The organism is Streptomyces sp. ADI95-17 (assembly GCF_003846175.1).
In the GTDB taxonomy this organism is placed as follows: Bacteria; Actinomycetota; Actinomycetes; order Streptomycetales; family Streptomycetaceae; genus Streptomyces; species Streptomyces sanglieri.
The window spans coordinates 29,797-87,467 of record NZ_ML123054.1 but is presented as its reverse complement, the minus strand read 5'-3'; the positions used below and the strand labels follow the sequence as shown (position 1 = coordinate 87,467).

Sequence of the window (57,671 nt, the reverse complement as noted above, 5' to 3'; positions counted from 1 at the left end):
GGCCGTCGGGTCGGTGCCCGTCTGGGTGGTGATCCGTGTGCTGGTCGCGTTGGCAGCGGTGGCTGCGTCGTTGCTCACGCCATGCCTCCGTCCTGCGGGTGCGGCTGGACTCCACCGGCGCCGGGGGCCGCCTGGTGCGGGATGCGGGCCTCGTCGGACTCCGGGGACGGGGAGTCCGACGAGGCGAGGTCGGTGGCGGCCTCGCGGCCCGCGATGACCTCGTTGACGGCGTCCAGGACACCGCGGTAGCCGGAGCATCGGCAGAGGTTCCCGCAGAGCGCCTGGCGCGTCTCCAGTTCGCTGGGGGCGTGGTTGCCCTCCAACAGGTCGTGGACGGTCATGGCCATGCCGGGGATGCAGAAACCGCACTGGACGGCACCGCACTTGGCCAGGGCGCGCTGGACGTCGGAAGGCTCGCCGTCCACCGCGAGACCCTCGACCGTACGGACCTCGCTGCCGGCCGCGGTGGCCGCGGGGACCAGGCAGGAGGCGACCAGCCTGCCGTCCACCTGGACGTTGCACGCTCCGCACTCGCCCTGCGAGCAGCCGTCCTTGGCGCCTGCGAGGCCGAGGCGCTCGCGGAGCACGTAGAGGAGCGACTCGCCGATCCAGGCGTCGGTGACGGGGCGGTCGGCGCCGTTCACATGCAGGACGTAGGACGCGGCGGGGTGGTCGTCGGGAACGCCGAGCGGGCCGGATTCCTCCGGCTGGGGATCAGACAGTTGGGGATCAGACGCCTGAGGATCAGACGCCTGGGGATCAGACGCCTGGGGATCTGACATCTGAGGATCTGCCGACTGGAGATCGGCCGGCTGGAGATCGGCCGGCTGGGAATCCTCGGGGGCCGCGTCGGGGTCGGTCACCGGCGCCGGGGGCGCTGCGGCTTCGGCGTCCGCCGCCGGCTGCGCGGCCTCGGACTCGGACACCGGCTCGGGCTTCGGCTCCGGGTCCCGCTCGTCCTCCGCCGGGTGCTCGGAGGCGGCGTCGACCGCGTCGGCAACGGCTTCGGAAGGCGCTTCCGGGATGTGCGGGGCGGCGGCACCATCCGGTACTGGGGTGGCCTCCGCAGCCACGGCCGGTTCCGGGGCCGGTACTGCCTCGGGGGCGTGCGGGGTGTCCGCGTACGTCACGGACGACGCGTCGGCCTGTGCCTGCTCGAACTCGGCCCCCGGCGTGTGCTCCGGCTCCCCGTCCGTCAGGAGCGCGGGATCGACCGCGAGGTCCGCCCCGGCCTCGGCCTCGGGCTCGATCGCGGGCTCCGCGACGGGCTCCGGGGCCGGCTCCCGGACCGGCTCCTGCGTCGCCCACGGTGCGGGCGCGCCGCCCGGCAGCGTGGCCGGCGGGGTCCGGTCCCCGTACCACTGGGCGGCCAGGGCCGAGGCTGCGAACTCGCCCGACTCCTCCGGGAGATCACCGTCGGCGACCGGGATCGTCCACTGACCGGTGTGGCCCGTGTGGTCGGAATGACCCGTGTGGTCGGAGTGGCCACCGTGCTGCCCGGTGTGGTCGACGGGGGCCGTGTGGTCGACGGGAGCGGTGTGGTCGGCGGGAGCGGTGTGGTCGGCGAGACCCTGCTGCCCCGCCTGACCCGTGTGGATGCCGTACTCCGTGGACTCGGTGAAGTTCCACTGGCCCGTGGCCGCCGGGTTCTCCCGGTACTGCTCCTGCGCGTACGGATCGTGCGGGGTCTGCGGGACGTGCGGGGCTTGGGGGGCCTGGGGGGCCTGGAGGGCCTGCTGCGGGTACTCGTACTCGTAGTCGTACGGGCCCTGCTGATGGTTCGGGGCCTGCTGCTGGTTCGGGTCCGGCCAGTGCACCGCCCCGGGGGCCTGCTGCTCCGCCCCCGTACCGCGCTCCTGCTGGCTCTGCGTCTGCACGATCCAGCTGCCCGTGGCCGACGGGTCGAGCCCGGCCGCCGGGGTCAGCGGCACGATCATCGGCGGTACGTAGCCGTGGCCGGGCGCGGCCAGCGGGATGTTCGCCAGGTCCTCCGGCGGCAGGTGGACGAAGGCGGTCGCCTCCGCGTCGTACTCGCCGCCCTGCGGCGTCGGCTGCCAGCCCCCGTGCCGCAGGTGCTCCTGCTGCCCGTGCTGATCGTTGTGGTCCTCGTTGCTCACGACAGTGCCCTCCCCAGCGCTCGTCGGGCCAGCGCGGCGACGGTCCGCCGCAGGTGCAGTACGGCGGGGGGCAGCGGTACCGCCTCGCCCCCGTCGGACGGTGGCTGGTCCGGGATGCAGGCCGCGGCGACGTACTCGCCGAAGGCGGCCAGCGCGTCGGGGGCCAGGCCCCGTTCGCCGTCCCAGTCGATCAGTGAGGCGATCCAGCGTTCGGCCTCCAGCGGCCGCAGCGGCATCGGCGCGATGGCGCCGACCGCGCAGCGCACCCCGCGCCGGGCAGGGTCGAGGACGATCGCGACGGACGCGGTGGCGCGTCCGGGGCCGGTGCGGCCGGTGGCCTTCAGGAAGACCTGGGGGGCGTGCAGCAGAGGGACCCGGACGAAGCCGATGAGTTCGGCGGGTTCGAGCATGTCGCGGCCGGCCAGCAGATGCGAGACCGGGATCTCGCGCCGGGCGCCGCCCGGCCCCGCGATGACCAGCTCGGCCTCCAGCGCGGCGAGCACCGGCAGGGCGTCGCCGGTCGGGGCCGCGGTGGCGATGTTGCCGCCGAGCGTTCCGGCGTTACGGATCTGGGGCGGGCCGGCGGCGCGTGCCGACGCGGCCAGTGCGGGGATCAGGGCCGCGAAGTCGGGCCGTCCCATGCGTGCGTGGGTGAGGCCGGCGCCGAGCAGGGCGTGGCCGTCCTGGTAGTGCCAGCCGCGCAACTCGCTGATCCGGCCGAGGCCGACCAGGCCCGAGGGGCGCAGCAGCCCCTTGTTGACGGCCGACATCAGGTCTGTGCCGCCCGCCACGGGAACGGCGGCAGGCATGGCTCCGAGCGCCGCCACGGCCTCGTCGAGCGAGGCCGGCAGCGTCACGGACTGCGTCGCCTGCGGTGCGTGCGTGGTCAACCCAGCTGCCCCTTCCCGGTGTCCCGGCTGTCCGGCTGTTTCGCCGTACGGTACGTGCTCAAAGCCTGGACGTGGCAACTCTGGCACATCTTCGGATCGGACCGACGCGAGGGTCCGCGAAGGGCGTATCCATCCCTGATCAGGGGAATGTTCCCGTTTCACCCCGCTTCGGCGCAGAGTGTGAATTGCAGTTCTTCGGCATGGCTCGTGGGTGATTGTTCTGTTCTGGCGCCCGAGTGCCGCGTTCCGTTCCGGCAGGGCGAGTTCTGGACAAAAAAACCGTCGGCCGGCCCGCTCCTCAGGAGTGGGCCGGCCGGCGGCCGGGTGCGGTCGGGATCACACGTTCGGGGGCACCCCGTCGATGGGTCGTCCCAGCACTCCGGGCCGCTGCTGACGGGGCAGCGGGCCGGCCGGCGGCCGGTAGTCGACGCCGAGGGCGTCGAGCCGGGCGTAGTGCGTGGTCATCCGGCGCTCGAAGGCGGCGAAGTCCCGCTCGGCGGAGGCGGGCAGCGGCGACCAGGCGACCTCCGCGAACGCCGCGAGGCGCGGGAAGACCTGGTAGTCGACGCGGGCCCGGTTCTGCATCACCTCGGTCCAGACATTGGCCTGGGTGCCCAGGATGTGACGGGCCGCCTCCTCGGAGAGGCCCGCCGGTACGGGCTCGAAGCGGTAGACGTCCTCCAGGGTGCGGACGAAGCCGATGGGCATCGGCTCGTCGGGGCCGCCGTCCTGACGGTGGTCCAGGTACACGTGCTGCTCCGGGCACATGACGACGTCGTGGCCGGCCTCGGCGGCGGCGATGCCTCCGCCGTAGCCCCGCCAGGACGACACGGCGGCGCCCGCCGGGAGGCCGCCCTCCAGGATCTCGTCCCAGCCGATCAGCCGGCGGCCGCGCGCGGTGAGCCAGGTGTCGAAGTGCCGGATGATCCAGGACTGCAGCTCGTCCTCGTTGGCCAGGCCGAATTCGTCGATCCGGGCCTGGGCGACCGGCGACTCCTTCCACTGGTCCTTGCGGCACTCGTCGCCGCCGATGTGGATGAACGGCGAGGTGGCGGCGGGGAAGAGGTCCAGCACCTCTTCGAGGACGCCCTCGAAGAAGCGCAGGGTGTTGTCGGTGGGGGCGAGTACGTTCGCGTTGATGCCCCAGGTGTCCCAGACGGAGAGGGCGGTGGTGTCGACGACGTCCGCGTTGCCCAGTTCGGGGTACGCGGCGATGGCGGCCTGCGAGTGGCCGGGGATGTCGATCTCGGGGACGACCCGGATGTGCCGCTCGGCGGCGTACGCGACGATCTCGCGGATGTCGTCCTGCGTGTAGTACCCGCCGTGCGGGGTCTCGTCCCACAGTTCGGAGGCCCGGTGGCCGTGCTTGGTGCGCGAGCGCCAGGAGCCGACCTCGGTGAGCCGGGGGAAGCGCTCGATCTCGATGCGCCAGCCCTGGTCGTCGGTGAGGTGGAAGTGGAAGACGTTCAGCTTGTGCGCGGCGAGGAGGTCGAGATAGCGCAGCACGTCGTCCTTGGGCAGGAAGTGCCGTGCCACGTCGAGCATCATGCCGCGCCAGGGGAAGCGGGGGGCGTCCTCGATGTCCGCGAAGGGGATCGCGCGCTGTGTGCCGGGGCTGACGGGTGCGCGGCGGAAGGCCTCGGGGCCCAGGAGCTGACGCAGGGTCTGCGCGCCCCAGAAGACCCCGGCGGGGCTGCCTCCGGTGATCTCGACGCTCCCGCCGGTCCCGGTGCTCAGCCGGTAGCCCTCCGGTTCCAGCGCCGGGTCGATGTCCAGCCGGACGGTGTCGGTGGCGTGTTCGCCGCCCGGGGCGAGCGGCAGTCCGAAGGCGGCGCCGAGCGTGGTGCGCAGCCAGCGTTCGGTGTTCTCCGTGCCGGGGGCCGCCGTGATGGTGGTGGACGGGCCGAACAGGAAGCCGCAGCGCCCTTCACCGCCGGCGCGCACGGGCGCCGGGATCAGGTCGGGTGCCGGGATCGCGTCGGCGGTCGGGCCGGAGGTCGGGGCCGTGTCCATGTCCATGGCGTCAGTCCTTTACCGCTCCGCCGAGTCCCGAGACCAGGCGGCGCTGTACGAGTACGAAGAAGACCAGAACGGGAATGGTCATCACCGTCGAGGCTGCCATGATCCCTCCCCAGTCGTTCTCATCGGGTTTGAAGAAGACCAGCAGCGCCATGGGGAGCGTCGACTGGGAGGTGTCGCTGATGATGAACGACTTCGCGAAAAGGAAGTCGTTCCAGGTGGAGATGAACGAGAAGACGCTGGTCGCCACCAGGCCGGGGAAGACCAGCGGGAAGAGGATCTGCCACAGGAAGCGGGTGCGGCTCGCGCCGTCGATGTACGCGGCCTCCTCCAGTGCCTCCGGGACGGCCTTGACGAAGCCGCGCAGCATCCAGATCGCGAACGGCAGCGAGAAGGCCAGGTGCGGCAGGATCAGCGAGCCGAGCGTGTTCAGCTGGCCGAAGTCCCGCATCAGGAAGAACAGCGGGATGGTCAGCGCCTCGACCGGCACCATCTGCGCGACCAGGAACATGATCAGCAGCGTGGTCCGGAAGCGGAACCTGAACCGGGTCACGGCCGTCGCCGCCAGGAAGGCGATCAGCGCGGAGACGATGACGACCGTGCCGGCGACGAGCAGGCTGTTGAGGAAGTACCGCCCGAAGTCGTTCTGTTCGAAGACCCGGCGGAACGAGTCCAGGGACGGCGACAGCGTCCACGGCCGGGGGTCGGTGGACTGGATCTCGCCTGCCGGTTTGAGTGCGGAAAGCACCATCCAGTAGAGCGGGAAGGCGACCGCGGCGGCGATCAGCAGGGCCGCGGCCTCGGCGGCCAGCCGGCCGGGCCGGCGGACGCGCAGCATGGTCCGTGCGCTCACAGTCCCTCCCCCTGACGCCGCACCAGCCGCAGATAGACGAGCGTGACGGCCAGCAGGATCACCAGCATCACGACGCCGATCGCCGAGCCGAGGCTGTACTGCGAGGACGCGAACGCCTTCTGGTACGCGTACACGTTGAGCACCAGGTTCTGGCCGGCGATGCCGCCGCCGCCCGTCATGACGTAGATCTGGGTGAAGACCTTGAAGTCCCAGATGATCGACTGGATGGTGACGACGACGAGGATCGGCCGCAGCATCGGGGCCATGACCGACCGCCAGATCCGCCACTGCGAGGCGCCGTCCAGCGCGGCCGCCTCCAGCACCTCGGCGGGGATCGCCCGGATGCCCGCGTACACGGTCACCATCACGAACGGGAACGAGCACCACAGGACTTCCAGCAGCACCAGCGCGAAGGCGCTGTAGCGCCCGTACGTCCAGGAGAAGTCGCCGAGCCCCAGCACCCGGTTGACCGGTCCGAAGTCGGGGTCGAAGAGGAACATCCAGACCGTGGACCCGGTGATCGCCGGCGTCGCCCAGGCACCGAGCGCGGCCATCATCAGGACGAGCCGCGGCAGGGCCCTGATCCGGGTCAGCAGGACGGCCAGTGCGCACCCGACGAGCAGGGTGGCCAGTACGCAGGCGGCGGCGAAGACCACGGTCGCCAGCAGTACCTGCCAGAACTGGCCGTCGCCGAAGAGCGTCGCGTAGTTCCCGAAGCCCTGGAAGGTGGCCGGTTCACCGCCGCTGACCTGGGCCTGGGTGTACTCCAGGAAGGAGATCAGGCCGAGTTGGTAGATCGGGTAGACGAGCAGCCCGCCGAGCAGGACGAGTGCGGGCAGGAGGTAGAGCCAGGGGGTCCAGCCGGAGCGGCGCGCGGACGGGGCCGGGCGGCGCCGCCGGAGCGGGCGCGGGGCCGTGCCGCCCGCACCGGGCGCGCCGGGCGCTTTGTACGCCGTGGTGTTCGCGGTCATGGTCAGCCCGCGTCGGTGAACGCGGCGTCCATCTTCTTCGCCGCGTCGTCCGCGGCCCCGGCCACGTCCTTACGGCCGCTGACGATCTCCTGGAACATCGTCGGCAGGATCAGCGAGGAGTCGATCTGGCCCCAGCCCGGCGAGGCCGGGACGAACTTGGCTCCCGCGCCGAGGGTCTTGACGAACGGTTCGACGAACGGCTCCTTCTTCGCGGCCGCTTCCCGTACGTCGGTGTAGGTCGGCAGGAAGCCCATCGCGTCGAACATCCTGGTCTGGGTCTGCTTGCCGGTCAGGGACTTCATCAGGTCCACGGCGAGGGTGCGGTGCGGGCTGCTCTTCAGTACGCCGATGTTGTTCCCGCCCGCGAACGCGGGGGCGACGGAGCCCTCGTCGACACCGGGCAGCGGCACCACCGCGTACTTGCCCTTCACCGATCCGGCCTCCACGGCCGTGTGGCTGAAGTCGCCGCCGATCGCCATGGCGGCCTTGCCGGAGGCGAAGGCGGTGACGGTCGCGTTGCCGCCCATGGCCGCGCACTTGGCGGCCGGGCAGTTGTCGTCGCCGAAGAGCGAGGTGTAGGCCTCGATGCCCTTGCGGGCCTTGTCGCTGTTGATGGCCGCCTTGTACGTACCGCCGTTCTCGTCGGCGAGTTCGCCGCCGGCCGCCCAGATGAACGGCATCGCACCGTAGGTGTACGCGCCGCCGACCGCGAGCCCGTACAGGTCCGGCTTCTTCTTGTGGATCTTCTTGGCGGTGGAGATCAGCTCGGCCTGGGTCCTGGGGGCCTCGATCCCCAGCTCATCGAAGACGTCCGTGCGGTAGTACAGCGCCCGTACGCCGACGAAGAGCGGCGCTCCGTAGACCTTGCCGCCGACCGTCACGGACTGCTTGGCGGTCGGGTCGGTGTCCTTGGCCTCGTCCCAGGCGGCGAACTCGGCGCTCACGTCGGCGAGTCCGCCGTCCTTGACGTATCCGGCGGTGTCGGTGTTGCCGTACTCGATGAGGTCCGGGGCGCTCCTGGGGTCGTTGAACGCCGCCTTGATGCGCTGGGCACGGGTGTCGACCGGTATGTACTCGACCTCGACCTCCGCACCCTTGTGGGCCTTCTCGAAGCCGGCGACCGCCGCGTCGACGACCTGTTCCTTGGGCTTGTTGCCGACTTCCTGGAAGAGCCAGACACGCAGCGTGCCGGTCTTCTCGTCCCCCTTGGCTCCGGTGTCGGAGGTCTGCGGCGCACAGGCGGTGGCGGTGAGACCCGCCAGCACAAGCGCCGCGGCCGGGGCGGCAATTCGGGCAGACAGCTTCATCCGGGAACCCCTACCGGTTGGCGTTGCAACATACGCAACGGGCGTTTCGTACTGCACAACTGGCAGGAGAGTAGGTGCGCACGCAGACGCCGACAAGTGGTCTCTACCACTCTGTGACCCGGCGAAGCAGTCCGTGCGACGCGAAGGGCCCCCGGGGCGCGCGTTGAGCGCGCCCCGGGGGCCCGAAGCAATGTCGCCGGACGGCTTCCGGACTACTTCTTGTCCTTGCCGCCCTTGCCCTTGTCCTTGTCGCCACCGGCGCCCATGGACTCGTAGATCTCCTTGCACATGGGACAGACCGGGTACTTCTTGGGGTCGCGCCCCGGCACCCAGACCTTCCCGCACAGCGCGACCACGGGGGTGCCCTCCAGGGCACTCGCCATGATCTTGTCCTTCTGGACGTAATGGGCGTAGCGCTCGTGGTCGCCGTCGCCGTTCGACACCTGCGGGGTCGGCTCTACGAGGGTGCCCGTACCTGCCCCGCGCTCGGGCTCAAGAGTGCTCATAACCGCCAAGGGTACCGACCGTCCGGAGCTTCAGTTCAGCGAAGGGTCGTCCGGATACGTGGCGATCATCGCCAGTTCGCTGCGCTGACGACGCAGGACCGCGCGCCAGAGGTGCTCCGGGCGCGGGGAGGAGACGTCCCCGGGTTCGGACTCCACGACGTACCAGGCGCCCTCGGTCAGTTCGGTCTCCAGCTGTCCGGGGCCCCAGCCCGCGTACCCGGCGAAGATCCGCAGCGAGCCGAGCGCCGCGGCCAGCAGCTCCGGCGGCGCCTCCAGGTCCACCAGGCCGATCGCCCCGTACACCCGGCGCCAGCCGAGCGGACCCTCGTCGCCAGGGATCACGGCCACACCGAGCGCCGAGTCGAGCGAGACCGGACCGCCCTGGAACACCACGTCCGGCTCACCGGTCAGGCCGGCCCAGGACGTGAGGATGTCACCGACGCCGACCGGGGTCGGGCGGTTCAGGACCACGCCGAGTGAGCCCTCCTCGTCGTGGTCGAGGAGGAGCACCACCGCGCGGTCGAAATTCGGGTCCGCGAGCGCGGGTGTGGCCACGAGCAGTCGCCCTGTGAGCGAGGACACCTCGGTCATGGCAGAAATGATCCCGCATCTTCGCCCGCCGCGGGGACCAAGTGGGCCGCCCGGTCACCGGCCGGGCCGGAGCGCAGCTCAGGGCGCACGGATGCACGGGGAGCGCGCGATCCGGAGGGCCTTGCGGACGGTAACCCTCCGCAAGACCGGGGAAGCAGAGCGTGTTGTGGCGGATTCATGACGTTCGTACACCCCCGGTTCTCTTACGGAATGGGGGTAGTCGGCCATTACTCTTTCGTTTGGCCCCCTGCCCGACCACTCCGGAACGCGAGATTCATGACCGGCACAGACGATGTCCTGCTTGTCCACGGCGGAACCCCGCTGGAGGGCGAGATCCGCGTCAGAGGCGCCAAGAACCTGGTGCCGAAGGCGATGGTCGCCGCGCTGCTCGGCAGCGGGCCCAGCCGGCTGCGCAACGTGCCCGACATCCGCGACGTGCGGGTGGTCCGGGGGCTGCTCCAGCTGCACGGCGTGACGGTCCGGCCCGGTGACGAACCGGGTGAGCTGATCCTGGACCCGACCCATGTGGAGAGCGCCAACGTCGCCGACATCGACGCCCACGCGGGCTCCTCGCGCATCCCGATCCTGTTCTGCGGCCCGCTGCTGCACCGGCTCGGCCACGCGTTCATCCCCGGGCTCGGCGGCTGCGACATCGGCGGCCGGCCGATCGACTTCCACTTCGACGTGCTGCGGCAGTTCGGCGCGACCATCGAGAAGCGGGCGGACGGGCAGTACCTGGAGGCCCCGCAGCGGCTGCGCGGCACGAAGATCCGGCTGCCTTACCCGTCGGTGGGCTCCACCGAGCAGGTGCTGCTGACTGCGGTGCTCGCCGAGGGCGTCACCGAGCTGTCCAACGCGGCCGTCGAGCCGGAGATCGAGGACCTCATCTGCGTACTGCAGAAGATGGGCGCGATCATCTCGATGGACACCGACCGGACGATCCGGATCACCGGTGTCGACCGGCTGGACGGTTACACCCACCGGGCCATCCCGGACCGCCTGGAGGCGGCCTCCTGGGCGTCCGCGGCGCTGGCCACCGAGGGCAACATCTACGTACGGGGCGCACAGCAGCGCTCGATGATGACGTTCCTCAACACCTTCCGCCGGGTCGGCGGCGCCTTCGAGATCGACGACGAGGGCATCCGCTTCTGGCACCCGGGCGGCGCGCTGAACGCCATCGCCCTGGAGACGGACGTGCACCCCGGCTTCCAGACCGACTGGCAGCAGCCGCTGGTGGTGGCCCTGACGCAGGCCACGGGCCTGTCCATCGTCCACGAGACGGTGTACGAGTCCCGGCTCGGCTTCACCTCCGCGCTCAACCAGATGGGCGCGCACATCCAGCTCTACCGCGAGTGCCTGGGCGGCTCCGACTGCCGCTTCGGCCAGCGCAACTTCCTGCACTCGGCGGTCGTGTCCGGGCCGACCCGGCTGCAGGGCGCGGACCTGGTCATCCCGGACCTGCGCGGCGGGTTCTCGTACCTGATCGCCGCACTGGCGGCGCAGGGCACCTCGCGGGTGCACGGCATCGACCTGATCAACCGCGGCTACGAGAACTTCATGGACAAGCTGGAGAAGCTGGGCGCGAAGGTCGAGCTGCCCGGCGGGGCGCTGGTCTGAGACCGCGCGCCGGAAGGCTGCTGACGGGGGTTCGGGGCACTGCCCCGGCCCCCGTTCCTCGTTTCCGGCCCCCCTGTTCCCCGCCGGTTTCCCCCCGGTTTCCCCTCCGGCCGGGGCCCGGGGGCTCGATACCGGGCCGCAGAGGCCCAGAACGGGGCCTCTCGGGCCGGTACACCGAAGGGCGGTCACCCTGGTGGGGTGACCGCCCTTCGTCGCGCCTGTGGGGCTTACTTGCCCTTGGCGGCTTCCTTGAGCTTGGAGCCCGCGGAGACCTTCACGCTGTAGCCGGCCGGGATGTTGATCGGGTCGCCGGTCTGCGGGTTACGAGCGGTGCGAGCGGCACGGTGGGTGCGCTCGAAGGTCAGGAAGCCGGGAATGGTGACCTTCTCGTCGCCCTTGGCGACGATCTCACCGACGGTCTCGGCGAGGGCGGCCAGAACGGCGTCGGCGTCCTTGCGAGTCACCTCGGCGCGGTCGGCCAGGGCGGCCACCAGCTCACTGCGGTTCATGTTGTTACTCCCGTGTTCTTCTTGCCTGTGAGGCGTGAGATCGAAGCCGATGCTGCCAGGGCCCTCGGACAGTCCCCGGACCCGGGTCTGTCGTCAGACCCTCGCGCCCGATTACGCATCCTGCCCCCACCTGCGGCGGTAACGCCAATCCGGCACCCTCCGGAGTCACACGAAAAGCGCCACGGCCTCTTCGTGGTGACGTTCCGTCGACTCCCCGAAAGCGTTCCGCAGCGAATGCGGGGCTCGGCGGGACGCGCCGCCCGCCCACCCTAAAGGGGCGTTTGGGGCGCCGCGACCCGCGACGCGCCGTAGGCCGGGCCGACGTGAGCCGGACCGGGGTGGGGCGCCGCGGGCGCGGCCGGCGTCTGCGGGGCCGCGCCGGGTCGTACCGGAGGATCCGGGTCAGCCGAGCTCGCCCGGGACCGGGCCGGTACCGGCGGCCGCCCTCGCGGCGTCCCGGACGGCGCCGGCGACCGCGCCCGCGACCCGGTCGTTGAAGACCGACGGGATGATGTAGTTCGCGTTCAGTTCGTCCTCGGCGACCACGTCGGCGAGGGCGCCCGCCGCGGCGAGCATCATCTCCGTGTTGACGGTGCGGGACTGGGCGTCCAGCAGGCCGCGGAAGACACCCGGGAAGACCAGCACGTTGTTGATCTGGTTCGGGAAGTCGGAGCGCCCGGTGGCGACAACTGCCGCCGTCTGGCGAGCGATTGCCGGGTCGACCTCGGGGTCCGGGTTCGCGAGCGCGAACACGATCGCGCCCTCGGCCATGGCCGCGACGTCGTCGCCGTCCAGCACGTTCGGGGCGGAGACGCCGATGAAGACGTCGGCGCCCACGACCGCCTGCTTGAGGGTGCCGGTGACGGACTCCGGGTTGGTGTTGTCGGCGATCCAGCGCAGCGGCGAGTCGGCGTCGGCGGAGACGAGGTCCTCGCGGCCGGCGTGCACCACACCGTGGATGTCGGCGACGACGGCGTGCTTGACGCCCGCGGCGATGAGGAGCTTCAGGATGGCCGTACCGGCCGCTCCGGCGCCGGACATGACGACGCGTACGTCCCCGATCCCCTTGCCCACCACGCGAAGCGCGTTGGTCAGCGCGGCCAGCACGACGATCGCGGTGCCGTGCTGGTCGTCGTGGAAGACCGGGATGTCCAGGGCCTCGCGCAGCCGCGCCTCGATCTCGAAGCAGCGGGGGGCGGAGATGTCCTCCAGGTTGATGCCCGCGAAGCCGGGGGCGATCGCCTTGACGATCTCGACGATGGCGTCGGTGTCCTGGGTGTCCAGGCAGATCGGCCAGGCATCGATGTCGGCGAACCGCTTGAAGAGGGCCGCCTTGCCCTCCATGACCGGCATGGCGGCCATCGGGCCGATGTTGCCGAGGCCGAGCACGGCGGAGCCGTCGGTCACGACCGCAACGGTGTTGCGCTTGATGGTGAGGCGGCGGGCGTCCTCGGGGTTCTCGGCGATCGCCATGCAGACCCGGGCCACGCCCGGCGTGTAGATCATCGAGAGGTCGTCACGGTTGCGGATGGGGTGCTTGGACGCCATCTCGATCTTGCCGCCGAGGTGCATCAGGAACGTACGGTCGGAGACCTTGCCGAGGACGACGCCCTCGATGCCGCGCAGACCCTCGACGATCTCGTCGGCGTGCGAGGTGGAGGTGGCCGCGATGGTGACGTCGATCCGGAGCTTCTCGTGACCGGAGGCGGTCACGTCGAGGCCGGTGACCGAACCGCCGGAGGACTCCACGGCCGTGGTGAGCTGGGAGACCGCTGTGCCGCTCGCGGGCACCTCCAGCCTGACCGTCATCGAGTACGAGACGCTGGGCGCCGTTGCCATGGCCGAGTCCTTCGCTTTCCTTAGCTTCTTTGCCGCGCGACCGGGGCGCTCGCCTCGGACACGCTTCCCGATCGTCGCACCTACTGGCCGGTAGCCGGTAATGACTGCCACTCTTCGGAAAGTAATTTCCACCATACGAGATATGAGGGCTTCGGCGGAAGCCCCGGGCCGGCCCCGTCCGGATCAGCTGCGATCCGGACGGGCCGGAAGCGGGAGCCGACTCCCGAAAACAAGAACAGACTCCGGAAACAAGAACAGACCCGCGCCACCTGGAGGTGACGCGGGTCTGTCTTCTGGGTCAAGCGGCACCGACCCGCCATGCTCGCCTCGCGGCAAGTGGTCGCTCGTAGCGACGAAGGTTGGGCCCGGGGGCTTGGATCGAGCCGGTGCCGACACCAGGCTAACAAAGACCCCGAAGAAGTGATTCCCCACAGCACAGGTTGACCCGAAAAACAGGCGATCAGTCCCTCAGCAGGTCCGGGACTCCGTCCTCGTCCGGCAGGTCCCGCTCCCCCGACACCACCGTGAGCTGCTGCGTCGCACGCGTCAACGCCACGTACAGCACCCGCAGGCCCGCCGGGGACTCGTCCGCGATCTCCGCGGGCGAGACGACCACCGTGGCGTCGTACTCCAGGCCCTTCGCCTCCAGGCTGCCCAGCGCCACCACCCGCTCGCCCAGCTCGGCGAGCCAGCCGCGGGCCTGTGCCCGGCGGTTCATCGCGACGACCACGCCCACCGTGCCGTCGACCTCGGCGAGCAGCCGCCGCGCCTCCTCGCGCACCGAGGCGGCCAGATCGCCGTCCCGTACGGTCTCGAAGCGCGGCTTCACTCCGGTGGAGCGGACCGCGGCCGGTGACTCCATTCCGGGCATCGCCAGCGCCAGGACCTTGGCGGCCAGCTCGGCGATCTCCGCCGGGTTGCGGTAGTTGACCGTGAGGGTGAAGCGGCGGCGCGGCCGGTTGCCGAGCGCCTCGTCGCGCGCGCGGGCGGCCTCGTCCGGGTCGGACCAGGAGGACTGCGCCGGGTCGCCGACGATCGTCCAGGTGGCGTGCCTGCCGCGGCGGCCGACCATCCGCCACTGCATGGGCGTCAGGTCCTGCGCCTCGTCGACGATGACGTGCGCGTACTCCGTGCGCTCCGCCGCCAGCCGCTCGGCGCGCTCGCGCTGGGTCTCCTCGCGCTGCGGCATCAGCTCCTCCAGCCCGGAGAGCTGGTCCAGCGGGTCGAGTTCGCGCTTCTTCTTCGGCCGGTGCGGGGTGCCCAGCAGCGTGTGGAGCTCGTCGAGGATGGCCACGTCGTGCACGGACAGCGGCCCGTTCCCCGCGCTGTCGAGCCGCTTCAGGGAGCGGGCGAAACGGCGCACCTCGCCCTGGTTGAGGACCCGGCGGGCCCAGCGGCCGAGCCGCTTCTCGTCGGCCATCGCCGCGAGCACCCCGCGCGGGGTCAGCTCGGGCCACCAGGCGTTCAGGAAGTCGAGGAAGTCCGTCTCGGTGGAGACGTCCTCGTCGAAGGAGGAGCGCAGCTCGGCGGCGAGTTCCGGGTCGGTGTAGCGGCCCCGGCCCGAGGACTTGTTCCACAGGGCGTCCAGCAGCAGCCTGCGGGCGCGCGGGCGCAGCAGGTTGACCGGTGCGGTGCCGCCGAGGACGGACTGCCGGATGCGGTGGAGTTCGTCGGCGTTCAGCTCGACGCGGGCGCCGAACGCGACGACCCGCAGCCGGGTGGGGGTGGCCGGGGCGGCGTCGGTTTCCGCGTCCTCGTCGCCGAAGGACAGCTGGCCGTCCCGGTCCGCCGCCGCCCTGCGGGACGTACCGGGCTGTTCCAGTGCGCCCCGGGACGCCTTGCGCAGCACCTGGAGCATCCGCGAGGAGCCCTTGATCCGGGCGACGGCGGGGTCGTCGTAGGTGGTGGCGCCCTCGACGCCGGCCGCCTCGTCGGAGAGCGAGCCGACGGCACGGATCGCGACCTGCCCCTCCTCGCCCAGCGAGGGCAGCACGCCTTCGGTGTACGCGACCAGGAGCGGGGTCGGCGATACGACGAGGATGCCGCCCGCGTAACGCCGCCGGTCCTGGTAGAGGAGGTACGCGGCGCGGTGCAGGGCGACGGCCGTCTTGCCGGTGCCGGGGCCGCCGGAGACCTCGGTGACCGAGGCGGCGGGGGCGCGGATCACCAGGTCCTGTTCGGCCTGGATGGAGGAGACGATGTCCCGCATGGTGTGGCTGCGGGCCTGGCCGAGCGCAGCCATCAGGGCGCCGTCCCCGATCACCGGCAGCTCGGCGCCGTCCAGGTACGCGGTCAGCTCGGGGCGCATCAGGTCGTCCTCGACCCCGAGTACCTTGCGGCCCTTGGAGCGGATGACCCGGCGGCGCACGACCCTGCCGGGTTCCTTCGGCGTCGACCGGTAGAACGGTGCGGCAGCCGGCGCGCGCCAGTCGATGACCAGCGGCGCGTAGTCGGAGTCGAGGACCCCGATCCGGCCGATGTGCAGCGTCTCCGCGATCTCGGCCGAACTGTCGTCGCGTACCGCGTCCTCGGCCGGTTCGACGGAGGTGTACGCGCCGTCCGGGCCGCGTACGCCGTCCTTGCCGAGCAGCAGGTCGATCCTCCCGAAGAGGAAGTCCTCGAACTCGCTGTTCAGCCGGTTGAGGTGGATTCCGGCCCGGAACACCTGGGCGTCGCGCTCGGCGAGCGCCCCCGGGGTACCCACCTGGCCGCGCTTGACGGCGTCATTCATGAGAAATTCCGCCTCGTGGATCTTCTCCTCAAGGCGGTGATAAACACGGTCGAGATGTTCCTGCTCGACACCGATTTCCCGGTCCCGCAACGAATCGACAGCGGCATCCTGCGCGGCCACCGAGGCCCCCTTCTGACGTGCATTGGGCAGCCGTCAACCTTATGCGAAGGGTGACCCGCCGCGCACCTGCCGCGCGTCTCGAAATGGTCTGCCGGGGGTCTCGGTCAGGCATCGACCTCGACCAGCCGCCTGCCGTCGAACGTACGCACCTCGAAATGGTCGATGTCGCCCCGCCCCATGGCCGCACCGCCGGAGACATAGAGCGGGTATTCCGCACCCGGGTACGGGGAGTCCTCGATGCCGTACCCCCACTCCGGTACGGACCAGGAGGTGACGACCTCTTCCTCGCCGGTCCTCGACACCGCGATCAGGCGGCATTTCTGCGGGCCCGTCACGTTCCTGAGCTCCAGCACGGTGCTGGTGCCCCAGGGCCTCTCCGCCATGCCGACCGAGGCGGAGACCCGGGTGCGGGGATCGGTGGCCCGCACCTTCTCCGGCATGCGGCGGAAAGCGACGCCCTCGGCGGGGTCGGTATAGCCGGTGGGGTTCGTGGGGGCGGTGGAGCCGGTGGGGTACGGTCCGGCCGCCCGCGTCGTCGGTCCGTCGCCGCCGCCCGCCAGGACCGCGACCACCGGGCCGCCGATGATCAGCGCCACCGCTGCCGCAACCAGAAACACGGAGCGGCGCCTGCGCCGGAGCCGCCCGGCCGTCACCTCGTCGACCAGCCGCTCCAGCACGTGGGGGCCGGGCTGCCCCGGTACGTACCGGGCGGCGGGCGCACCCCGGGACTCGGAGACCCGCGCGAGCACGGGTTCCAGGCCGGCGAGCTCGTCGAGCCTGGCGGCGCACAGGTCGCAGCCGGCCAGGTGCGCCTCGAAGACGGACGCCTCGGCGTCGTCGAGAACACCGAGGAGGTACGCACCGGCGGCGTCGTGCCCGGCCGGGTCGACGGGGGTGGAGAGGTCGGAAAGGCCGGAGAGGCCGGAGAGGTCGACAGGGCCGACGGGGCCGCGGGGGCCGGTCGGCCTGAGCCCGAAGGGCTCCCACTCGTGGTCGTCGTTCATGCGGTGATCCCCCTCTCCTCCAGTGCGAGCTTCATCGAGCGCAGTGCGTAGAAGACCCGCGACCGTACCGTCCCGCTCGGAATGCCCAGCACCTCGGCCGCCTCACTGACCGTGCGGCCCTTGAAGTAGGTCTCGACCAAGGCCTCCCGGTGCGCGGTGGTCAGATCGTCGAGCGCCTCGGACAGCGTCATCAGCCACAGCGCCTTCTCCATCTCGTCCTCCGCGGGCACTGCCTCCAGCGGCGACGGATCGACCTCGGGCGGCCGGGCCTGTCTGCTGCGGTGACCGTCGATGACGATGCGCCGGGCGACCGTCACCAGCCAGGGCCGGACCGATCCGGTCGCGCCGCCCAGCCGCCCGGCGTTCTTCCAGGCCCGGATGAGCGTCTCCTGCACCACGTCCTCGGCGCGCTGCCGGTCACCGGCGACCAGCCGGAGCACGTACGCGAACAGGGGCCCGGCATGCTCGCGGTAGAGCGCCCGCATCAGCTCCTCGTCCGGGACGGCGCAAGGCGACGAGGAGGGGGGCGAGGACGCGGAGAAGGACGCGGAGGCGTGCGGGGGCGGGGGCGGGGCGAGTGACGGTGGCTGCTCGCCGCGATGCCGAGCTCTGTGCGGACGATCACCGGCCACGGCCGCATCCTTGCGCACCCGAACCCTCCCGGTCGAAACCCTGTGGAGCTCCTAGGTCATCGAATACGGGGACGGACCGCGATCCGTTCAAACCGGCCGAGGAATCTTTCGGACCGGCCGAGGATTCTTTTCGGACCGACCGCGCGATTCCTGCGGACCGGCCGCAGGATTCTTCAGGGCCCCGGCCCGGGGTCCTCCACCCGCTACGGGACAGCCGCCCTCCACCCCCGCTACGGAACAGCCGCGTCCGGCACCGCCGAGGCCGCCGCCCGACGCCGGTGCCGGGCCACCCGCTCGCGGTTCCCGCAGACCTCGCCGGAGCACCAGCGGCGGCGCCGGCCGCGCGAGGTGTCCAGGTAGAGACGGCGGCAGTTGTCGGCCTCGCAGCGGCGCAGCCCGGCCCGCGCCACGGGGTCGGTGAGGAGTTCCACGGCGTCGCGGGCGACGGCGGCCAGCAGTGCGCCGCACTCGGGATCGTCGCTCAGTGCCCGTACCAGCCTGCCGCCGCTGCCGCGCACGGCCCGCAGGCCCGGTGGCGCCTCGGCGGCGAGCGCGTTGACCCGTTCCAGGGCGCTCCCGGCGCCACGGCCGCCGAGTTCGGCAGTCAGCAGCCGTTCGACGCCGGTCCGCAACTGCCGGAAGCGCACCACCCAGCTCTCGTCCACGGCGTCGAGGCGGGTGCCGTCCGGTACGAGTCCGGCGGCGAGGAGCCAGTCCGCGAGCCGCTCGGCACAGTCGAGCAGTTCACACGCGCCGGTGGTTCCGACCCCTGTCGCCACCAGGTCCAGGCAGGGCCGACCTGAGTCGAACCGCCAGTCGCACGAACTCTTGCCGGCCGCCATGCGCATGTCACCGCCTCGGGGTCACCGGTGGGGTCTCCCCCAGGGTGCCCCTCGCGGCGCCCGCCCGGAACCCCTGCCGCCCCACGGGTCGTCGCGCGGGCGCCGTACGGTGTCCGGATGAACGACGACCCCGTCTCCACCACCCTCTCGGCCGGGCCGCTCCTGCTCCGGCCCTGGCTGGCCGAGGACGTCCCGGCGCTGATCGAGGCGTACCTAGATCCCGCGATGCGCACCATGCTGCGGTCCCAGGTCAGGGACGAGGCGACGGCGCAGCGGTGGCTGCGGGTGCGGCAGGAAGGGTGGGAGTCCGGCAGTTACTTCAGCTTCGCGGTGGTGGACCGCGATCACGGGAGCGAACCGGTCGGCAATGTGGCGCTCAAGTACCCCGCACCGGGCTCGGACAACGCGGAGGTCGGCTACTGGACCGCTGCCCCCGCCCGCGGCCGCGGGATCGCACCACTGGCGCTCGGGGCCCTCGGCGACTGGGCGTTCGAGACGTTCGCCAAGGACGCGCTGACGCGGCTCGACCTGCTGCACCAGGTGGGCAACGAGGCATCCTGCCGGGTCGCGGAGAAGAGCGGGTACGGCTTCGCGGAGGTGCTTCCGGCGCGGCCGCCGTGGCCGCTGGACGGGCATCGGCACGCACGGCTGCGCACCGGGGACCTCTGACGGCCGACTGCCCCGGCCGGTCGCTCAGCCCGTGGGCGGACCGTCGTGCAGGATCCGCTGGAACAGGCAGTGGTCGCGCCACTCGCCGTTGATGTGGAGGTAGCGCGGGGCCATCCCGAACTGCTCGAAGCCGCACTTGGCGAGCACCCGCTGCGAGGCGAAGTTGTCCACCACCGTCCCCGCCTCCACCCGGTGCAGGCGCAGCTCATCCCCGGCCAGCTCGCAGATCCGCTCCACGGCGGCCGTGGCGAGACCGCGGCCCGCGTGCTCGACGTCGACCCAGTAGCCGAGCGTCCCGCTGCGGAACGGCCCGAGCACGATGCTGTTCAGGTTGAACGCGCCGATCGCGCGGTCCTCCTCGTCGGCGAGCACCCAGGGCATCGCCCGTCCCGCGTCACGGTCCGCGAGCAGCGCTGCCAGCCGCTCCCGCTGCCCCTGCTCGGTGTAGAAGGAGTCGGGCCGCACGGGCTCCCAGGGCTGCATGTACGTGCGGCTGCGGGTCAGTGCGACGGCGAGGGAGGCGGCGTCGTCCGGGGTGACGGGACGGAGTCGTACTTCCCCGTCGAGCCGGTGGATGTCATGGTTCATCCCCGCACGCTATCCCGGCACGATTCCGGCACCATGCCAGCCCCGCGCCTGCCATGCGCCCACTTCACGCCCCCTCGCGCCCCCTTACTCCTAGGCGTGCTCCCGGTCCGCCAAAGCCGCCAGCCGGTCGAAGGTACGGATCAGCTCCGCGCGTCTGTCCTCCTTGTACCCCTGCCCGGGCTCCAGGCCGTCGATGGTCCGCTCCCACACGTCCATGAACGTCTTCTTCCACTTCTCGACCACCGCAGGCTCCGGCACACCCGCGCCCACATACCCCTGCTCCGCCATCAGGCACAGCAGCTCGACGTTGCACGGCACGGCGACGCCGTCGTACTCGTCGGGCTCCAGGCCGACCGGGTCGCCGGCCATCGCCTCCTCGATCTCCGAGACGAGACGTCCGGTGATGCCGGACAGATGGTCCGCGGCCGTGTCACTGTCGAAATTCCCGCTGCCCCAGGTACCCACAGGGCCCCCTCCCACTGGTCTTTCCTGCCTGCGTCCGTTGTAACAAGCGGCACTGACAACGGACCCCGCCGGAGAAACCGGCAACGCGGTCATGACCGCGCCGGACCACCATCCGCCCCGCCACCCACTCCGTCGTCCGCCCTGTCGTCCACCCCGTCATCCACCCCACCGTCCACCGCCACCACCGGGTCCAGCGCCAGCCGGTAGCCGCGCTTGACGACCGTCTGGATCAGGCGGGGCGCGCCCAGTGCCGTACGCAGCCGCGCCATGGCCGTCTCCACCGCGTGCTCGTCCGTGCCGCCACCCGGCAGCGCCCGCAGCAGATCGGCGCGGGCCACCACCCAGCCCGGCCGGCGGGCCAGGGTGTGCAGCAGCGCCATCCCGGCGGGCGGCACCGGGCGCGGCTCGCCGTCGACGATCACGGCATGGCCCCGGATCTCGACCCGGTGACCGGCGACCGGCAACGCCGGTGCCCTGGCGGGGAGTTCCTGGCAGATCAGCTGGACGAGCGGGGCGATCCGGAAACGTTCCGGCTGGACGGTTCCGATGCCCCGGGCCTGCAACGGCAGGGCGGTGACCGGTCCCACGCAGGCCACGAGGACGTCTTCGCGCAGCGCGCTCAGGAGCTCCGGGAGCAGCCCGCGTTTCTCGGCCCGGCCGAGCAGTGAGGCGGCGGCCGGGGCGCTGGTGAAGGTGAGGGCGTCCAGACCGCGGGCGAGGGTGGTGTCGAGCAGCCGGTCGAGCGGGGCGATGTCCTCGGGGTCCGTCCAGCGGTAGACGGGTACGGCGAGGACCTCGGCGCCGCCGGCGCGCAGCGACTCGATGAAGCCGGGGAGGGGTTCGCCGTGCAGTTGGAGGGCGATGCGGCGGCCCGCCACGCCCTCGTCCAGGAGCCGTTCCAGGACCTCGGCCATGGACTCGGAGGCGGGTGACCACGTCTCGGTCAGCCCGGCGGCCCGGACGGCGCCCTTGACCTTGGGGCCGCGGGCCAGCAGTTCGGCGCCGCCCAGAGCCGCCAGCAGCCGCTCGCCCAGGCCCCAGTCCGCGGCGGCCTCGATCCAGCCGCGGAAGCCGACCGCGGTGGTGGCGACGACCACATCGGGGGCGGACCCGACGATCGAACGGGTGGCGGCGAGGAGTTCGCCGTCGTCGGCGAGCGGCACGATCCGCAGGGCGGGTGCGTGCAGGACCGTGGCGCCGCGTCGTTCCAGCAGCGCGCCGAACTCCTCCGCGCGCCGTGCGGCGGTGACCCCGACGGTGAAGCCCGCGAGGGGCCCGTGCTGTTCGTCCTGGTGCATGTGGTCTTCCCGGCTCTCGTCCCGCTGCTGCCCGATGATGCCGAGGGGCGAGCCTGCCAATGATGCGTGACAGGGCTGGTTCACCCGTATTTCCCGCCCGTTACGTCACCGGACACCAGGCGGTCGTACCGGTGCCCGGCCCGGCGAAGGTATACCTCGGGCACACCGCGCCCGCTCAGCCGGACTCCAGCATCAGGGCCGCGTCGGGCCCGGGAAGCCAGCTGTCGTCCGGACGCACCATCCAGCCCTCCTCGGTGCCCAGCCGGGCCGCCGCTTCGCACAGGGCGTCCAGGCCGGGATGGCGCAGCCCCTTGCGCCAGACCAGCAGGAGCGGCGAGAGCGGCACGGGCCGTACCAGCGGACGCACCACGGTGCCGGGCATCGGCGGGAAGTCGACCACGGCGAGCACCGGGTTCCGGTCCTTGGCCATGACCCGCTGGAATTCGGCCACGCCTATCGCGAGCGGAACGGGCGGCGCCAGTTCGATGCCCCACTCGGCGAAGAGCAGCCGGGCGAAGTCCGTCCACTCCTTCGTGCGCGGGTTTCCGTCGCCCGCGTAGACGGTCTCCCCGGCCAGGTCGCCGAGCGCGACGGTCTCGCGCGCGGCGAGCGGGTGGTCGTCGGGGAGCAGCACGGCCATCGGCTCGTACCGCACCGGCCGCATACCCAGCCGGGCCCGTACCCCGGGGTCGAGTCCGGCGGCCCGGCCGAAGGAGACATCGAGCCGCCCGGCGAGGATCTCGCCCGCGGCCCAGGTCAGACCACTCTCGAACCGGGCCATCAGCTCGCACGCCGGGGCCAGTTCGCGGGCGCGGGCCAGTACCCGGGCGGCCGCCATGCCGTCGGTGTTGAGATCGACGAACAGCGGCCGGGCCGCGGGGTCGGCGAAGGCCGCGGTGAGCTCGGCGTGCGCGTCCAGCACCCGTCGCGCGTACGGCAGCAGCCGCTCGCCGTCGGCGGTGAGGGCGACCTGCCGGGTGGTCCGTACAAACAGCTCCGCACCCAGCTCGCGCTCCAGCCGGCGGATGTCGCGGCTCAGCGCCTGCTGGGCGATGTAGAGCCGGGCGGCGGCGCGGGTGAAGTGCAGCTCCTCGGCGACCGCGACGAAGGCCCGGAGCAGCCGGGGGTCGGCGTGGGTGTCGGCGGAACGCGTCCAGGCACCCGGATCGTCATCGGAGAAGGCCACACCAGAATTTACAACACAGATGCGTCAATCGGTACGGAGCAGGTGTTGGACCCCGGACACCGTGCGCCCCGAGGCTTGATCCATGCCGTACGAGAGAAAGCCCGCCACCACTCCCCTGCTCACCGTCTCCGGTGGCCTGCTGGTCATCGCCCCGCGCACCGCCCCCGCCCGGCGGGCGTCCACCAACCCGTACCGCAGGCTGCTCGCCACCCCGGGCGCCCGCGCCTTCACCGCGGGCAATCTCATCGCCCGGCTGCCGATGGGGATGTTCAGCGTCAGCGCGGTCATCATGATCGCCGGTTCGCGCGGCTCGTACGCCCTGGCCGGGGCGGTCACCGCGACCGGCCTCGCCGCCACGGCGGTGGTCGCCCCCTGGACGGCCCGGCTCGTCGACCGGTACGGGCAGGCCAGGATCGCGGTGCCCGCCACCGCGATCGCCGCGCTCGGCTCGCTCGCCCTGCTGCTCTGCGTGCACTACGACGCCCCGGCCTGGACCCTCTTCGCCTGCTACGCGGCGACCGCCACCACTCCCAACACGGGCGGGATGTCCCGGGCCCGCTGGGCCCATCTGCACCGGGGCGACCCGGCCGCCCTGCACACCGCGAACTCCTTCGAACAGGCCGCGGACGAACTCTGCTTCATGCTCGGCCCGGCGCTGGCCGCACTGCTGTGCGCGGCGCTCTTCCCGGAGGCCGGAACGCTCGTCGGGGCGGTCCTGCTGATGACCGGCGTACTGATCTTCGCCGCCCAGCGCGCCACCGAACCCCCCGTGTCCCCCCGCACCCACGCGGGCACCCCGCTCCGCACCCCGGGCATGCCTGCGCTGCTCGCCGCCTTCCTCGCCACCGGCGCGGTCTTCGGCGCGATGGAGGTCGTCACGATCGCCCACGCCGGGGGCGCGATCCTGGCACTCCAGGCGGCCGGCTCATGCGTGGCCGGGCTGCTGTACGGATCGCTGCGCCCGGCCTCGGACATCCGGCGCCGGCTGCTCGGCTGCCTGACCGGAATGACGGCCCTGATGTCTCTCCCGCTCCTCGCCGCCGCCTCGACCGATTCCCTGCCCGCCCTCGCCGGCGCACTCCTGCTGGCCGGCGCGGCGACGGCCCCGACCATGGTGACCGGGATGACCCTGGTGCAACGCCTCACCCCGGAAGGCCAGTTGAACGAGGGCATGACGCTGGCCGTGACCGCGTTGCTGGGCGGAATCGCGGCGGGCTCGGCGACCGGCGGCTGGATGGTCGAGCACACGGGACAGGTGACGGGGTACGTCGTACCGGTCTGCGCGGCGGCCCTGGCGCTGGCCGTCGCGACGGCCGGGGTCCGGGTTCCCCGGGGGCGGTGACCGGCGTGCGAGGGAACCGGCCCCCGGCGTGCGAGGGAACCGGCCCCCGGCGTGCGCGGCATCCGGCCCCCGGTGGTGGATCACCGCGAGCGCCATGCGGTCGAGTGCGGGACCGGCCGACCCGAAAAGCACAGGGCAGCGGCCACGAGGTACGACGGGCTCTCCGTCCGCTACGGGGCGACGGCCCTCAGACGACGTCGAATTCGTTGCCCTCGGGGTCCTGCATGGCGGCGGCATAGAGCCCCATGCCCGGCTCGTCCTTGATCCGCAGCACCGTGGCACCGGCTTTGACCAGCCGTTCCACCGCAGCCTTGACCCGCTGCGTGCGGACGTCCAGCGGGACGTCACGGCCCCCACCGGCCTTCAGGTCGAAGTGCCACCGGTTCTTGGCGGCCTTCGGCTCCGGAACCTGCTGGAACCACACCCTCGGCCCACGTCCCGCAGGATCGATGATCGACTCCGGAATGTCCCCGGCACCGGCCGGCAGCTCCGCCTCGGGCACCCCCATCGCCGCCCAGTAGGCACGCCACGTGGCGTGCCCGCCAGGCGGGGGCTCCGGCACATAGCCCAGGGCCTCTGCCCAGAAAGTCACCATTGCCTGCGGATCCGAGCAGTCGATCGTCAGCTGCATTGTCATCTCCATGTCCGGACCATCCCAGACAGGTCTGACAGGCGATCCGCTTCCTAGATCCGCGAGTTGCGCAGCGACTGCCACACGGCACCGGTCAGCGCCCGCGTCGCCCGGGGCACCGACAGACTCTCCTGCTCGCGGTACAGCGCCCAGTTGTACTGGACGAGCGACAGCTTGTTGGAGGACAGCGAACCTGCCTGGTGGGCCCTGTACACCGCCAGCGGTTCGAGGAGGCCCCGGGCGGCGGCACCGTCACGCATGATCGACAGCCACAGGGCGTAGTCCTGCCTCTTCCGCATCTCCGGCATCAGCCGCGTGCCAAGGGCGTTGCGGTCATACATGGCGGTCAGTGCGCCGATGTAGTCCCGGACCAGCATCGCGCGGTAGTCCACACGCTCTCTCGCTCGGACCACACGCCCATTCGGGATGAAATCAGTGCTTTCACCCTCATAATCGGCGTCCATCTTGTAGTAGGAGGTGAACGTCAGAGGCGCATCACCTGCCGCAGCGAAATCGAGTTGCCGCTCGGTCTTCTCCGGAAGCCACATGTCGTCACTGTCGAGAAAGGCGACGTAGTCCCCCCGGGCCCGCTCGATGGCAAGGTTGCGCGCCCGGCCGGCACCGCCCTGTTCGGGGGCCGATTCCGGCAGGACGCGATCGTCCTGCCGGGCGAACTCCATGAGCAGGTCCATGGAGCCGTCGGACGACTTGTCGTCGGTGATCAGCAGCTCCAGGTCGCTGTGGGTCTGCGTGAGCACCGACCGGACCGCCGCGCCGAGAGTGGCCGCCGAGTTGTACACGGGCATCACGACAGACACCAGGGGCACAGCACTTCTCCTTACTCAGTCATGAACGTCGGTCCATTCAAGCACTGCGATCGAGCAGGAGCTGCCACGCATGCCGTTGTCGCTGGTCAGGGCCGTGCGGGGGCTGCCGCCGGCCATCCGCGCCGCCGAGGCACCCGTACGCCGGGCATGAAAACGCCTCTGCCCCGCGAAGACATTCGCAGGGCAGAGGCTCACATGGGAATTGTGGAGATGGCGGGAATCGAACCCGCGTCCAACGGTGCAGAATCAGGGCTTCTCCGTGTGCAGTTCGCTGCGCTTTTCTCAGCCCCGGAGATCACGCGAACAAGTCTCCGACGGGCTCAGTCACTGTTTGATTTCCTTCCAGGCCCCGTGACCGGGTCTAGAAGTTTAGATCCCTTGATGATGCCAGGATCCGGGTCGGGATCACCCCCGGGCTGACACTTCGCAAGTCGCTACTTAGGCAGCGAGGGCGAAGGAATCGCGCTTGGTGTTGGCGATTATTGGTTGCGACATATGGTTTACGAGATCATTGCCGCTTCCTCGACACGCTTCCCCTGCTTCGACATCCGCTGTCGAAACCGATCATCCCCATGTTTTGTTTTCAATGCGTGCACCCGCTGTGGAGTGCAGTGCCATCGTACGTGACCAACGCGCGACGATGCCAGCCTATTCCTGCCGCCGCCCGGCGGAGCCGGGCCGGGCACGGTCCTACGCGCTCCGCTGGCGCCTGCGCGCCGCCGAGATCGCGCGGTTGGTCTCCCTCGTGTCCTGCTTCTCGCGGAGGGTCTGGCGCTTGTCGTACTCCTTCTTGCCCTTGGCGAGCGCGATCTCGACCTTGACCCGGCCGTCCTTGAAGTACAGCGCGAGCGGCACGATCGTGTGGCCGGTCTCGCCCGACTTCGACTCCAGCTTGTCGATCTCGGCCCGGTGCATCAGCAACTTGCGCTTCCGCTTGGCCGAGTGGTTGGTCCAGGTCCCCTGCACGTACTCGGGGACATGGATGTTGTGCAGCCACGCCTCGCCGCGGTCGATCTGGACGAAGCCGTCCACCAGGGAGGCCCGGCCCAGCCGCAGCGACTTGACCTCGGTGCCCATGAGCACGAGACCGCACTCGTAGGTGTCGAGGATGTGGTAGTCGTGCCGCGCCTTCTTGTTCTGCGCGATGAGCTTGCGCCCCGTGTCCTTTTCCTTAGCCATAGTGCGGCCATTTTCGCACTACGACCCACCCCCGAGGCCACTCAATACTGTTTCGGCCCGCTGCTCGGCCTTCGAGTCGACCGTGAGGTCCGGGGTGATGCCGCGTTCGTCGACGCTGCGCCCCGCCGGGGTGCGGTAGTGGCCCACGGTCAGCTCGGCCACCGAGCCGCCCGGGAGCTTGCTCGGCATCTGGACCGATCCCTTGCCGAAGGTCCGTGAGCCGACGGTGACGGCGCGGCCCCGGTCCTGGAGGGCACCGGTGAGGAGTTCGGCGGCGCTCATCGTGCCGCCGTCGACCAGGACGACGAGGGGGCGTTCGGTGTCGCCGCCCGGCTCCGCGTACAGGGCGCGCTGCTCGCCGTGCACGTCGTACGTGGCGACCAGGCCGCCGTCCAGGAAGGCGGAGGCGGCGGTGACGGCCTCGGTGACCAGGCCGCCGGAGTTGCCGCGGAGGTCGAGCAGCACCCCGGCGTCGGACGGGGCGCCCCGGACCGCGTCACGGACCTTGGCGCCCGAGCCCCTGGTGAACGAGTCGACCTCGATCATCACGGCCCCGGAGGAAGAGGAGGAAGAAGAGGAGGCGGCGGAGCGGGGCGGTCCCAGTCGTCGCACGGTCACGGGCTCGGTGGTGAGTCTGGCCCGGTGCAGTGTCTCGGTCCGCCGGCGGTCGCCGCGCGCGACGCCCAGGACAACGGTGGAGCCCTCGGCGGCCTCCGTACGGTCCCCGCGCAGCAGGGCGACGACCTCGGCCACGGGACGCCTGTCGACCCGCTGGCCGTCGATCGTACGGAGCAGGTCGCCGGGCTCGATGCCGGCCCGGTCGGCGGGGCTGCCGGGCTGTACCCGGGCCACCTCGACCTGCCCGTCGGCGGAGCGCTTCGCGGAGATCCCGACGCCGGTGTACGAGCCGTCCAGGGCCTGCTCGAACTCCTCGTACTGCCGCTCGTCGTACACCGCGCCCCAGCGGTCGCCGCTGCGGCTGACGACCTCCTCGGCCGCCTCCTTGCCGGACTTGCCGTCGGCCACGGCCCGCGCGGCGGCGTCCGCCACCTCGTCGCGGTCGACGGTGGAGGCCACGGAACGGGTCGCGAAGGACTCGGACTTCCCGCTGCCGCGCGGCAGCGAGCCGGTGACCGCGGCGGTGGCCAGCACACCGGCGAAAACCAATGTCAGAGCCGCCCCGCGGCGCACGCCGCGGGGCCCGAAACACTGCGTGGGGCCCGACATGGCGCCGAGTCTAGGACAACGCCCCCCGGCCGCACGGCCGGTTGGCCGCGCGGCCGGGGGGCGCTTGTCACACCTTGAGGTACTTGCGGAGCGCGAAGAGCGCGGCAACGGCGGGCATCAGCAGGCCGATCGCCAGGACCAGGGGCAGCTTGGTGAAGACCGCGTCCCAGCCGATGAAGTCGATCAGATTCAGCTTGCTCTGGAGTGCCAGGCCGCCGTCGATCAGGAAGTACCGGCCCGCCAGCAGCATCACGCAGGCCAGGACACCACCGATGAGACCGGCGAACGCAGCCTCCATGATGAACGGCATCTGGATGTAGAAGCCCGAGGCCCCGACGAGCCGCATGATGCCGGTCTCGCGCCGTCGGCTGAACGCGGACACCCGGACGGTGTTCACGATCAGCATCAGCGCGATGACCAGCATCAGCGCCATCACGAAGAGGGCGGCCACATTCATGCCGTTCATCAGCTGGAAGAGGTTGTCCAGGATGCTTCTCTGGTCCTGGACGGACTGCACCCCGTCACGGCCGGCGAAGGCGGTGGCGACGACCTTGTACTTCTTCGGGTCGTGGAGCTTGACCCGGAACGACTCCTGCATCTGGTCCGGCGTGATGTTGCTCGCCATGGGCGAGTCGCCGAACTGGTCCTGGTAGTGCTTGTACGCCTGGTCGGCGGACTCGTACGTGACCGTGTCGACGACGTCCATCTTGTGGAGGTCGCCCTCGATCTGCTTCTTCTGCTCCGCCGTGACGGCACCCTTGGCACACTTGGGCGTCGAGGTCACATCGCTCTTGCTGCAGAGGAAGATCGAGACGTTGACCTTGTCGTACCAGTAGTCCTTCATCGTGCTGACCTGCTCGCGCATGAGCAGCGCGCCGCCGAACAGGGCGAGCGAGAGGGCGACGGAGACGACGACGGCGAAGGTCATCGTGAGGTTGCGACGGAGGCCGACGCCGATCTCCGACAGGACGAACTGGGCGCGCATGGCGTCCTTTCAGTGCTCGATGCTCAGTGCTGGTAGCCGTAGACGCCGCGGGCCTGGTCACGTACGAGACGGCCCTGCTCCAGCTCGATGACGCGCTTGCGCATCTGGTCGACGATGTTCTGGTCGTGGGTCGCCATGATCACGGTGGTACCGGTCCGGTTGATCCGGTCCAGCAGCTTCATGATGCCGACGGAGGTCTGCGGGTCGAGGTTGCCGGTCGGCTCGTCCGCGATCAGCAGCATGGGGCGGTTCACGAACGCCCGCGCGATCGCCACGCGCTGCTGCTCACCACCGGAGAGCTCACCGGGCATCCGGTCCTCCTTGCCACCGAGGCCGACCAGGTCGAGAACCTGGGGCACCGCCTTGCGGATCTCGCCGCGCGGCTTTCCGATGACCTCCTGGGCGAACGCCACGTTCTCCGCAACGGTCTTGTTGGGCAGGAGCCTGAAGTCCTGGAACACGGTGCCCAGCTGGCGCCGCATGTGCGGCACCTTCCAGTTGGACAGGCGCGCGAGGTCCTTGCCCAGGACGTGGACCATGCCCTGGCTGGCGCGCTCCTCACGGAGGATGAGTCGCATGAAGGTGGACTTGCCGGAGCCGGATGAGCCCACCAGGAAGACGAACTCGCCCTTCTCGATATCGAGAGACACATCCCGTAGAGCGGGACGGCTCTGCTTCGGGTAGGTCTTGGAGACGTTGTCGAATCGGATCACGGATGCACCACGGTCGGCCGGGAGTAGGTGTGCGTGACCATACGCGACCCGGACTGAGGCGTGCAGGCGCGCGTCCGGGGATGGGCGATTTATGGCGGAACGGTACCGGCCGGACGCGGGTCCGAAGCGCGACGGAACGGGTGATGTCCGGCGGGCCGCGCCGAAATCCGCGCGAGCTGGCACAGTGGTAGGGGGAACGGTTGCGTTTCCATGAGCGTTGTGCGGAGAGAAAGCGTATGCGGCTCCGCCGCGCGGGAGGAGGAAAGCGCATGACCTATGACCGACTGGTGTGCGCGAACTGCGCGGCGCCCGTCAACGAGGGCCGTTGCCCCGTGTGCCGGGCGAGCCGTGCGCGGCTGCAGCAGGAACAGGAGCAGGGAATGTTCGCCGGGCTGAACCCGGTGATGCTGGTGGCCCTGCTGGTGGTGTTGCTGGGCGCGCTGGCGCTGCTGGCGCACCAGAGCGTGTAGCCGCGCGGGCAAGTAGCTGCGCGGACATATGACCGCGCGCTCCACCCGGTCGCCCGCAGGCGTCGGGACGTGTACGTGGAGGGGCCCGGGATGCCGATCGGCGTCCCGGGCCCCTCTGTGTCGCTCTGTTACCGCAGGTGACCCTTAGGCGACCGTACGGCCGTTCATCAGGCGCGGCATGACCCGGAAGCCGATGCCTCCGGCGATCATCGTCGCGGCGCCGACCAGCAGGAACGTGGTCTCGGCGGCACCGGTCTCGGCGAGCTCGTCCTTGCCCTTGCCCTGCTCGACCGGCTGGTTGCCGGCGGAGTCGGGAGTGGTGTTGTCCGCGCAGTTCGCGCCGTCGAGGTCGACGGTGCAGTTGCCGGTGTCGCCGCCGGTGGCGGAGCCGGTGGTACCGCCGTTACCGGTGGTGCCGCCGTTGTCCGTGCCACCGTTGCCGGAGGATCCGTTACCGCCGTTGCCGTTGCCGCCGTTGCTGCCGTTGCCGCCGGACTGGTGGCCACCGTTGCCGTTGCCACCGCCGTTGTCGTGGCCGCCGTTGCCGTTGCCACCGTTGTTGCCGTTGCCGCCGTTGTCGTTTCCGGCGTCGGTTCCGGCGTCCGTACCGGCGTCGGTGCCCGCGTCCGTACCGGCGTCCGTACCCGCATCGGTTCCGGCGTCGGTGCCCGCGTCCGTACCGGCGTCGGTGCCCGCGTCGGTCCCGGCGTCCGTACCCGCATCGGTGCCCGCATCGGTCCCGGCGTCCGTACCCGCGTCCGTACCGGCGTCGGTGCCCGCGTCGGTCCCGGCGTCCGTACCCGCATCGGTACCGGCGTCGGTACCCGCGTCGGTCCCGGCGTCCACGCCGCCCAGGTCGCCGCCGCCGTCGGAGTCACCCTCGGGAGACTTGATGTCGGCGTCGATACCCAGGCCGCTCTCGTCGGCCTCCGCCTTCGCGGAGATGCCGCCGAGGTCGACACCGATCCCGACCGCCGAAGCCGCACCGGCGGCGGTGAGCGAGGCGCCCGCGGCGATGACCGCACCCGCGGCGATCCGCGCGACGCGGACTCGCGTCTTCTTCGTCATGTGCTGCTACCCCCAGTAGCTGTTCTCGTCAGTGGAGCAGCCATATGCGGGCCCCGGCTCTGCGGGGTTCGCTCCGAACAGCGCCACATGGAGCCGTGGTCATGCCGCCCGCCCCCGTTCACACCCGTCCCAGACATACGCATGCTGCCCTAGCACCCTGTCCACAGTTAAGGACTACGTCAAGGCCGTTCCGTGCAATATGAACCGATTTGAAGGGAGTTGGTCTCCATTCGGAGTCACGACTGTGACGGACTCACCACAGCTCCCGCGCAACCCGGAACTCCAACTCCCCTTCGGGGACTGCCCCGTGCGCCCGACGAAAACGGCGGTGCCGGAGACCCCGCAGGGTTTCCGGCACCGCCGTGAACGCTTGCCGTTCCTACTTCTCCCGCTGCTTGCGCCAGCGGATGCCCGCCTCCAGGAAGCCGTCGATCTCGCCGTTGAAGACCGCTTCCGGGTTGCCCATCTCGAACTCCGTACGCAGGTCCTTGACCATCTGGTACGGGTGCAGGACGTACGACCGCATCTGGTTGCCCCAGGAGTTGCCGCCGTCGCCCTTGAGGGCGTCCATCTTGGCCTGCTCCTCCTGGCGTCGGCGTTCGAGGAGCTTCGCCTGGAGGACGTTCATCGCGGATGCCTTGTTCTGGATCTGCGAGCGCTCGTTCTGGCAGGAGACCACGATGCCGGTCGGGAGGTGGGTCAGACGGACCGCCGAGTCCGTGGTGTTGACGCCCTGGCCGCCGGGGCCCGACGAGCGGTACACGTCCACGCGCAGCTCGGACTCGTCGATCTCGATGTGGTCGGTCTGCTCGACCACCGGCAGCACCTCGACGCCCGCGAAGGACGTCTGGCGGCGGCCCTGGTTGTCGAAGGGCGAGATCCGGACGAGCCGGTGGGTGCCCTGCTCGACGGAGAGCGTGCCGTAGGCGTACGGCACCTGGACGGCGAAGGTGGTCGACTTGATGCCGGCCTCCTCCGCGTACGACGTCTCGTAGACCTCGGTCTTGTAGCCGTGCCGCTCGGCCCAGCGGATGTACATGCGCTGGAGCTTCTCGGCGAAGTCGGCCGCGTCCACGCCACCGGCCTCGGCGCGGATGTTGACCAGGGCCTCGCGGGAGTCGTACTCGCCGGAGAGGAGCGTACGGACCTCCATCTCGTCCAGCGCCTTGCGGACCGACTCCAGCTCGGACTCGGCCTCGGCCAGGGCGTCGGCGTCGCCCTCGTCCTGGGCGAGCTCGAAGAGGACTTCGAGATCGTCGATCCGGCCGCGGAGGGCCTCGGTCTTGCGGACCTCGGCCTGGAGGTGCGAAAGCTTGCTGGTGATCTTCTGCGCCGCCTCGGGGTCGTCCCAGAGGGAAGGCGCGGCCGCCTGCTCCTCGAGCGCGGCGATGTCCGCCCTCAGCGCATCCAGGTCCAGGACGGCCTCGATCGACCCCATGGTCGAGGAGAGGGACTTCAGCTCTTCGGAAATATCGACGACTGCCACGGGTCCAGCGTAACGGCTGTCGGCACGGACGTTCCTCGGACCACATGATCAGGACCTCGCAGCCGGGTGCCGGGCGCCTTCGCGGGCCGCTCCGGGTCCGCCGGAACGGCCCCGCGAAGCCGCTCGGGTCAGGGCGTGCCGGGTGCCGAGGTCCCCGTCTCCTTCGCGGGTGCGCCCGCGTCGTCGTCGCTCAGGGCCAGCCAGCCGCCCACGCCCAGCGCGACGAGCAGCACCAGGGCCGCGGCGCCCAGGGTGAGGCGGCGCTTGCGGACGGCGGCGGACTTGTTGCGGGCCGAGCCGGGGCGGGGCGTGCCCGGGGAGCGGGGGGCCCTGGCGGTGCCGCGGGGGCCGCCGGAGAGTTCGTCGGGGGCCGGGACGCGCATGCTCGTGTGGGTGTCGCGGTTGGCGTCGGCGGACGAGCCGGGGACCAGCGGGACCGCGCCTCGGCGGCGGGGCTCCTCGGGGGCGGGGGCGTACTGCTGCTCGTCGTACGCCTGGGGTTCCGGCTCGGTGTCCGGTTCGTCCACGTCGAGCGGCGGGATGCCGGCCAGGTGCGGGAGCTGCTCGCGCAGCCGGGCCGCAAGCTCGGAGGCGCGCAGCCGGGAGGCGGGGGCCTTGGCCAGGCACTGGACCAGGAGCTGCCAGAGTTCGTCGGGGATGCCGGGGAGCGGTACGACTGTCTCCGTGACGTGCCGGCGCAGTACGGCGCCGGGGTGTCCGCCGCCGAAGGGCGTGAAGCCGGCGAGCAGTTCGTACAGGACCGTCGCGAGGGCGTAGATGTCGACGGCGGCGCGTGGCGGCAGCCCCTCGACTATCTCGGGCGCCAGGTAGTCCGGCGTGCCGATGATCTTGGTGGCCTTGGTGCGGCGGGGGGTGTCGATCAGCTTGGCCACGCCGAAGTCGGTGAGCAGCGCCGGGTGCGAGTTGCCGGGGCCGAGCGGGCCCTCCATGTCGAGCAGGATGTTCTCCGGCTTGACGTCGCGGTGGACCACACCGGCGGCGTGTGCGGCGGCGAGGCCGTCGGCGACGTCCGCGATGATCGCCACGGCGGCCTCGGGCGCGAGGCGGCGTTCGCGGTCCAGCCGGGTGCGCAGGTCGGTGCCGCGCACCAGGTCCATGACCAGCGCCAGGTCGTTGCCGTCCACCACGAGGTCGCGGACGGCTACCACGTGCGGATGGTCGAGCCCGAGCAGGGCGGTGCGCTCCTGGACGAAGCGGCCCACGAGTTCCTGGTCGGACGCGAGGTCCTCGCGGAGCAGCTTGATGGCCACCGGGCCCTCTGGCCCCTCGCCGAGCCAGACCGTGCCGGCGCTGCCGCGCCCCAGGATCTGGTGTGCGGTGTACCGGCTGCCGATATTCCGTGCCAAGACTGCTCCCTCAGCGGCTGGCGATGGACCGTCGCTCATGACCCCCCGGTCGACAAAGTTACGCGTCGGCCGGGGGGTTGAGTGCCCGGGATGGTGCCAACCTTCACTTCCGCGGGCGATATGCGGTGGAAACTGGCCCGCGGAAGTCGATATAGCTACAGAAATAGCTACAGAATTGATGGTGTTGCGGCCGCTCAGGGGCCGGTGTTGCCGCCGCCGCTGTCGCTGCCGCCGCCCAGTTCCGAGATCCAGTCGGTGACGGTGGAGATCGCGTCGCCGATCGCCTTCCAGTAGCTCTTGCCCTGGCCGATCCAGTCCTGCAGCGGGGTCAGTTCCCAGATCAGCCAGCCCGCGACGAACAGCAGCACCAGGGTGAACAGGCAGCCCTTGAGGCAGCCGAGGCCGGGGATCCGCATCGGGTTGGCGCTGCGCTGCCTCGGCTCGCGGGGCTGACGCGGGGCCGGCGGCTGGGGCGCCGGCTGCTGCGGAGGCGCGTACTGCTGCCGCTGGGGCTGCTGTTGGGGCTGCGGCTGGTACTGCTGCTGCCGGTGCTGGGGGTACTGCTGCTGCGGCTGCTGGTACTGCTGGGGCGGCGGCTGCTGGCGCCGCTGAGGCTGCTGTTGCTGGGGCTGCGGGCGCTGGGGGCGGCGGCGCAGCGGGTCCTGGCCCGGGTCGAGGTACTGGACCTGGGTCTGCTCGTTGCGGTCGCGGGCCGCCTGGAGCTGGGACTGCCAGGGGTGCGGACCGTCGGGCTCCGGAGCTCCGTCCGGACGCGGCGGCACGGGCGGCATGACCGAGGTCGGGTCGGCGTGGCCACCCGGGCCGGGGGCGTGCTGCATGACGCTGGTGGCGGCGTTCGGGTCGTACGAGCCGGCGTTGCTCGGCAGCACCTGCGTCGGGTCCGCCGCGCCGGGGGTCTCCGGAACGGCGGCGGGCGCCGGGTCGGGGGCGAGCAGGGCACCCACGCCGTCGGCCGCGGCGATCTGGGCGGAGCTGGCGTGCACACCGATGCCGGCCGCGACGGTGCGCAGACCGCGGGCCAGGTTCTCGGCGCTGGGCCGCCGGTCGGGGTCCTTGCTCAGGCAGCGCTCTATCACCGTCCACAGCGGGGCCGGGACGTTGGAGGGGCGGCGGGGCTCCTCGCTGAGGTGGCGGTGCAGCACTTCGAGGGCGGTGCCGCCGGCGAACGGCGGGCGGCCGGTGACCAGCTCGTAGAGCAGGATGCCCGCGCCGTAGATGTCGACGGCGGAGGTCTGCGGGCGGCCCTCGGCGGACTCGGGCGCCACGTAGGCGGGGGTGCCGACGAACTCATGGGTCCGGGTGAGCCCCGGGGAGTCGGCCAGGCGGGCGATGCCGAAGTCGGTGAGCATCGGGCGCATCTGGCCGTCGCGCTCGTCGAGCAGGACGTTGGCCGGCTTCAGGTCGCGGTGCACGACGCCGTCGGCGTGGCTGGCGGCGAGCGCGTCCGCGATCTGCGCGGTGAGCAGCGCGGCGGCGACCGGGGTGAGCGGGCCGTTCTCGCGGAGGTAGCGGTGCAGGTCGGGGCCGTCGATCAGGTCCATGACGAGGGCGAGGAGGTCGCCCTCGACGACCAGGTCGCGGGTACGCACGATGTTCTCGTGGGTGAGCCGCAGCAGCACGGAGCGCTCGCGCAGGAACCGCATCACGACGTCGGCGTCGTTGGCGAGCTCCTCCTTCAGGACCTTGATCGCCACGGTCTCGCCGGGCTCGCCGGCGACGGCCGCCTCGGCGCCCGCGGTCTCCCGCTGGCGGGCACGCCAGACGGTGCCCGTGGCGCCGCGTCCGAGCGGCTCCTCCAGGAGGTACTTGCTGCCTACCGGCCGCACGTCATGCGCTCCCTGTAGATCGTGGTGCTTACGGTGTTCCCGGATCCGCCGGGAGTTCCGGCCCAACTCTAGGGCCTGTCGTCAAACTGCCGTGGCCGCCCGGAAGGCTGCCGTTGCCGCCCGGAAGGCCGCCGGGTGCCGTCCTGCGGCGTGCACCCGCCCACCGCGGCCGGTGCCGCCCGAGGCGGTACCGGGCCGTTGCGGAACAAGACGCTCACATCGGGCGGATGGTTGCCGCACACGTGTACGACAAACCGTCCCGGAGGCTCTTGCGGAACGGTTCCGTCACCGCGGACAGCGTTCCAAGCAGGCACTTATGGGCGCACAGCCGACGTTTCAAGATCACTTAGCGGTGACCGCCGGGCGTGTTGTCAGTGGCAGGTGCGAGGATGCCTCCAGCACGGAGTGTGGGGTCGGGAGCCCCGCGAGCCGTGACGAACCTGTACCGGACGACGCGTCCGTGTCGGGTGGGGGGAATCACAGGGCGTTTCCCCCTGCCCGGCGCCCCGCGCAGAAGGGACCGCTGACGGCGATGCAGATCCGGCTGACCGTCCTCGCGCCGCGCAGCGGCCAGACCCCGGCGCGCGCGTGCGACGTGCTGGTCACCGCCCCGTCGGGGACGGCGCTCGCCACCGTGGCTTCCAACCTGGCCGCCGCGGTCCTGGGGCCCGACGGCTCGCTCGGCAGCGGCGCGGTGGTGCTGTTCGCCGGGCGCGAGCGGCTCGACGCGCAGCGGTGCGCCCTGGGTGAGCCACCGCTGGTGGACGGGGCGGTGCTCTCGCTCCAGGTCCCGGGCGAGGACGAGGCGGTGGACGACGCCGTTCCGGCGCGGCTGCACGTGGTCGCGGGGCCGGACGCGGGCGGGGTCCATCTGCTGCACGGCGGCAGGATCCGGATCGGCCGCTCCGCCGACGCGGACGTGCCGCTCGACGACCCCGATGTGTCCCGGCTGCACTGCGCGGTGACGGTCTCCGCCGACGGCCTGGTCTCGGTGGCGGACCTCGGCTCCACCAACGGCACCCTGCTGGACGGCGCGGAGGTCCGCGACCGCCCGGTCCGGCTGAAGCCCGGTGCGCTGCTGCGGCTCGGCGAGTCCACGCTCCGGCTGACCTCGGGCGCCCCCGAGCCCGCGCTGGCCACGGCGCCGGACGGCGAGGGCCACCTACGGGTGTCCGGCACGACGGCCGCGGCCGGTGCCGACGGGCGTACCGCCGAGGAGCACGGCTCCGGCCATGGGTACGCCCCGCCGCCTTCCCCCGGCTCCGGACCCGCTCCCCACCAGGGGTCCGGTCACGCGTACGGCGACGGGGACGGTGCCGACGGGCGCCCCGGCGCGGCACGGCCCGCACCGGGCGACGAGTCGCCCCGGCGGGGCGGGATAGGCGCCTGGGCCCGCCGGCTCGCGGGCAACAAGGGCGAGCCCGTCCACGAGGCGGCACCCGACGGGGCGGGCACGGCCGAGCCGGTGTTCCCGGCCGGCCGGGCGGCGCCTCCGGGGCCCGCCGCGCAGAGCGTCTGGCCCGACCCGGCGGCCGTGCTGCTGACCGCGCTCGGCCCCGGCCCCCGGCTGTGGGAGCGCGGCGCCACCCACCCCGAGGCGCTCGTGGTGCGGCTGGGCACGACCGACCGGGCCGAGCTGCCCGCGGTGCCGGTCACGGTGGGGCTGCGGGAGGCCGGTTCGCTCGGGCTCGCCGGGCCGCGGACCAGGCTGGCCGGGCTCGCCCGTTCGACGGTGGCCCAGCTCGCCGCGCTGCACTCCCCCGCCGATCTGGAGATCGTGCTGATCAGCACGGACCGCGCCCGGAGCGCGGAGGAGCGCAGACGCGAGTGGGCCTGGCTCGGCTGGCTGCCCCATCTGCGGCCGATGCACGGCCAGGAGTGCCGGCTGCTCCTGGCGTACGACCGCGACCAGGCCACCGCCCGTACGACGGAGCTGGTGCGCCGGCTGGACGACGGGCCGCTCGGGCCCGGCTGGGCGAGCCAGGACCGCGCCACGATCGCCGAGGCCGCGCAGCGGTACACCGGGCCGTACACCGTGGTGATCGTCGACGGCGACCCCGGCTCGGCGGCGCTGCGCGAGAACACCGCCCGGCTTGCCGCCGCCGGTGCAGCGGCGGGCGTCCATCTGATCTGTCTGGCCGAGACCCCGGCCGCCACCCCCACCTCACCGGTCGCGGCGACGTACGAGGCCGCCTGCCACGCCTCGATCGCGTTCCGCGAGTGCGGGGCGGTGGCGATGCTGAGCGGCGATGTGGCGACGGCCCTGCGGCTGCTGCGGACGGCGGACGGCCGGGCCGCGGGCCGGGGCACGGTCGCCGCGGTGGACGCGGTGTCGGCGCACTGGGCCGAGCGGTTCGGCCGGGCGCTGGCCCCGTTGCGCACGGAGGGTGCCGCCACCGCACACGGCCGGCCGGCGGCCGCGCTCCCGACCACCGCCCGGCTGCTGGACGAGCTGGGCCTGGCCCGCGCCACCCCGGCCTCCCTGATGGCCCGCTGGGCCTCCACCGCGGACGACCAGCCCGGTGCCACGGTGCGCGGCTCGGGCCGCTGGACGGGCGGACCGGCGGGCGGCGGCACGGACGGCGGCGACACGGACAGCCCCGGCTCGGGCCGTACGGAGTATCCGCGCGGCCCGGCCCCCCGGGTCGGCGCCCAGCGGCTGGGCGGCGCGCCCGGCCCCGACGGCACGGGCGGATACGCCCCGGGCTCGGGCCGCACCCCGTACCCCGGCAGTGAGAACGCCACGCACATCGGCACCCCGGCCCACCCCTTCGCCCCCGACGGCGCCCACGGTTCCGGCCGCACCCCGTACCCGGACTCGGGCCGCACCCCGTACCCCGGCGGTTCCGCGCCCCGGGTCGGCGGGCAGCGTTACGGCGGCGCGCCCGGGGACACCCCGAGCTCGCGGACCGTTCCCGGGACCGGGACCGGCTCCTGGGGCAGTGGCGGCGGTGACGTCCAGGGGACCGGCAGTCCGCGTTCCGCCGGATCCGGGCGCGGCTCGAACCGGGTCAGCGGGCCGCGCGGCAGCGACACCCCCCGGATCGCCGCGCGAGGCGCCGAGAGCGCCGCCACCCCCGGACACCCCGCCGCGGAGGCCACCGCGGGCGCCGAGCCGGACACCGGCACGCCCGCCCCCGCCACCACCGAAGGCACCGCCCCGGTCGGGCGGCCCGTGGTGGTGCTCGGGGCCGGGCCCCGGGGCGCGGTCAGCGTGGATCTGGCGGAGGAGGGCCCGCACCTCCTCATCGAGGGACCGGCCGGCAGCGGGCGCACGGAGTTGCTGCGGGCCGTCGCCGCCTCGCTCGCCGCGGCCGCCCGCCCCGACCTGCTGGGCATCCTGCTGGTCGACGGCGCGGGCGGCGACCGCGGCGAGGGCCTTCGTCCCTGTACCGAACTCCCGCACGCGTTCATGCACCTGGTGGCCTCCGATCCGGTCCGGATGCGGGAGTTCGCGCAGGCGCTGGGCGGTGAGCTGAAACGTCGCGCCGAGCTGCTCGGCCCGTACGACTTCACCGAGTGGCATCACCGGCACGAGGTGGCCCGGCGGATGGTCGGCCAGCGCCCGCCGGCCGGCACGGAACAGCGCGGTGACGTGGACGCCCCGATGAGCGGGACGCTCCGGCTGCGCCCCGCCGCCCCGTCCTCGGCCCCCGGGCCCTCCCCGCTGCCCCGGCTCGTCGTCCTGGTCGACGACTTCGACGCGCTGGTCGCCCCGGCGCTCGGCAGCCCCGGCCGCCCCGCCGCCGGTTCGGTGGTGCGGGCCCTGGAGACCGTGGCGCGGGAGGGCGGCCGGCTGGGCGTCCACCTGGTCGCGGCGTCGGCCCGCCCGGAGCGCACGGAGGACACCGACCTGGCCCACGGGGCCCGGCTGCGCATCGTGCTGGACGCGCCGGTGGTCCAGCCGTCGCCGGAGGACCCGGCGCCCGGGCGGGGCAGGCTCGGGCATCCGGACGGGCGGGTGACGCCGTTCCAGGGCGGCCGGGTGACCGGGCGCATCCCGCGTACCGCCACGCTGCGGCCCACCGTCGTGCCGCTGGAGTGGGAGCGGATGGGCGATCCGCCGACCCGGCGCCCGGTCCGCGAGCTGGGCAACGGACCGACGGACCTGGCGCTGCTCGCCAGTGCTCTGGAGTGGGCGGCCCGTTCGGTGAACGCCGAGCCGATAGCCCCGCTCGGGCCCGTCCACAGCTGACCGGGCCCGGGTCCGGACATCCACTGACATCACGTCACGAGCCCATCACGATCAAGGAGTTGACACGAGAAGCGGTATTGCGGCGTCCGTGGGGCGGGCGTAGGACTGTGCGCACACAACGATGTGAGAGACGGGGAAGCAATGCGCACAACCCTTCGGATCAGCAGGGCCGCCGCGGTGTTCACCGCTGTCGGCGCACTGGCCCTCACCGGCTGCAGTGACGACGGCGGCGGGAAGGACAAGCCGGACAAGGGCTCGGGGAGCGGCAAGCAGAGCTCGTCGGTCGCCCTGCCCAAGCTGGACGGCGAGAAGCTGTCGGTCGCGGCCGTCTGGACCGGTGCCGAACAGGCCAACTTCGTCAAGGTCCTCAAGGAGTTCGAGAACCGCACGGGCGCGAAGGTCACCTTCGTCCCGGCCCAGGACCCGATCGTCAACTTCCTCGGTACGAAGATCGCGGGAGGTCAGCCGCCGGACGTCGCGATGATCCCGCAGGTCGGCGCGATCCAGCAGGCCGCGCAGAAGAAGTGGGCGAAGCCGGTCGGTCCGGAGGCCAAGGCCCAGCTGGCAAAGAACTACTCGAAGGTCTGGCAGGACCTGGGCGCGGTGGACGGCACCCAGTACGGCGTGTACTTCAAGGCCGCCAACAAGTCCCTGATCTGGTACAACGCCAAGGCGTTCGAGAACGCGGGCGCGGCCGAGCCGAAGACCTGGAAGGACTTCCTGAAGACCGCCGAGACGGTCTCCGCCTCGGGTGTCACCCCGGTCTCGGTCGGTGGCGCGGACGGCTGGACCCTCACCGACTGGTTCGAGAACATCTACCTCTCCCAGGCCGGTCCGGAGAAGTACGACCAGCTGGCCCAGCACAAGATCAAGTGGACGGACCCGTCCGTCAAGGCGGCGCTGACCACGCTCGCCGAGCTCTTCGGCAAGCCGTCGCTGATCGCGGGCGGCGCCGACGGCGCGCTGCAGACGGAGTTCCCGGCCTCGGTCACCCAGACCTTCACCGGCGGTGACCAGCCCAAGGCCGCGATGGTCTTCGAGGGCGACTTCGTGGGCGTCAACATCGCGCAGACGAAGGCGAAGATCGGGACCGACGCCAAGGTGTTCCCGTTCCCGGCGGTCGGCGCCGAGTCCCCCGTCGTGACCGGTGGCGACGCCGCGGTGGCGCTGAAGGACGGCAAGGGCGCCCAGGCGCTGCTGACCTGGCTGGCCTCGACCGATGCCGCGCAGATCATGGCCGAGCAGGGCGGGTTCATCTCGCCGAACAAGGGCCTGGACGCCACCGCGTACCCCAACGAGGTGCAGCGCACGATGGCGAAGGCGCTGGTCGCGGCCGGTGACTCCGTCCGGTTCGACATGTCCGACCAGGCGCCGCAGTCGTTCGGCGGGACGCCCGGCAAGGGTGAGTGGAAGACCCTCCAGGACTTCCTGAAGAACCCGAAGGACATCGCGGGGACTCAAGCGAAGCTGGAGTCCGACGCGGCCAAGGCGTACAAGAGCTGACGGGATGACGACAGCCGCAGCGGGGGGCGCCGACGCGGTGCCCCCCGCCGACAAGCAATCGTCCCCGGAGCCGTCGGTGCCCGCGCCCAGGAAGCCGTCCGGTCCGCCGGCCGGCGGCGCGGGACGCAGCCGCAGGAGCGTGACCGGCACCCGCCGGTTCTTCGCCGCCCTCTTCCTGGCACCCGCGCTGGTGCTGCTGGGCGCGCTCGTGGTCTATCCGATCGTGTACTCCGTCTACCGGTCGTTCTTCGACCAGGCGGGTACGGGCTTCGCCGGACTCGACAACTACAAGGCGCTGTTCACGGACGACACCATCCGTACAGCGGTCAAGAACAACGCGATCTGGGTGGTGCTCGCGCCCACGGTCTCCACGGCCCTCGGGCTGATCTTCGCGGTGCTGACCGAGCGGATCCGCTGGGGCACGGCGTTCAAGCTGGTGGTCTTCATGCCGATGGCGATCTCCATGCTCGCCGCCGGCATCATCTTCCGGCTGGTGTACGACGCCGCCCCGGAGCGCGGGGTCGCCAACGCCGTATGGGTGGGTGTGCACGACACGTTCAACGAGTCGGCGGGCTACCCGAAGGCGCACCCGCTGCCCGTCCACCCGCTCAAGGCGGGCCCCGGCGGCTCGTTCGTCACCAAGGCGCCGGTACGGGCCGGGCAGCCGGTGCAGCTGCCGCTGGTCGGTGTGATCCCGGCGAACATGCCGAAGGACGCGAAGCCCGCGAAGGCCGCCACGGCCGGGGACGGGAAGATCTCCGGCACCGCGTGGCTGGACTTCACCAAGGGCGGTGGCGGCAAGCCCAACGTCATCGACGCCAAGGAGCTGGGGCTCAAGGGCATCGAGGTCGAGGCGGTCAAGGACGGCAAGGTCGTCGCGTCGGCGACGGCGGCGGCGGACGGTACGTTCACGCTGCCCGCGTCGGCGGACGGTGCCGCGCTCCGGCTCCCCGCCTCGAACTTCAAGGAGCCGTACAACGGGGTCGAGTGGCTCGGCCCGACGCTGGTCACCCCCGGGATCATCGGTTCCTACGTCTGGATGTGGGCCGGGTTCGCGATGGTGCTGATCGCGGCGGGGCTCGCGGGGCTGCCGCGTGAACTGCTCGAAGCGGCCCGGGTGGACGGCGCGAACGAGTGGCAGGTGTTCCGCCGGATCACGGTGCCGATGCTCGCGCCCGTGCTCGTGGTGGTGCTGGTCACGCTGATGATCAACGTGCTGAAGATCTTCGACCTGGTCTTCATCATCGCGCCGGGTTCCTCGCAGGACGACGCGAACGTGCTGGCGCTCCAGCTCTACCGGTCCTCGTTCGGCACGGACGCGGACCTCGGGATCGGCAGCGCCATCGCCGTACTCCTGTTGCTGCTGGTACTCCCGGTGATGTACGTCAACATCCGCCGGATCCGGAAGGAGGGGCGCCGATGACTACAGCGTCGACCACGGCCACGAGCACACCGGCCGGCAGTGCTCCGGTGAAGGCCGAGCGGTCCCTCGGCGCACGGCTCGCCGCCCGCGCCGGCGGCGGTGCGATGCGGATCTTCCTCGTCCTGGTGGCCCTGTTCTGGCTGATGCCGACGATCGGTCTGCTGCTGTCCTCGCTGCGCGGCGCGGACGACATCGCGGCAACCGGCTGGTGGAAGGTGTTCACGGCCCCGTCCGAGCTCACCTTCGACAACTACTCCCGGCTGCTCGACAATCCGACGATCACCCACTCCCTCCTCAGCACGGTCATGATCACCGTTCCGGCGACCCTGCTGGTCGTCGTGATCGGCTCACTGGCCGGATACGCCTTCGCCTGGATGGAGTTCCCCGGCCGCGACTGGTGGTTCCTGGTGGTCGTGGGGCTGCTGGTGGTCCCGGTGCAGGTCGCCCTGGTCCCGGTCTCCAAGCTGTTCGGTGCGGTCGGGATCTTCGAGACGACCTTCGGCGTGATCATCTTCCACACGGCCTTCGGTCTGCCCTTCGCGATCTTCCTGCTGCGGAACTTCTTCGCGGAGATCCCGAGGGAGCTGCTGGAGGCGGCCCGGCTCGACGGGGCGGGCGAGATCCGTCTCTTCACCCGGGTCGTGATGCCGCTGGGCGGTCCGGCGATCGCCTCGCTCGGCATCTTCCAGTTCCTCTGGGTGTGGAACGACATGCTGGTGGCGCTGATCTTCGCCGATTCCGGCTCCCCGCCGATCACGGTGGCCCTGCAGCAGCAGGTACGGCAGTTCGGCAACAACATCGACGTGCTGGCGCCCGGCGCCTTCGTGTCGATGGTGATTCCGCTGGCGGTCTTCTTCGCCTTCCAGCGCCAGTTCGTCTCCGGCGTGATGGCGGGCGCGGTGAAGTAAGCGAGTGCAGCGAGGCGGTGCCGCCGTCGGACGGGCCAGAGGGCCGGTCCGGCGGCGGCGCCGTCAGCGTTGCTGGCCCGCCATCACCGTGACGAGGCCGATGACCACGAGCAGCGAGCCGCCCCAGGTCCACATCGAGGTCCGTTCGTGCAGCACGGTCGCCCCGGCCAGCACGATCAGCAGATACCCGAGGGCGTTGAACGGGTAAGCGATGGACAGCGGCACCTTGGCCAGGGTCGCCATCCAGGCCAGGGCCGACACCGCGAAGACCACCAGACCCAGGACGACCCAGGGGCTGGTCGCGGCGCGGATCGCGACGGATCCGCCGCCGTGCCCCGCGGCGGCGGCCGCGCCCTTCATCCCGTGCTTGAGCATGATCTGGCCGCCCGCCGAGGAGAACACGGCGAACAGCAGCAGCATCAGACTGGGGAGGGTCAAGACCTTGCTCCTGACTGCGGCGCCCGCGGATTCCGGCTCCGGGGCGGGGGTGGGACGGGGGACGGCGGCCTCAGACGCCGACCCGGTCGGCATGGACGTACTGTCGGTTGAGGATGTCCTGTACATCGACGTGCTCTCCAGCGATGATCGTCTCGGCCGCATGCGGTGTGAGCAGTGCGACGTGCTGATAGCCGAACAGCGTCGGCCGGATCCGGGTGAGCAGCTTCGACACTCCGCCCAGGACCGCGGGGAGCGGTCCCCCGCCGAGCAGCGCCCAGAACGGGGCCCCGGTCGACGCGATGTGCAGGACGTCGTAGCCCGCGTCCCGGACCGTGCGGCGCAGGCTGGCCCGGGTGAAGAAGCGCAGATGCGTTTCGTCGAGGATGCCGCGCCGGTCGTAGCCGAAGACTCCGAGCGCCACCCGCAGCCGTGAGTACCAGTGGCTGAAGTTCGGTACGGAGAGCAGCACATGACCGCCGGGCCGCAGCACCTCGGCGACCTCGGCGAGCACCCGCTCGGGGCGGGAGAGGTGCTCGATGACGTCGCCGGCGACCACGTAGTCGTAGTCGACGCCGATCTCGACCGGCAGTCCCTCCTCCAGGTTGGCGAGGTGGAAGCGGGTGCACTTCTCGCGTACGCCGGGGACCTCGACGTAGTCCACGCCGGTGACCTCGTGGCCGAGTGCTTCGAGGCGCTGGGCGAACAGTCCGCCGGAGCAGCCGAGGTCGAGGACCCGGCCGGGCGGGAGGCTGCGCATCTTCTCCAGGATGACGGAGTGCGAGGAGCCGTCGCCCTCCTTGAACGCGTACTCGACGGGCTTGGGGATCCAGCCGCAGGTGCCGAATCCCTTGACGGCGAGCCGGTATTCGAGGACGTCCTTGACGACGTCCTTCGCGTACTTCATGCCGTTGACGTAGCAGATCTCGTCGCCGTAGTAGGTGGGGACGGGGATCTCCTTGATCCGCATCCCCTCGTTGAGCAGCTGGACGATGATCTGGGTGTCGAAGTCGAACGCGTCGGTGTTCCGGTGGATCGGCAGCTTCTTGAGCGCCGCGACGCTGTAGGCGCGGTATCCGGAGTGGAATTCGGTGAGCTGTGATCCGAGGAGGGCGTTCTCCACGCGGGTGAGAATGCGGTTGCCGAGCCATTTGTACATCGGCATGCCGCCCTTGAGCGCGGATCCGGATTTCATCATCCGTGACCCGAAGACGGCCTCGCATTCGCCGCGTTCGATCGGTGCGACCATGTCGGGCAGGAATTCCGGGGCGTACTGTCCGTCGCCGTGCAGCAGCACGACGATGTCGAGTCCGTGCTCGGCGGCCAGCGCGTATCCGGCCTTCTGGTTTCCGCCGTATCCGAGGTTCTTGGTGTGCCGCATCACCACGGTCCGCGGCATTCCCTCCGTCTGCGACCAGCGGCAGCCCGCGGTGAAGGTCGCGTCATGGCTCGCGTCGTCGAGAATGAGGATTTCGGCGACCTTGGACCGGAAGTCCTCCGGAATGCGGTCGAGGGTCCTCTCCAGCGTCGTCTCGGCGTTGTACGCGACCACCAGGATGCCGATCCTGGGGCTCGGGCTTTCCTTCACGGGGCGTTCTCCAGTTGCGCTCGGTACTCGGTGCTTGGTGTCTGGCGCTTGGTGTCTGGCGCTTGCGGGGAGGGTCAGTTGACGGCGCAGCCGGCGCGCTGCCCGGCGCAGGACGCCGCGACCGGGGCCGGCCCGGCGGGGGGCCCGGTGGGCGGCTCCGGCCGGGCAGCGAGGATCTTGCGGACTCCGCTGACCAGGCCCGCGGCAAGAACCAACCAGCCCAACTCGGCGAGCAGCAGCACCGTTTCGCTCCAGTGCACGGCGGAGCGCCCCTGGTACCCGAGGACCGCCGTCAGCCCGAGCAGGCAGCTGTACGCGGCGCCCTCCCAGAAGCCGACGACGAACAGTCCGGCGGCGGCCCAGGTGAGGTACTGGAGCGCGGAGGCGGTGGAGAGCAGCAGCAGGAGGCTCATCGTGACGGCGACGACGACCGGCAGCTGCGCGGGCCGCAGCCGGGCGAGCCAGACCCCGGCCGCCGCACAGGCCAGTACGAAGAGGAAGTGGCCGTCGCCCTCGATGTAGGTGATGAAGGACTCGGGCAGGCCGAACAGGTCGGCGAACCGGACGAGCCCCCAGAGGCGGTAGCCGCCGCCCGCGTACTCCAGGACGTTCTCCTTGAGGTTCTGCGGAACGGTCAGCAGGACCGGCCCCCAGACGAGGGCGATCAGGGCCGCGAACCCGGCGGAGAAGCGGACGAGCGCCGGCCGGCCGGCCCGCAGCGCGACCAGGAACAGCGCCGGGATCACCACCACGGGGATGAACTTGACGCTGATCGACAGCGCGGCGGCCACCCCGGCGGCCAGCGGCGCCCTGCGGTCCACGAGGAGATGGGCGGCGGCCAGGGCGAAGGTGATCGCGACCGCGTCGGTGTTGCCGTGATATCCGGAGGTGGCGATCAGTACGGGGCTGGCTGCCACGCCCACGCCGCAGGCGACGGCGGCGCCGAGCGGACCGCGGCGGCGCACGATCTCGAAGACGACGATCGCACAGAAGAAGTCGGCGATCGAGGCGGGCGATCTGATCAACGTGCCGAAGGGGATGCCGAGTTCGGAGAGTTCATTCAGCCCGAGAAGCATCCAGCCGGCCAGTGGCGGATGGTTGTAGACGGGCAGTCCCGGCAGCGGCTGTTCGTAAATCCGAATGGGCCCGTAACGCACGATCGCCTTTGCGAAACCGTGAAAGATTCGCACATCGGCCGGGCCCGGCATATTCGCCGCGATCAGCATTCGGGTGATAAGACCCGCGGCGGCGGCAATGATCACCACCGCCCTTGCGCGTGACACGTTCCAGGTTTCGCATCGCATTCGGATACCCATGAAAACAGAACGTAGCAACCCGAGGGCGCCGAGCAACGCACCGATGGCCACACTTAGATGGACCATTACTCGAATATTTCACGCAGCCGCGCAAACATTCGTATCCCTGAATCACTCGAACGGTTCAGGGAGTGCGCGGCAGCGGAAGGGAATTGCCCGGCCGGAAGCGGCACGGCCGGGCGGTGCGGATTACAGCATTCGGTCGACCACGCCGGCCGCCGCGTGCCCGTCGTCCAGGTCGCAGAAGTCCCGGCGGAACGCCTCGTACGCCTGCGCGTGTCCCGCGGTGGCCCGCTCCGGATCGCGCAGCGCCTCCACGAGACCGGCGGAACCGGGGATCAGCGGGCCGGGGGCGCGGGCCTCGAAGTCGAAGCAGAAGCCGCCCAGGGTGTCGCGGTGGTGCGCCAGGTCGTAGGTGTGGAAGAGCATCGGGCGGCCGGTCCGGGCGAAGTCGAACATCAGCGAGGAGTAGTCGGTGACCAGGGCGTCGCTGATCAGCATCAGCTCGCCGGCGTCGCCGTAGCGCGAGACGTCCCGGACGAAGCCGCTGCCGCTGTCCGGGAGGCGGCCGGTCACCAGGGGGTGGCGGCGCACCAGTAGCACGGTGTCGTCGCCGAGTTCGCGTTCGGCGACGGCCAGGTCGAGCCGGAGGTCGAGGGCGTACCGGCCGCCGCCGCGTGGCTGGTCCTCCCGCACGGTCGGCGCGTACAGCACGATCCGCTTGCCCTCGGGGAGGGCGAGCCGTTCGCGTACCGCGGCGGCGACCTTGGTCCGGTCCGGGGCGTGGAACAGGTCGTTGCGGGGGGAGCCGCACTCCAGGATCTCGCCCGGGTAGCCGAAGGAGCGTCTCAGGACGGGGGTGGAGAAGCTGTTCGGCGAGAGCAGGAAGCTCCACTGGCGGGCGCGCCGCTCGATGGTGGCGAGGTGGGCGGCGTCGGCGCGGGCGGTGCCCGCGAGGTCGAGGCCGATCCGCTTGAGGGGGGTGCCGTGCCAGGTCTGGACGACGCACTGGCCCTCGCGCCGTTCGAACCACTCCGGTAGCTGGGTGTTGGTGACGACGTACCGGCTGCGGGCCAGCGCCTCGTGCCAGGCGGCGGAGCCGTGCTCGACGGCCGTGGCACCGGCCGGGATGCGGGTCTGCTGGTCGCTCACCACCCACAGGTGCACCAGCTCGGCGCCGCGCCGGGCGATCTCCTCGTGGACGGCGCGCGGCGAGTCGGAGTACTGCCGGCCGTCGAAGCTGCTGTACAGCACGGTGTCGCGCAGCGGTGCGGTGCGCCGGGCCCGGTAGCCCTCGCGCAGCAGCCGCCTGCCGCGCGGGCCACGTTCCGCCGCGGGGAGCACCGGGGCGCTGTTGATCAGCAGCTGGTCATGGAAGCGCCGTTCGACGGTGTACGTCCGGCCGCCGAGGGTGCGGGCGGTGGGCAGGGTGCGGTGGGCGGCGGCCGGGATGCGCAGCGCGGCGTCGTCCGCCTCGTCCCGGGCGCCCCGCTCGCGGAGGAAGAAGTACCAGTCCCCCTGGCCCAGCGGCAGTTTCCCGCCGGGGCTCTCGACGGCGTCCGGCCGGAGCGCGGCCCGGAACCGCCGGGCGCCCGCGGCCCCGGAGAAGGTGAGCGGCAGAACGGCCTCCTCGCCGTGCCCGCTGTGTCTGGCCACCAGGTCGACGGGCGTTTCCGTGGGGCCGGGGAAGGTGCCCTGCAGGAGGAGCTGCCCGTCCCCGGTCCAGGTCGCCAGGTCGACGGCGGGCTGCACGGGGCGGTCGCTGATCAGCAGATTGCCGCGGGAGCCGGTGGTGAGGCCGAGTTCGCGCCGCTCGTCGCCGCTCCCGGCCAGCGGGTAGCGGCCGGGCAGTACCGGCCCCGGCACGTCGACCGGTGTACGGCGGCCGTCCGGTCCGACGAGATGCAGGCTGTACGGGACCTGGGCGCGCGCCGCTCCCTCGTCGGCGTCCGGCCGGGCGTCGGCGAAGGCGCCGAGCGGGATGTCCGCGGTGAACCGTCGCCAGCCCGCCGCCGAGGGCACGGCCCCTTCGTGCACCGTCACCGGACGGTCGAAGGTGGTGCCGGAGGGATGGTGGGTGAGCGCGAGGCGCAGCGGCCCGTTGCCGAGCCGGTCGCGGATCATTCCGTCGATGACCACGGTGGCGGTTCCGTCGCCCGTGTCGCCCGCGCGGTGCGTCTCGAAGCGGGCGTCGATCCGTTCGGCGTGCAGCACCAGCCTGCCGCCCTCGAAGGCGGGCACGATCCGGTGGTCGCCGTCGGGACGGTGCACGGGCGGCGGGGCGGCCGCCTCGTCGGTGGAGAGTCCGGAGCGGCGCAGCATGCCGTGCCCGGCGATGCCGATCTCCAGCCGCCAGGTGAGGCGTTCGGGGCCGGCGACCGGGTCGATGCGGAGCCTGGCCGGGTCGACGACGGTCTCGAAGCCGGATCTGTCGTAGTCGTGCAGGCTCTGCCGGGACCGGGCGGTGGCCTCGGGTTCGACGGTGGTGCGCAGCCGCAGCGGCACCATGTGCCGGCGACCGGCCCGCAGCCAGCCGGCCCGGAACTCGGCGGCGCGCGATCCGGCGGGCAGGTTGCGGATGTACGCGTACCCCTTGAGGTGCAGTCTGCCGTCCTGCCAGTGGGCGTCCCGCAGCCGGGCGGTGAGCGGCAGGTCCCGCTCGCCCACGCGCAGCACCGAGCGTGGCACCGGCCGGGTGAGGGCCGGATAGGAGGCGCTGCGGCGGCGCACTCCCCGTACCGTGAAGGCGCCCGGCTCGGATCTGTCGAGGGCGAGCAGGTCCAGCAGTTCACCGGTCCGGCGTTCGCGTACGAGGTGCCACATCAGCCGCAGCCGCAGCGGCAGCGCGTCGAGCACGGCCGGGTCGACCTGGTCGGTGAACTCGTTGGCGTACGTGACGAAGGCGCGCCGGTACTCCTCGTCGCCGTCGGGCAGCGCCTCCATGAAGTACCAGAGGTCGTTGGCGAGCACATGCGCCTCGTACCGCCGTTTGTCGGCGGCGTCGCGGTGCTCGTCGAGGAAGGCGCAGACGCCCAGCACGTGCGAGACCCGGTCCTGGACGCCGCGGACGACGGCGCGGCGGGTGGTGACGGAGCCCGGCCGCTCGCGCCAGTGGTAGACGGGGTCCTTCAGCACATCGACGGAGCGGGCCAGGAAGTGGGCGGGCAGCACGACCGGGATGTCCTCGTGGAGGGCGCCGACCGGGAAGGCGAAGGCGTGCTCGTCCCAGAAGGACCGGCGGAAGACCTTGTTGCAGGCGATCCGGTCGGCGACCAGGTCCCAGTCCCGTGAGATGTGGGTACGCAGCCGGGTGGTCGCCATGGGCTTGCGGAAGTCGGGCGACTGCTGGAGCCGGCCGCCGGTCCGCAGCCGCAGCACGTTGCCGGAGGCGAGGTCCGAGCCGGTCTCGTCCAGGGCGCCGACGAGGAGTTCGTACGCGCGGGGCGGGAGCACGTCGTCGCCGTCGGCGAAGGCGAGGTGGCGGGCGCCCGGATCGCAGTTGCGGACCCCGGTGTTGCGGGCGTGCCCGAGCCCGCCGTTCTCCTGACTCACCAGCCGGAACCTGCCGTCCTGTCCGGCGAAAGCGGCGGCCAGGGCCGCGCTGTCGTCCGTGGAGCCGTCGTCGACCATCACCACTTCCAGGTCGGCCATGGTCTGCTCCGCGAGGGACTTCAGGCAGTCCGTCAGATGGAGCTCCACGTTGTGGACGGGTACGACGACACTGAGTCGTGGCGGCATGTTGGGCACGTCCGTTCATCGGGGCCTGGTTGTCCGTACGGCTCAACCCCGTGACGGTCCGGGGGTCACCGGTCGCGGTCTCTCCCGAACGGGTGAGATCGGCCGCTCCCCGGTTGCCGGGCGGTCCGGCTCCGTCGCGCCCAGGAACAGGCGGCGCACCACGCGTTCGGCCGCGTGCCCGTCGTCGTACGGGCAGAAGCGCTCCCGGAACGCCGCCCGCAGCCCGTCCGTCCGCGCCGAGCGCCACTCGCCGGTCCGGAACAGCTCCAGCAGCTCGTCCTCGGTGGTGGCGACGGCGCCCGGGGTGTCGCCGGGGCGCCCCGACAGCAGGTCGAAGTAGGTGCCGCGCGAGGCCCGGTATGCCTCCCAGTCCGGGACGTGGCTGATGATCGGGCGGTCCAGGCAGGCGCCGGCGGAGAAACCGTCGGGCGCGCGGGCGGGCACGGAGGCAGAGAAGCCGTCGGGCACGCGGGCGGGCGCAGGGACAGAGACATCGGCGGAGAAACCGTCGAGCGCGCGGGCGGGCGCAGGGGCCGGGACATCGGCGGAGAGACCTCCGCGGGCGGGCGCAGGGAGCGAGACGTCGCCCCACCAGTCGACACGGTCGTGTCCGAGCAGGAGTACGTCCGGGTCGCCGGTGGCCAGCCGGTCGGCGACCGCGTCCAGCGCGCCGGGCAGCAGCAGGCCGTCGAGGAAGAGCAGGTAGCGCCCGCGCGCGGCGGCCGCCCCGGCGTTGCGGGCCGGGCTGGCGCCGAGATGTGCGGGAAGGGTGATCACCCTGACCCGGGGGTCGCGCCGGGCGAACTCGGCGGCGATCACCGCGCCGCCGTCCCGGGATCCGTCGTCCACGACGAGAAGTTCCGGCTCGCCGGGAATCTGGCCGAGCACGTTACTCGATGGCCGCCCGGAGATACCCCTGATCGCGGTGGGCGGGCACGACAACACTGAGAAGCATGGCAGCCGAGCGTAATCGCGCCGTCACCCCGCGCCGAATCCCGCGTTCACCCGTTCGGGGCAGTGCCGGTGACCCGAGGCGTCCGCCCCGGTTGAGCGGGCATGAAGCCGCGCCTCAGTGTCGTCGTCCCGGTCCACAACGTCGAGGACCACCTGGAGGACTGCCTGCGCTCGGTGGCCGGACAGTCGGTCGGCGACATCGAAGTGGTCCTCGTGGACGACGGTTCGACGGACGGAAGTACGGCCATCGCCAAGTCCTTCGCCGCCCACGACCGCCGCTTCCGCTATGTCCGCCGCCCCAACGGCGGGCCGGGCGCGGCCCGCAACACGGGCGTGCGGCACACCACGCCGGACGTGCCGTACCTGGCATTCGTCGACAGCGACGACGTCGTCGTCCACGACGGCTACGCGCGGATGCTGGCCTCCCTGGAGTCGACCGGCTCCGACCTCGCGACCGGCAATGTGTGGCAGCTGACCGAGCAGGGGCGGCAGCAGGCCCGGCAGTACCACTGGCTGACCGGCAGCCGGGCCCGCACCCACATCGGCCGCGACCCCCGGCTGCTCGCCGACCGGGTCGCCTGGAACAAGGTGTTCCGGCGTTCCTTCTGGGACCGGCACGCCTTCGCCTTCCCGGAGGGCAGGCTCTCCGAGGACATCCCGGTGACGATCCCGGCGCACTATCTGGCCGGCTCGGTGGACGTGCTGCACGAGCACGTCCACTACTGGCGGGTCCGGGAGGGTTCGATCGCCCGGCGGCGTACGGACGTCAAGGGCGTACGGGACCGGATCGCGGCGTGCGAGCAGGTCAGCGCGTTCCTGGCGGGCCGGGGCGGGGTGGCGAACGGCGGTGCGCGGCGCCGCTACGACCTGTCGTGCCTGCGCGACGACTTCGTGTACTTCCTGGACGGGCTCCCCATGGGCGGCCCCGAGTACCGGGAGGCGTTCATGGCGGACGCCGGGGCGTTCCTGGACCGGATGGAGCGGATGGACGGGGCGGGCCGGGCGGACCGGGCCGTGGCCCATGAGTTCCCGGTGTCGCTGCGGATCAAGTGGCAGCTGGTGAAGGAGCGCCGGCTCCCGGAGCTGCTGGAGGTGCTGGCCTTCGAACGGGCCAACGGCGCCGGGACGTTCACGGTCGGCGGGGTGCCGGGGCGGCGGCAGGCCGGCTTCCCCGGCATCCCGGACACCGTCCGCCTCGCCCGGACCGATCTCCCGGCCGTGGCCCGGCTGCTGGACGCGCGCTGGGGCGACGACGGGAAGCTGCGGCTGCGCGGTTACGCGTACATCCGCAATCTGCCGGCCACGACGCCCCGCCACTCGCTGAAGATGGGCATGGTGCGGGCGACCCAGGGTCAGGTGTTGCGGACGGTGCCGGTGCGCGGCGTGCTCGCGCCCGAGGCGACCGCCGACTCCGGCCAGCAGCTGCACCGTTACGACCACTCCGGCTTCGAGATGACCCTCGACCCGCGCCGGCTGCGGCCCGGCGGCTGGATGGTGGGGATGATGGTGGCCGCCCAGGGCACGGTCCGCCGGGTGGCGGTGCGCGCCGTGGAGACGGGGGCCGCCCAGCCGCTCGTCCATGATCTGGGCGACGGACGGCGGGCGGTGCTCGACTACCGGGGCGGGCGGCTCCGGCTGACCCTGACTCAGCTGCCCGCCCGTTGCGAGAGCCACCGCTTCGGCACGGACCTGGAGCTGACCGGCCGGCTGTACGAGGGCGCCCGGCCGAAGGCCCTGGTGCTGACCTGCGAGGGGGTGGCGGACCAGGAGTTCGGCCACCCCGTCGAATGCCGGCCGGACGGCCGCTTCACGGTACGGATCCCGCTCGCCGACCTCGCCGGGATGGCGGGCGCGCCACCGGCGCCGCACCGGGCGCCGCGCGAGGTCGAGCCGGAGCCCGGCGGCCGGTGGCGGGCGCGGCTGGTGCTGGCCGACGGGACGCGGGTGCCGCTCGCGGTGGCCCCGGAGTCGGCGCCGCCGGTCGTGGCCGATGCGGCGGGCGAGCTGGTGCTGGACCTGAGCGGGCAGCCGTTCGTGGAGTGGGCGGCGTGGACGCCGGACGGGGCACTGCGGGTGGAGGGGGTGACCGGGGCCGGTACGGGCGTACGGCAGGACGAGGGCCCGGACCGCCTCGTGCTGCGGCACGAGACGCTGCGCGAGACGGTGTCGGTGCCCGTCACCCATGACGAGCGGGGCGCGGGGGTGCCGGAGGGGGTGGACGGGAAGGTGCGTGAAGGGGCGTACGGGGGGCGCCGGTTCACCGCGTTCCTCGCGCCCTCGGTGGCCGCCGGGCTGTGCGAGGGCCGCTGGGAGGCGTATCTGGGCGGCCGGACGGTCCGGGTGCCGGCCGGGCTCGCCGCCCGGCTGCCGCTGCGCCGCAGCGGCCCGGTCGCCGCGGCGCCCGTGCCGGGCCGGGAGTTCGCCCTGGACCGCAGATCCGGCGACCGGCTGACCCTGTGGGCCGGGCCGGTGGCGGTGCCCGCCGAGCGCGGCGCGTTCCGCCGGGCGGAGCTGCGGGGCAGGCACTATCCGTCCCGGCGGGCGATGCCGCTGCGGAACGCGGTCCTCTACACCGGCGGCGATTCACCGCGCGCCGTGCACACCGAGCTCCTGCGCCGGGGCGTGGAGTCGGAGCACCTCTGGGTCACCGACGGGGTCCACGGCGGCGTACCGCCCACCGCCGTCCCGGTGATCGAGCACAGCGCCGCCTGGTACGAGGCGCTGGCGCGGTCCCGCCGTATCGTCACTGCCGACCAGTTGCCCGAATGGTTCGAGCGGCGGCCCGACCAGACCGTCGTGCAGACCTGGCACGGCGCCCCGCTCGGCCGCTTCGGCGCGGACCTGGCCGGCACCCTGTACGCCGACCACCAGGAGCTCGCCACGCTGCCGCACCGGTCGGCCCAGTGGTCCGTCCTGGTCTCCCCGAGCCGCCACACCACCCCGCTGCTGCGCCGCGCGCTGGACTACCGGGGCGAGATCCTGGAGGCCGGCTCCCCCGCCAACGATCTGCTCTTCTCGCCCGACCGCGCCAAGACCGCGGAGCGGGTACGTCGCAGGCTCGGTATCCCGGACGGCCGCCGGGTCGTGCTGTACGCGCCGACCTACCGCGATCAGCTGGCCCACCCCTGCGGCGCCGACGACGAGCGGCCGCGCTACCGCTGGGACACGGCGCTCGACCCGGCGGCGCTGGCCCGGTCCATCGGTTCGGCCCACACGGTGCTGGTGCGCCGCCATCCGAGGGTGACCGGGAGCGTGCCCGAGCGGGCCGGTGTGCGCGACGTGTCGGCGCACCCGGACACCGCGGAGCTGCTGCTGATCGCCGATGTGCTGGTCACGGACTACGCGGGCCTGATGTTCGACTTCGCGCACACCGGCCGCCCGATGCTCTTCCACACCTACGACCTGGCGCACTACCGGGACACGGTGCGCGGTTTCTGCCTGGACTTCGAGAACCGGGCGCCGGGCCCGCTGCTCGCCCGGGCGGACCAGATCGCCGCGCTCCTTCGCGACGCCGGTTCGCTGGCCGAGTCGGCGGCCCGGCACGCGGACGCGTACGAGAGCTTCCGCCGCGACTTCTGCGACCTGGACGACGGCGGGGCGGCGGCCCGGGTCGCGGACCGGCTGCTGGCGGCCGGCTAACCCGCCTTGAGGGCGGCGACCGCGGAGGCCGCCAGGTCGTCGAGATAGCCCTTGGGCAGCGGGCCGCGCACGACGGCGAGCCGCCAGTAGAGCGGGCCGACGATCAGGTCGAGCGCCCGGTCCGGGTCGCTGTCCCCGGGCAGTTCGCCGCGGGCCACGGCGTCCCGTACGACCATGGCGGCGATGCCCTGCTGCGGGTCCAGCAGGGCGGCCTTGATCGTGTCGGAGATCTCCGGATTGCGGGCCGCCTCGACCAGCAGGTCCGGGATGACCTGCGAGGCGACGGGGTGGCGCAGGGCGTACGAGGCCAGTTCGAGCACCGCCCGGACGTCCCCGTACAGCGAACCGGTGGCCGGTGCCGGCATGCCCTGGGCCGCGACGGCCGAGACCAGATCGAGGACCAGCGCCAGCTTGGACTTCCAGCGGCGGTAGACGGCGGTCTTGCCGACGCCCGCGCGCCGCGCGATCCCCTCCATCGACATCCGGGCGAAGCCCACCGCGGCCAGCTCCTCGAAGACGGCGCCGCGGATCGCATCGGTGACGTCCTCGCGCAGCACGGCGGCTCCGGCGGGGACACGGCGGCGGGTTCCCGGGTCGGTGGTCATGGCCGAATCATAGTCCGTAAGGACGGAACGGTTGCGTTGCGACGTGAATGCGCCCTACCCTCGGCGTTGCGACGATACGGTCCCGTTCCGTCGAACGTCGCTCCCCCCGCCTCCCGTCGAAAGCGATCGTGGTGAGCCAGACAGCAACCCCACCGGCCCCGGCCGACACCCCCGGCGCGGCGCCCTTCCCGGTGTACGCACCGGGCGAGCTCGCCGCGCTCGCCGCCCGGCACGGACTCACGATGAGCGGCGCCCGGCCCTCGCTGACGGCGTACGTCCGGCAGCTGTGGGGGCGGCGGCACTTCATCACGGCGTTCGCCACCGCCAAGCTGACCGCCCAGTACAGCCAGGCGAAGCTCGGTCAGATCTGGCAGATCATGACGCCGCTGCTGAACGCGACGGTCTACTACTTCATCTTCGGCGTCCTGATGAACACCAAGCGCAACGTCGAGGACTTCGTGCCCTTCCTCGTCACCGGCGTGTTCATCTGGACCTTCACCAGCAGCTCGATCACCGCGGGCACCCGGGCGATCAGCGGCAATCTGGGGCTGGTGCGGGCGCTGCACTTCCCACGCGCCTCGCTGCCGATCGCCCTGGCCCTGCAACAGCTCCAGCAGCTGCTGTTCTCGCTGGGCGCCCTGGTGCTCATCCTGGTGGGGTTCGGGCAGTTCCCGAAGCCGTCCTGGCTGCTCGCCGTTCCGGCGCTGCTCCTCCAGGCCGTGTTCAACACCGGTGTCTCCATGGTGGTGGCGCGGCTGGCCGCCCGGACGCCGGACATCGCCCAGCTGATGCCGTTCATCCTGCGGACCTGGATGTACGCGTCCGGGGTCATGTGGAGCGTGGACACGATGCTCAAGGGCGACCGTGTCCCGCACTTCGTGATGGTGATGCTGGAGTGCAATCCGGCCGCCGTCTTCATCGATCTGATGCGGTTCGCGCTCATCGACAGCTTCGGCGCGTCCCATCTCCCGCCGCATGTCTGGGCGATCGCCGCGGGCTGGGCGCTCGTGTGCGGCGTGGGCGGATTCGTGTACTTCTGGCAGGCGGAGGAGCGGTACGGACGTGGCTGACGACATGGCTCACAACAACGAACCGGTGCCGACCGTCGTTGTGGACGACGTCCACATCACGTACAAGGTCAACGGCGCCCGTACCGGAAAGGGCAGCGCCACCTCGGCGCTCAGCCGGATCGTCTCGCGCCGGCAGACCCCCGGAGTGCGCGAGGTGCACGCCGTGAAGGGGGTGAGCTTCGCCGCGTACAAGGGCGAGGCCATCGGCCTGATCGGCTCCAACGGCTCGGGCAAGTCGACCCTGCTCAAGGCCATCGCCGGTCTGCTGCCCGCGACGAAGGGCCGGGTGCACACCCAGGGCCAGCCCTCGCTGCTCGGGGTGAACGCCGCGCTGATGAGCGATCTGACCGGTGAGCGCAACGTGGTGCTCGGCGGCCTCGCGATGGGCATGACCCGCACCC

General features: G+C 71.8%; 45 protein-coding genes, 1 other RNA gene and 2 pseudogenes (1 of these 48 running past the window's edge). 11 read left to right on the top strand and 37 right to left on the bottom strand.

The features are described 5' to 3' along the window. The 9 genes from EES42_RS40740 to EES42_RS40700 form a co-directional block, all read right to left on the bottom strand. Positions 1-78: the start of a xanthine dehydrogenase family protein molybdopterin-binding subunit gene (locus EES42_RS40740; RefSeq protein WP_124723256.1), read on the bottom strand. It extends 2,274 nt beyond the left edge of the window; 78 of the gene's 2,352 nt are visible here — the first part of the coding sequence; it begins with the start codon at positions 76-78; the stop codon falls past the left edge of the window. Then, on the bottom strand, positions 75-2,117 hold the full coding sequence (locus EES42_RS40735; protein ID WP_124723255.1) for a 2Fe-2S iron-sulfur cluster-binding protein: 2,043 nt from the start codon (positions 2,115-2,117) through the stop codon (positions 75-77). The genes EES42_RS40740 and EES42_RS40735 overlap by 4 nt, the downstream gene beginning before the upstream one ends. Then, positions 2,114-3,007 carry an FAD binding domain-containing protein gene (locus EES42_RS40730; RefSeq protein ID WP_124723254.1) on the bottom strand — a complete coding sequence of 298 codons (894 nt, stop codon included), beginning with the start codon at positions 3,005-3,007 and terminating at the stop codon, positions 2,114-2,116. The genes EES42_RS40735 and EES42_RS40730 overlap by 4 nt, the downstream gene beginning before the upstream one ends. Before the next feature lie 336 nt (positions 3,008-3,343). After that, the gene (locus EES42_RS40725; RefSeq protein ID WP_241196905.1) at positions 3,344-5,026 is read right to left on the bottom strand and encodes a beta-N-acetylhexosaminidase; all 1,683 of its coding nucleotides are present in this window, start codon (positions 5,024-5,026) and stop codon (positions 3,344-3,346) included. Between the two features lie 4 nt (positions 5,027-5,030). Further along, on the bottom strand, positions 5,031-5,879 hold the full coding sequence (locus EES42_RS40720; protein WP_124723253.1) for a carbohydrate ABC transporter permease: 849 nt from the start codon (positions 5,877-5,879) through the stop codon (positions 5,031-5,033). Continuing rightward, a complete protein-coding gene (locus EES42_RS40715; protein ID WP_124723252.1) occupies positions 5,876-6,850 on the bottom strand; it encodes a carbohydrate ABC transporter permease in 975 nt (324 codons plus the stop codon). The genes EES42_RS40720 and EES42_RS40715 overlap by 4 nt, the downstream gene beginning before the upstream one ends. A gap of 2 nt (positions 6,851-6,852) precedes the next feature. Then, the gene (locus EES42_RS40710; RefSeq protein WP_124723251.1) at positions 6,853-8,157 is read right to left on the bottom strand and encodes an extracellular solute-binding protein; all 1,305 of its coding nucleotides are present in this window, start codon (positions 8,155-8,157) and stop codon (positions 6,853-6,855) included. A 212-nt stretch (positions 8,158-8,369) separates the two neighbouring features. Next, entirely contained in the window at positions 8,370-8,663 is a 294-nt protein-coding gene (locus EES42_RS40705) for a DUF3039 domain-containing protein (RefSeq protein ID WP_072484142.1), read from the bottom strand. Positions 8,664-8,693: 30 nt separating this feature from the next. Next, complete coding sequence (locus EES42_RS40700; protein ID WP_124723250.1) at positions 8,694-9,254, bottom strand: YqgE/AlgH family protein; 561 nt, start codon at positions 9,252-9,254, stop codon at positions 8,694-8,696. 276 nt (positions 9,255-9,530) lie between these two features. Between EES42_RS40700 and murA the strand changes: the two genes are divergently transcribed. Continuing rightward, on the top strand, positions 9,531-10,871 hold the full coding sequence (gene murA, locus EES42_RS40695; protein WP_124723249.1) for a UDP-N-acetylglucosamine 1-carboxyvinyltransferase: 1,341 nt from the start codon (positions 9,531-9,533) through the stop codon (positions 10,869-10,871). Between the two features lie 227 nt (positions 10,872-11,098). Here the strand turns inward: murA and EES42_RS40690 are convergent, their stop codons facing one another. The 6 genes from EES42_RS40690 to EES42_RS40660 form a co-directional block, all read right to left on the bottom strand. Next, positions 11,099-11,380, bottom strand: coding sequence for an HU family DNA-binding protein (locus EES42_RS40690; protein ID WP_003968811.1), 282 nt, complete (start codon positions 11,378-11,380; stop codon positions 11,099-11,101). 402 nt (positions 11,381-11,782) lie between these two features. Next, entirely contained in the window at positions 11,783-13,219 is a 1,437-nt protein-coding gene (locus EES42_RS40680) for an NAD-dependent malic enzyme (protein ID WP_124723247.1), read from the bottom strand. A gap of 460 nt (positions 13,220-13,679) precedes the next feature. Further along, positions 13,680-16,070, bottom strand: coding sequence for a HelD family protein (locus EES42_RS40675; protein ID WP_206433836.1), 2,391 nt, complete (start codon positions 16,068-16,070; stop codon positions 13,680-13,682). A 104-nt stretch (positions 16,071-16,174) separates the two neighbouring features. Beyond that, positions 16,175-17,074: an anti-sigma factor family protein gene (locus EES42_RS40670; RefSeq protein WP_124723245.1), complete on the bottom strand. Its 900-nt coding sequence runs from the start codon at positions 17,072-17,074 to the stop codon at positions 16,175-16,177. After that, positions 17,071-17,724: a sigma-70 family RNA polymerase sigma factor gene (locus tag EES42_RS40665; RefSeq protein ID WP_124723244.1), complete on the bottom strand. Its 654-nt coding sequence runs from the start codon at positions 17,722-17,724 to the stop codon at positions 17,071-17,073. The genes EES42_RS40670 and EES42_RS40665 overlap by 4 nt, the downstream gene beginning before the upstream one ends. A gap of 212 nt (positions 17,725-17,936) precedes the next feature. Then, complete coding sequence (locus tag EES42_RS40660; protein WP_124723370.1) at positions 17,937-18,548, bottom strand: CGNR zinc finger domain-containing protein; 612 nt, start codon at positions 18,546-18,548, stop codon at positions 17,937-17,939. A 117-nt stretch (positions 18,549-18,665) separates the two neighbouring features. Between EES42_RS40660 and EES42_RS40655 the strand changes: the two genes are divergently transcribed. Beyond that, positions 18,666-19,217, top strand: a complete 552-nt coding sequence (locus EES42_RS40655; protein WP_124723243.1) for a GNAT family N-acetyltransferase — start codon at positions 18,666-18,668, stop codon at positions 19,215-19,217. A gap of 24 nt (positions 19,218-19,241) precedes the next feature. Here the strand turns inward: EES42_RS40655 and EES42_RS40650 are convergent, their stop codons facing one another. The 4 genes from EES42_RS40650 to EES42_RS40635 form a co-directional block, all read right to left on the bottom strand. Next, the gene (locus EES42_RS40650; protein ID WP_124723242.1) at positions 19,242-19,805 is read right to left on the bottom strand and encodes a GNAT family N-acetyltransferase; all 564 of its coding nucleotides are present in this window, start codon (positions 19,803-19,805) and stop codon (positions 19,242-19,244) included. A 90-nt stretch (positions 19,806-19,895) separates the two neighbouring features. After that, positions 19,896-20,270, bottom strand: coding sequence for a DUF4259 domain-containing protein (locus EES42_RS40645; protein ID WP_124723241.1), 375 nt, complete (start codon positions 20,268-20,270; stop codon positions 19,896-19,898). Positions 20,271-20,359: 89 nt separating this feature from the next. Continuing rightward, the gene (locus tag EES42_RS40640; protein ID WP_124723240.1) at positions 20,360-21,568 is read right to left on the bottom strand and encodes a uroporphyrinogen-III synthase; all 1,209 of its coding nucleotides are present in this window, start codon (positions 21,566-21,568) and stop codon (positions 20,360-20,362) included. Positions 21,569-21,743: 175 nt separating this feature from the next. Further along, positions 21,744-22,754 (bottom strand): LysR family transcriptional regulator, encoded by a 1,011-nt coding sequence (locus EES42_RS40635; protein WP_124723239.1) that lies wholly within the window; start codon positions 22,752-22,754, stop codon positions 21,744-21,746. 82 nt (positions 22,755-22,836) lie between these two features. Between EES42_RS40635 and EES42_RS40630 the strand changes: the two genes are divergently transcribed. Continuing rightward, positions 22,837-24,096: an MFS transporter gene (locus EES42_RS40630; protein ID WP_206433831.1), complete on the top strand. Its 1,260-nt coding sequence runs from the start codon at positions 22,837-22,839 to the stop codon at positions 24,094-24,096. Positions 24,097-24,283: 187 nt separating this feature from the next. On the opposite strand, the gene EES42_RS40625 is transcribed toward EES42_RS40630, so the two are convergent. The 7 genes from EES42_RS40625 to ftsE all read right to left on the bottom strand — a co-directional run bounded on the left by EES42_RS40625 (position 24,284) and on the right by ftsE (position 29,658). Further along, entirely contained in the window at positions 24,284-24,739 is a 456-nt protein-coding gene (locus EES42_RS40625; protein WP_124723238.1) for a VOC family protein, read from the bottom strand. 41 nt (positions 24,740-24,780) lie between these two features. Beyond that, the gene (locus EES42_RS40620) at positions 24,781-25,554 is read right to left on the bottom strand and encodes a glycosyltransferase family 2 protein (RefSeq protein ID WP_124723237.1); all 774 of its coding nucleotides are present in this window, start codon (positions 25,552-25,554) and stop codon (positions 24,781-24,783) included. Between the two features lie 202 nt (positions 25,555-25,756). Next, positions 25,757-26,126: a transfer-messenger RNA gene (ssrA, locus tag EES42_RS40615) on the bottom strand. Positions 26,127-26,244: 118 nt separating this feature from the next. Next, on the bottom strand, positions 26,245-26,733 hold the full coding sequence (gene smpB / locus EES42_RS40610) for an SsrA-binding protein SmpB (protein WP_124723236.1): 489 nt from the start codon (positions 26,731-26,733) through the stop codon (positions 26,245-26,247). Between the two features lie 18 nt (positions 26,734-26,751). Continuing rightward, positions 26,752-27,960 carry a S41 family peptidase gene (locus EES42_RS40605; protein ID WP_124723235.1) on the bottom strand — a complete coding sequence of 403 codons (1,209 nt, stop codon included), beginning with the start codon at positions 27,958-27,960 and terminating at the stop codon, positions 26,752-26,754. Positions 27,961-28,027: 67 nt separating this feature from the next. Further along, entirely contained in the window at positions 28,028-28,945 is a 918-nt protein-coding gene (gene ftsX / locus EES42_RS40600; protein WP_124723234.1) for a permease-like cell division protein FtsX, read from the bottom strand. Positions 28,946-28,968: 23 nt separating this feature from the next. Next, positions 28,969-29,658 (bottom strand): cell division ATP-binding protein FtsE, encoded by a 690-nt coding sequence (gene ftsE / locus EES42_RS40595; RefSeq protein ID WP_124723233.1) that lies wholly within the window; start codon positions 29,656-29,658, stop codon positions 28,969-28,971. A gap of 269 nt (positions 29,659-29,927) precedes the next feature. Here ftsE and EES42_RS40590 point away from each other — a divergent pair, with 269 nt between their 5' ends. Further along, the gene (locus tag EES42_RS40590) at positions 29,928-30,128 is read left to right on the top strand and encodes a hypothetical protein (RefSeq protein ID WP_124723232.1); all 201 of its coding nucleotides are present in this window, start codon (positions 29,928-29,930) and stop codon (positions 30,126-30,128) included. A gap of 144 nt (positions 30,129-30,272) precedes the next feature. Here EES42_RS40590 and EES42_RS40585 read toward each other — a convergent pair whose 3' ends face one another. The 4 genes from EES42_RS40585 to EES42_RS40570 all read right to left on the bottom strand — a co-directional run bounded on the left by EES42_RS40585 (position 30,273) and on the right by EES42_RS40570 (position 35,896). Further along, on the bottom strand, positions 30,273-31,196 hold the full coding sequence (locus tag EES42_RS40585; protein ID WP_124723231.1) for a hypothetical protein: 924 nt from the start codon (positions 31,194-31,196) through the stop codon (positions 30,273-30,275). A gap of 379 nt (positions 31,197-31,575) precedes the next feature. Then, positions 31,576-32,682 carry a peptide chain release factor 2 gene (gene prfB, locus EES42_RS40580; RefSeq protein WP_124723230.1) on the bottom strand — a complete coding sequence of 369 codons (1,107 nt, stop codon included), beginning with the start codon at positions 32,680-32,682 and terminating at the stop codon, positions 31,576-31,578. Positions 32,683-32,810: 128 nt separating this feature from the next. Then, the gene (locus tag EES42_RS40575; RefSeq protein WP_124723229.1) at positions 32,811-34,049 is read right to left on the bottom strand and encodes a serine/threonine-protein kinase; all 1,239 of its coding nucleotides are present in this window, start codon (positions 34,047-34,049) and stop codon (positions 32,811-32,813) included. 194 nt (positions 34,050-34,243) lie between these two features. Continuing rightward, complete coding sequence (locus tag EES42_RS40570; RefSeq protein WP_124723228.1) at positions 34,244-35,896, bottom strand: serine/threonine-protein kinase; 1,653 nt, start codon at positions 35,894-35,896, stop codon at positions 34,244-34,246. Between the two features lie 532 nt (positions 35,897-36,428). Between EES42_RS40570 and EES42_RS40565 the strand changes: the two genes are divergently transcribed. The 4 genes from EES42_RS40565 to EES42_RS40550 all read left to right on the top strand — a co-directional run bounded on the left by EES42_RS40565 (position 36,429) and on the right by EES42_RS40550 (position 43,925). Next, positions 36,429-40,091, top strand: coding sequence for an FHA domain-containing protein (locus EES42_RS40565; protein WP_124723227.1), 3,663 nt, complete (start codon positions 36,429-36,431; stop codon positions 40,089-40,091). A gap of 141 nt (positions 40,092-40,232) precedes the next feature. Beyond that, complete coding sequence (locus EES42_RS40560; protein WP_124723226.1) at positions 40,233-41,594, top strand: ABC transporter substrate-binding protein; 1,362 nt, start codon at positions 40,233-40,235, stop codon at positions 41,592-41,594. A gap of 4 nt (positions 41,595-41,598) precedes the next feature. Then, a complete protein-coding gene (locus EES42_RS40555; protein WP_124723225.1) occupies positions 41,599-43,017 on the top strand; it encodes a carbohydrate ABC transporter permease in 1,419 nt (472 codons plus the stop codon). Beyond that, the gene (locus EES42_RS40550) at positions 43,014-43,925 is read left to right on the top strand and encodes a carbohydrate ABC transporter permease (protein WP_124723224.1); all 912 of its coding nucleotides are present in this window, start codon (positions 43,014-43,016) and stop codon (positions 43,923-43,925) included. The genes EES42_RS40555 and EES42_RS40550 overlap by 4 nt, the downstream gene beginning before the upstream one ends. A gap of 63 nt (positions 43,926-43,988) precedes the next feature. Here the strand turns inward: EES42_RS40550 and EES42_RS40545 are convergent, their stop codons facing one another. The 6 genes and pseudogenes from EES42_RS40545 to EES42_RS46960 form a co-directional block, all read right to left on the bottom strand. Next, on the bottom strand, positions 43,989-44,363 hold the full coding sequence (locus tag EES42_RS40545; RefSeq protein WP_241196904.1) for a DMT family transporter: 375 nt from the start codon (positions 44,361-44,363) through the stop codon (positions 43,989-43,991). 70 nt (positions 44,364-44,433) lie between these two features. Further along, on the bottom strand, positions 44,434-45,948 hold the full coding sequence (locus EES42_RS40540; protein ID WP_124723223.1) for a bifunctional glycosyltransferase/class I SAM-dependent methyltransferase: 1,515 nt from the start codon (positions 45,946-45,948) through the stop codon (positions 44,434-44,436). A 74-nt stretch (positions 45,949-46,022) separates the two neighbouring features. Next, the gene (locus EES42_RS40535; RefSeq protein ID WP_241196903.1) at positions 46,023-47,231 is read right to left on the bottom strand and encodes a hypothetical protein; all 1,209 of its coding nucleotides are present in this window, start codon (positions 47,229-47,231) and stop codon (positions 46,023-46,025) included. Between the two features lie 222 nt (positions 47,232-47,453). After that, on the bottom strand, positions 47,454-51,002 hold the full coding sequence (locus tag EES42_RS40530; RefSeq protein WP_164495522.1) for a bifunctional glycosyltransferase/CDP-glycerol:glycerophosphate glycerophosphotransferase: 3,549 nt from the start codon (positions 51,000-51,002) through the stop codon (positions 47,454-47,456). A 42-nt stretch (positions 51,003-51,044) separates the two neighbouring features. Next, a pseudogene (locus EES42_RS40525) lies at positions 51,045-51,410 on the bottom strand (CDP-glycerol glycerophosphotransferase family protein); the annotation flags it as partial. Positions 51,411-51,662: 252 nt separating this feature from the next. Then, positions 51,663-51,851: pseudogene (locus EES42_RS46960) on the bottom strand (glycosyltransferase); the annotation flags it as partial. 207 nt (positions 51,852-52,058) lie between these two features. Here EES42_RS46960 and EES42_RS40515 point away from each other — a divergent pair. Further along, positions 52,059-55,595, top strand: coding sequence for a bifunctional glycosyltransferase/CDP-glycerol:glycerophosphate glycerophosphotransferase (locus tag EES42_RS40515; protein WP_124723221.1), 3,537 nt, complete (start codon positions 52,059-52,061; stop codon positions 55,593-55,595). Here EES42_RS40515 and EES42_RS40510 read toward each other — a convergent pair. Continuing rightward, positions 55,592-56,200: a TetR/AcrR family transcriptional regulator gene (locus EES42_RS40510; protein ID WP_124723220.1), complete on the bottom strand. Its 609-nt coding sequence runs from the start codon at positions 56,198-56,200 to the stop codon at positions 55,592-55,594. The genes EES42_RS40515 and EES42_RS40510 overlap by 4 nt on opposite strands. A gap of 128 nt (positions 56,201-56,328) precedes the next feature. Between EES42_RS40510 and EES42_RS40505 the strand changes: the two genes are divergently transcribed. Next, positions 56,329-57,270, top strand: a complete 942-nt coding sequence (locus EES42_RS40505; RefSeq protein ID WP_124723219.1) for an ABC transporter permease — start codon at positions 56,329-56,331, stop codon at positions 57,268-57,270. 4 nt (positions 57,271-57,274) lie between these two features. Beyond that, a partial coding sequence (locus EES42_RS40500) for an ATP-binding cassette domain-containing protein (protein ID WP_124723366.1) occupies positions 57,275-57,671 on the top strand: 397 nt, incomplete at its 3' end.

Excerpts from the sequence above, each read along its gene's own strand:
- EES42_RS40725 (WP_241196905.1), bottom strand. The coding sequence starts at position 5,026 with ATGGACATGGACACGGCCCCGACCTCCGGCCCGACCGCCGACGCGATC.
- EES42_RS40715 (WP_124723252.1), bottom strand. The coding sequence starts at position 6,850 with ATGACCGCGAACACCACGGCGTACAAAGCGCCCGGCGCGCCCGGTGCG.
- EES42_RS40710 (WP_124723251.1), bottom strand. The coding sequence starts at position 8,157 with ATGAAGCTGTCTGCCCGAATTGCCGCCCCGGCCGCGGCGCTTGTGCTG.
- EES42_RS40705 (WP_072484142.1), bottom strand. The coding sequence starts at position 8,663 with ATGAGCACTCTTGAGCCCGAGCGCGGGGCAGGTACGGGCACCCTCGTA.
- EES42_RS40700 (WP_124723250.1), bottom strand. The coding sequence starts at position 9,254 with ATGACCGAGGTGTCCTCGCTCACAGGGCGACTGCTCGTGGCCACACCC.
- murA (WP_124723249.1), top strand. The coding sequence starts at position 9,531 with ATGACCGGCACAGACGATGTCCTGCTTGTCCACGGCGGAACCCCGCTG.
- EES42_RS40690 (WP_003968811.1), bottom strand. The coding sequence starts at position 11,380 with ATGAACCGCAGTGAGCTGGTGGCCGCCCTGGCCGACCGCGCCGAGGTG.
- EES42_RS40680 (WP_124723247.1), bottom strand. The coding sequence starts at position 13,219 with ATGGCAACGGCGCCCAGCGTCTCGTACTCGATGACGGTCAGGCTGGAG.
- EES42_RS40670 (WP_124723245.1), bottom strand. The coding sequence starts at position 17,074 with ATGAACGACGACCACGAGTGGGAGCCCTTCGGGCTCAGGCCGACCGGC.
- EES42_RS40660 (WP_124723370.1), bottom strand. The coding sequence starts at position 18,548 with ATGGCGGCCGGCAAGAGTTCGTGCGACTGGCGGTTCGACTCAGGTCGG.
- EES42_RS40655 (WP_124723243.1), top strand. The coding sequence starts at position 18,666 with ATGAACGACGACCCCGTCTCCACCACCCTCTCGGCCGGGCCGCTCCTG.
- EES42_RS40650 (WP_124723242.1), bottom strand. The coding sequence starts at position 19,805 with ATGAACCATGACATCCACCGGCTCGACGGGGAAGTACGACTCCGTCCC.
- EES42_RS40640 (WP_124723240.1), bottom strand. The coding sequence starts at position 21,568 with ATGCACCAGGACGAACAGCACGGGCCCCTCGCGGGCTTCACCGTCGGG.
- EES42_RS40630 (WP_206433831.1), top strand. The coding sequence starts at position 22,837 with ATGCCGTACGAGAGAAAGCCCGCCACCACTCCCCTGCTCACCGTCTCC.
- EES42_RS40625 (WP_124723238.1), bottom strand. The coding sequence starts at position 24,739 with ATGGAGATGACAATGCAGCTGACGATCGACTGCTCGGATCCGCAGGCA.
- smpB (WP_124723236.1), bottom strand. The coding sequence starts at position 26,733 with ATGGCTAAGGAAAAGGACACGGGGCGCAAGCTCATCGCGCAGAACAAG.
- EES42_RS40605 (WP_124723235.1), bottom strand. The coding sequence starts at position 27,960 with ATGTCGGGCCCCACGCAGTGTTTCGGGCCCCGCGGCGTGCGCCGCGGG.
- ftsX (WP_124723234.1), bottom strand. The coding sequence starts at position 28,945 with ATGCGCGCCCAGTTCGTCCTGTCGGAGATCGGCGTCGGCCTCCGTCGC.
- EES42_RS40590 (WP_124723232.1), top strand. The coding sequence starts at position 29,928 with ATGACCTATGACCGACTGGTGTGCGCGAACTGCGCGGCGCCCGTCAAC.
- EES42_RS40585 (WP_124723231.1), bottom strand. The coding sequence starts at position 31,196 with ATGACGAAGAAGACGCGAGTCCGCGTCGCGCGGATCGCCGCGGGTGCG.
- EES42_RS40565 (WP_124723227.1), top strand. The coding sequence starts at position 36,429 with ATGCAGATCCGGCTGACCGTCCTCGCGCCGCGCAGCGGCCAGACCCCG.
- EES42_RS40560 (WP_124723226.1), top strand. The coding sequence starts at position 40,233 with ATGCGCACAACCCTTCGGATCAGCAGGGCCGCCGCGGTGTTCACCGCT.
- EES42_RS40555 (WP_124723225.1), top strand. The coding sequence starts at position 41,599 with ATGACGACAGCCGCAGCGGGGGGCGCCGACGCGGTGCCCCCCGCCGAC.
- EES42_RS40550 (WP_124723224.1), top strand. The coding sequence starts at position 43,014 with ATGACTACAGCGTCGACCACGGCCACGAGCACACCGGCCGGCAGTGCT.
- EES42_RS40530 (WP_164495522.1), bottom strand. The coding sequence starts at position 51,002 with ATGCCGCCACGACTCAGTGTCGTCGTACCCGTCCACAACGTGGAGCTC.
- EES42_RS40515 (WP_124723221.1), top strand. The coding sequence starts at position 52,059 with ATGAAGCCGCGCCTCAGTGTCGTCGTCCCGGTCCACAACGTCGAGGAC.
- EES42_RS40510 (WP_124723220.1), bottom strand. The coding sequence starts at position 56,200 with ATGACCACCGACCCGGGAACCCGCCGCCGTGTCCCCGCCGGAGCCGCC.